Raw genomic sequence first — 57,671 nt, forward strand, 5'->3', positions numbered from 1 at the left:
GGCGAACTCGACGCCGACGTGCTCGCCATTCTCAAGGCCAACACGCGTTTGCCCGATAGCCTCTGGGGCGATCTGAACGGGCAGTTGGCGGCGCTCGAACTGGGCGGGCGACGCCTGTCCGATCTGCTCGACGAATACGGCGACGCCACGGTGCAGGAGGCGCTCGCCCAGTTGCGCGAGCGCGCCGTGAAACTGATGCGCGCTCACGTGGGTGCGCTGCCCGACGGCGAATACGTTTATCGCGACACGCTCGACAACGACGGCGTGCGCGACGAGCCGCTCACCATCGCGCTGCGCATGCGCGTGGCGGGCGACACGCTCACGCTGGACTTCACCGGCACGTCGCCGGCGTGCATGGGGCCGGTAAACATCTCGCGCGCCACGGCCATTGCGGCGTGTTACGTCGCGCTCAAGCACCTGTTCCCGGACGTGCCCGCCAACGCCGGCGTGCTCGACGCCGTGCGCTTCGAGCTGCCCGAAGGGCTGCTCATCTCCGCGCAACGCCCGCGTCCGGTCGGCGGCTACACCGAGACCATCCTGCGCATGATCGACGTGATCTTCTGCGCCATGGCGCAGGCCGCTCCCGAGCGCGCCATGGCGCAGGCCTACGGCACCATCAACGCGCTGTCGATCGCGGGCTATCGCACCGATGCGGCGCGCAAGGGCCAGCGCTGGGTAATGTTCAGCTTCTTCGGCGGCGGCCATGGCGGTCACAGCGACGGCGACGGCCTGTCGCACGGCAACGCCCCGATCTCGACGGCCACCATTCCGCCGGTGGAGATTCTCGAAGCCGCTTATCCCGTGCGTTTCACGCAATGGGCCCTGCGCCCCGACTCCGCCGGCGACGGCGAGCATCGCGGCGGACTCGGCGCCATCTACGAAATCGAGCTGCTCGAAGACAGTGCCGAGGCTTTCGTGTTCGGCGAGCGCGGGCGCTCGGCGCCGCAGGGCATTGCCGGCGGCCGGGCATCGGTGCCCAACGTCTTTCGCTATCAGCGCGAGGGGCAGTGGCATACGCCGCCGATGGCCTCGAAGATGCTCGGCATCAAGCTCGCGCGCGGCGAGCGCGTCCGGCTGGAGACGCCGGGCGGCGGCGGCTACGGCGACCCGGCCCGGCGCGACACGCGCCAGCGCGAACACGATCGTGCGATGGGCTATGTGACAGGGGCGAAGGCGGATACCCGCGCTGACGCCGCCGACCAGGCAACGAAGGAGCAACAGGCATGAGTGCAGTCGCCATCCCCCAATCCCCGCTCGTCGTTGGCGTCGACGTGGGCGGAACCTTTACCGATCTGTTCGTGCTCGACGAGGCGGCCGGCGTGGCGCGCATCGTGAAGGTGCCGTCCACGCGCGGCGAGGAAGCGCGCGGCTTCATGAACGGAATCGAGCGCGTCGATGCGTCGGGCAAGGGCGGCGCCGCGGCGATCGCCACCATCGTGCATGGCACGACGGTGGGCACGAACGCGCTGCTCGAGCGCAAGGTCGCCCGCACGGGCATCATCACCACGGCAGGCTTTCGCGACGTGCTCGAGATGCGCCGCCGCGACCGGCCGGCCACGTGGGGCCTGCGCGGCAATTTCACGCCCATCGTGCCGCGCGATCTGCGGCTCGAAGTCGACGAGCGCGTGCTGGCCGACGGCACGGTGCACACCGAAGTCGATATCGCGCAGGTCGAGGCCGCGGCACGCGCGCTGCTCGAAGCGGGATGCGAAGCGGTTTGCGTGTTCTTCGTCAACGCCTACGCGAATCCGGTAAACGAGCAACGGGCGGTCGCCGCGGTGCGTGCGTTGTGGCCCAATGGCAACGTGACGGCCGCCACCGAAGTGCTGCCCGAGATCCGCGAGTTCGAGCGCTGCTCGACCGCGACGCTCAACGCGTCGCTGCAGCCGGTGGTGGGCGGCTATCTCACGCGGCTCGCGCGCGACCTGCAGGCGCAGGGCTTCGGCGGCGAACTGCTCGTGGTGCAGAGCAATGGCGGGATCATGTCGCGCGAGACGGCGAGCGACGTGCCGGTGCGCACGGCACTCTCGGGCCCCGCGGCCGGCGTGATCGCATGCGCGGCCATTGCGCGCGCGGCCGGTTTCGCCAACGTGGTCACGGGCGACATGGGCGGCACGTCGTTCGACGTGTCGCTGGTCGCGGGCGGCGAAGCCTCGCTCTCTGCGCAGACGTCCATCGAATTCGGCATGGTCGTGCGCTCGCCGATGATCCAGATCGAGACGATCGGTGCGGGCGGCGGCTCGATTGCGTCCGTCGATGCGGGCGGCCTGCTGCAGGTCGGCCCCGAGTCGGCCGGCAGCGTGCCGGGGCCGGCGTGCTATGGGCGCGGCAATTCGCGCCCCACCGTCACGGACGCCAACGTGCTGCTCGGCCGCATTGCCGCCGACCGGCCGTTGGGCGGCGGGTTGCTGGCAAAGCTCGACGCGAGCCTGGCCGAACGCGCGATCGGCGAGCACGTGGCCGAGCCGCTCGGACTCGACGTCCACGCGGCGGCCGAAGCCATTCTCACCGTTGCCAATGCGAAGATGGCCGGCGCCATTCGCGTGGTCTCGATCGAACGCGGCCACGATCCGCGCCAGTTCGCCTACATGCCGTTCGGCGGCGGGGGCGCGCTGCACGTGTGCGCGATGATGCGCGAGGTCGGCACCACGACCGGCATCGTGCCGCGCTATCCGGGTGTGACCTCCGCGCTCGGCTGCGTGATCGCCGACATGCGGCACGACAGCGTGCAGACGCTCAACCAGCCGCTCGCCGCGCTCGACACGGACGATCTCGTCGCGCGCGTGGAGGCGCTGGGGCAGGCATGCCAGCAACGCCTCGACTCGGCCGGCGTGCGCTTCGACGCCGTGCGCGAAGTCATCGAACTCGACATGCTCTACGTGGGCCAGAGCCACACGGTGCGGGTGCCGGTGGCGCGCGAGGCGCTCGATCGCGAAGGTATTGCACGGGCATTCGAGACCGCGTATCGCGAGGCTTTCGGGCGCGCGCTCGACGGCATTGCGGTGCGCATCATGAACCTGCGCTATGCGCGCATAGGCGTGCGTCCGAAGTTCGACCTCGCGGTGCTCGCGCCGCAAGCGACCGAAATGCCGGCGCCGCTCGGCACGCAGCGCGTCTATCACGCGGGCCAGTGGTGGGACGCCGTGCGGCATGCACGCCTGGACCTGCCGGTCGGCGCCGTGGTCGCGGGGCCCGCCATCCTCGAACAGTCCGACACGACGATCTGGCTCGAACCCGGTTTCTCCGGGCGCGTCGATGCGCTGGGCAATCTGCTCATCACGCGCGACGCCTGAGCCCCACCACAGGAGATTCGGCTCATGAGCCCGACCGCAAGATTCGATGCGACGCGCACTGCGCTCGTCATCGTCGATCTACAGAACGATTTCATTACGCCCGGCGGCGCCTACGATCGGGGGGGCGCGACAACGGCCGAGGCGCAGGCGCTGCCCGCGCGCCTTGCGCCTGTCGCCCGCTCGCTCAAGGCGGCCGGCGGCTACGTGGCGGCAAGCCAGTTCACGCTTTGGCCCGACGCGCACGGCGAGCCGATGATCTCGCCGCACCTGAAGCAATTGCGCCCGTTCCTGCGGCGCGGCGACTTCGTGGCGGGCACGAACGGGCACGCCACGGTGGCGTCGTTGGCCGGACACGTCGACGTCTCGGTGTGGAAGGTCGCCTATTCCGCCTTCTTCAATACGCAGCTCGACTGGGTGCTGCGGCGAGCCGGCATCGACACGGTGGCGGTGTGCGGCATCGTGACGAATGGCGGCGTGGCCAGCACGGCGCGCGACGCCCACATGCGCGATTACCGCGTGCTCGTGCTCGCCGACGGCTGCGCCGCGTCGACTCCAGCGGCGCACGACGCCGCGCTCGCCGATCTGCGCACGGTCGGCGAAATCGTCACTTGCGAGGCCTTCGCGGGCCGGATCGCAGCATGAGCGCACACGGCATGACGGAAGGCCCCGTCGTTCGAAAGGGGCGCCCGCCCGTCGACGACCTGCCGCAGGTGAGCGTGGTGATCGTCGGCGCGGGCGCGTGCGGGCTGACGGCCGCGCTCGTGCTGCAGGACGCCGGCGTCGACTGCGTGCTGCTCGAGCGCGACGCCGTGCCGAGCGGCTCGAGCGCGCTGTCATCGGGTTTCATTCCGGCCGCGGGCAGCGCCGTGCAGCGTGCTGCCGGCATCGACGATAGTCCGGCGCGGTTCGCGGACGACATCATGCGCAAGACCAGGGGCACCGCCGCCGCGCATCTGGTGGCGGCGTACACCCAGGCGTCGGGACCGGCCATCGATGCGCTGGCGCGCCACGGCCTGACGTTCGACGTGCTCGACGGCTTTCTGTATCCCGGACACAGCGTGCGCCGCATGCACAGCCTGCCCGAGCGTACCGGTGCGGCCCTCATGGCGGCGCTCGAGCGCGCGGTGCTGGCAACCGACGCCGCCATTCTCACGCGCACGCTCGTGCGCGAGCTGTGGCTCGACGACGCCGGCCGCGTGCAGGCCGTGGGGGGCGTGCGGCCCGACGGCGCGATGGAGTACCTGGGGTGCGACATGCTGCTGCTCGCCTGCAACGGTTTCGGCGGCAATGCGGCGCTGCGTGCCGAATGGCTGCCGGAGATGGCCCACGCCGTGTATGGCGGCCACGAGGGCAACGACGGCAGCGCGCTGCTGTGGGGCAGGGCGCTCGGTGCGGCGCAGGCCGATCTGGGCGGCTATCAGGGCCATGGCTCGTGGGCGAGCCCGCATGGGGTGCTGATCTCGTGGGCCGTCATCATGGATGGCGGCGTGCAGGTCAATCGTGAAGGCCGGCGTTTTCACGACGAAACGCACGGCTATTCAGAGGCGGCCGTCAACGTGCTGGCGCAGCCGGGCGGCGTCGCGTGGAACGTGTTCGATGCGAAAACGCTCGCGCTTGCGCGCACATTCCCCGACTTCCGGGAGGCCGAAGCCGCGGGCGCGCTCAAGCGCTGCGCCGACGTCGACGCGCTTGCCGCCGCGATCGGATGCGACGCGGCCGCGCTGCGCGCCACGCTCGACGGCGTGAGGCCCGATGCCACGCCGGCCGACGGGCGGCGCTTCACCCGAACGCTCCATGCGCCGTATTACGCCGTCAAGGTCACGGGGGCGCTGTTTCACACCCAGGGTGGCCTCGACATCGACGCACACTGCCGCGTGCTGCGCACCGACGGTTCGCCGTTTCCCAATCTATTGGCCGCCGGCGGCGCGGCGCGAGGCGTATCGGGCAACGCCGTATGGGGCTACTTGTCCGGCAACGGATTGCTCTCGGCCGTGGCGGGCGGGTATCTGGCCGCCACGACCGCCATCGCAACGCTCGGCGCTGCATCACATTCTCAGGAGACTTGCGCATGACGACATCGTCGTCTCTCAAACCGCGGCTTGCCGATCGGCTCGGACAAGGCGTGTTGCTCGCGCCCGGCGTGTACGACGCGCTGTCCGCGCTCGTCGCCGCGCAAGCCGGCTTCGACGCGCTGTATCTGTCGGGCGCGTCCATTGCCTACACGCGGCTCGCTCGCTCCGACATCGGGCTCACGACCTATCCCGAAGTGGAGGACACGCTCGCGCGCATTGCCGAGCGCGTGCCGGTGCCCGTGATCGTCGACGCCGACACGGGCTTCGGCAACGCGTTGAACGTCAAGCGGACCGTGCGCGGTTTCGAGCGCGCCGGCGCGGCCATGATCCAGTTGGAAGACCAGACGTTTCCGAAGCGCTGCGGGCATCTCGACGGCAAGGGCGTCGTGAGCGTCCAGGAAATGGCGGGCAAGGTGCGCGCGGCGGTCGACGCGCGGCACGACGCCGGCACGCTGATCCTCGCGCGCACCGATGCGGTGGCCGTCGAAGGGCTCGATGCCGCGCTCGATCGCGCCGAGCGCTATCTCGAAGCGGGCGCGGACGCGTTGTTCATCGAAGCGTTGCGCACGACCGAGCAGATGGCCGCGGCATGCGAGCGCTTCGCCGCGCGCGTGCCGCTGCTCGCCAATATGGTCGAGGGCGGCAAGACGCCGGTGCACAGTGCCCGGGCGCTGGCCGACATCGGTTTTCGCATCGTCATCTTCCCCGGCGGCACGGCGCGCGCGGTCGCGCACGCGCTGCAGGGGTATTACGCGAACCTTCGCGAGCACGGAACGACCGCCGCCTGGCGCGACCGCATGCTCGACTTCGACGGGCTCAACGCCGTGATCGGCACGCCCGAACTGCTGGCCGAGGGAAAGCGCTACGAATGAAGCGCGCCCGGCCCAACGGCCGGCGCGTTGTCCGGTGGCAGCGGCGTGTCACGTGGGTCACGCCGTCGTCAGACGCCTGCCGCAGCACATCGCGGCAGGCTTTTTTCGTATTGGCCGCGCCCGCTCAGACGATGCCGTCGCGGCGCAGCTCGGCGATCTTCGCGTCGTCGAAGCCCAGACGCTCGCGCAGGATGTCGTCGCTGTGCTGGCCCAGCGTCGGCGGCGCAGTGCGCGCGAGCGGCGGCGTCTCGCTCATCTTCATGGGGCTGGCCACCAGGCGTGCGACCCCGCCCGACGGATGAGGCAGCTCGAGCGCCATCTCGCGCGCGATCACCTGCGGGTGCGCGAACACTTCCGGCAGCGTGTTGATCGGGCCGCACGGTACGCCGGCCGCTTCGAGCCTGTCGATCCATGCGTCCTTGCCGAACTTGCGCACCATGCGCGCGAGCAGCGGCACGAGCGCCTCGCGATGGCGCACGCGCGCCGGGTTCGTGGCGAACCGTTCGTCATCGGCCAGCGCCGGTTCGCCGCCGGCTTCCACGAACTTGCGGAACTGACCGTCGTTGCCCACGGCGACGATGATCCAGCCGTCGTCGCCGGTCTGGAAGGTCTGATACGGCACGATGTTCGGATGCGCGTTTCCCCAGCGCACGGGCGCCTTGCCGCTCGCCAGATAGTTGGTGTTCATGTTGGCGAGCATGGCGACCTGCGTGTCGAGCAGGGCCATGTCGATGTACTGGCCCACGCCGGTGCGATCGCGGTGGGTGAGCGCGGCCATGATGGCCAGGCTTGCGTACATGCCGGTCATCAGGTCGGCGATCGCCACGCCGGCCTTCTGCGGACCGCCCCCGGACAGGCCGTCGCGCTCGCCCGTGATGCTCATGAAGCCTCCGATGCCCTGCACGATGAAGTCGTAGCCGGCGCGCGAGGCGTATGGGCCATTCTGGCCGAAACCGGTCACCGAGCAATAGACGAGGTCGGGCCTGACGGCCCTGAGCGAAGCGTAATCGAGCCCATATCTGGCGAGCTGGCCGACTTTGTAGTTCTCGACGACGACGTCGCTCTGCGCGGCCAGGGCGCGCACGATGGCCTGCCCCTCGGGACGCGAGATGTCCAGCGTGAGCGAGCGCTTGTTGCGATTGGCGGCAAGGTAGTAGGCTGCCTCGGCCGTGTCGTTGCCCTCGGCGTCGCGCTGATAGGGCGGGCCCCAACTGCGCGTGTCGTCACCCACGCCGGGGCGCTCCACTTTGATTACGTCCGCGCCCAGATCGGCAAGGTTCTGCGTCGCCCACGGACCGGCCAGCACGCGCGAAAGATCCAGCACCCGAATATGGCTCAGCGCGCCCATCGTCATCTCTCTCCTTGAGGGGATCGCCTCATGGTCGCCGACGTTGCGTGTCGGGCGTCATGTGCGAAACGTTGTTTTGCAATGCGGAACTCGTGGTCAGCAGTCTACGTGGGTGACCGGCGTCTTGACCAGCGTCGTTTCGCAGTGCGGTTGGCAGCGGTTCGATGGGTGCCGAGCGCGTGGCCGAGGGTGTGGCCGAGGGGTGTGGCCGAGCACGCGGTGGAAGGCGCGGCGCGGTGATACGGCCGATTTCCCGTATAATCAAAAGTTTGCAAAATACCCGCCAGGCTTCGCTTTGCGCCCGCCCGGTCCCCACGCTCTCAAGCACGCTATGAAAGTCGCAGACATTCGGGAAAAATTCCTCAACTTCTTCGAGTCGAAGGGGCACACGATCGTGCGCTCGTCGAGCCTCGTGCCGTCCAATGACCCCACGCTGCTGTTCACGAACTCCGGCATGGTGCAGTTCAAGGACGTCTTCCTCGGCCTCGAGACGCGCCCCTACAAGCGCGCGACCACGGCCCAGCGCAGCGTGCGCGCCGGCGGCAAGCACAACGATCTGGAGAACGTCGGCTACACGGCCCGTCACCACACGTTCTTCGAAATGCTGGGCAACTTCTCGTTCGGCGACTACTTCAAGCGCGAAGCGATCCAGTACGCGTGGGCGTTGCTCACCGACGTCTACAAACTGCCCAAGGACAAGCTCTGGGTCACGGTCTACAAGGAAGACGACGAGGCCTACGACATCTGGGCGAAGGAAGTCGGCGTGCCGACCGAGCGCATCATCCGCATCGGCGACAACAAGGGCGCGCGCTACGCGTCGGACAACTTCTGGCAGATGGCCGACACCGGTCCGTGCGGCCCGTGCTCGGAAATCTTCTACGACCACGGCCCCGACGTGTGGGGCGGCCCGCCGGGATCGCCCGAAGAGGACGGCGATCGCTATATCGAAGTGTGGAACCTCGTGTTCATGCAGTTCAACCGCGACGAGCAGGGCAACATGACGCCGCTGCCCAAGCCGTGCGTCGACACCGGCATGGGGCTGGAGCGTATCGCGGCCGTGCTGCAAAACGTGCACAGCAACTACGAGATCGACCTGTTCCAGCACCTGATCAAGGCCGCGGCGCGCGAGACCGGCGTGAGCGATCTGAGCGCGAACTCGCTCAAGGTGATCGCCGATCACATCCGCGCCTGCTCGTTCCTGATCGTCGACGGCGTGATCCCCGGCAACGAAGGCCGCGGCTACGTGCTGCGCCGTATCATCCGCCGCGCGATCCGTCATGGTTACAAGCTCGGTTGCAAGCAGCCGTTCTTCTATAAGCTCGTGCCGGATCTGGTCGCCGAAATGGGCGCGGCCTATCCGGAGCTGGCCCAGGCGCAGCAGCGCGTGACGGACGTGCTCAGGCAGGAAGAAGAGCGCTTCGGCGAAACCATCGAGAACGGCATGGAGATTCTCGAAGGCGCGCTGGCCGATCTGGCCGCGCGCGGCGTGACCACGCTCGACGGCGAACTCGCGTTCAAGCTGCACGACACGTATGGCTTCCCGCTCGATCTGACGGCGGACGTCTGCCGCGAGCGCAACATCTCGGTCGATGAAGCCGGTTTTGACGCCGCGATGGCGCGTCAGCGCGAGCAGGCGCGCGCCGCCGGCAAGTTCAAGATGGCGACGGCCCTCGAGTACGACGGCGACAAGACGCGCTTCCAGGGCTACGACACGCTGTCCATCGAAGGCGCGAAGATCACGGCGCTGTACGTCGACGGCACGAGCGTGGGCAAGCTGGGCGCGGGCCAGCAGGGTATCGTGGTGCTCGACACCACCCCGTTCTATGCCGAGTCGGGCGGTCAGGTCGGCGATCAGGGGCTGATCACGACGGCCGGCGCGCGCTTCGGTGTGGCCGATACGCAGAAAATCCAGGCCGACGTTTTCGGTCACTACGGCACGCTCGAATCGGGCGAACTGAAGGTGGGCGACGCCGTGACGGCGCAGGTCGATGCCGTGCGTCGCGCGCGCACGGTGCGCAACCACTCGGCGACGCACCTGATGCACAAGGCGCTGCGCGAGGTGCTCGGCACCCACGTGCAGCAAAAGGGCTCGCTCGTCGACGCCGACAAGACACGCTTCGACTTCGCGCACAACGCCGCCATGACCGCCGACGAAATCCGTCGCGTGGAAGACATCGTCAACGCCGAAGTGCTGGCCAACGCACCGGTGCATGCGGCGCTCATGTCCTACGACGATGCGGTAAAGGGCGGCGCGATGGCCCTGTTCGGCGAAAAGTACGGCGACGAAGTGCGCGTGCTCGACATCGGCACGTCGCGCGAACTGTGCGGCGGCACGCACGTGGCGCGCACGGGCGACATCGGCCTGTTCAAGATCGTGATGGAAGGCGGCGTGGCCGCCGGTATCCGCCGCGTGGAAGCGATCACCGGCGACAACTCGGTGCGCTTCGTGCAGAAGCTCGACGACCAGCTCAACGAAGCCGCGGCCGCGCTCAAGACGCAGCCGGCCGAACTGACGCCGCGCATCGCGCAGGTGCAGGAGCAGGTCAAGTCGCTCGAGAAGGAACTGGCCGCGCTCAAGTCGAAGCTCGCGTCGAGCCAGGGCGATGAACTGGTCGGGAAGGCGGTCGACGTGAACGGCCTGAAGGTGCTCGCCGCTCAGCTCGACGGCGCCGACGTCAAGACGCTGCGCGAGACGATGGACAAGCTCAAGGACAAGCTCGGGAGCGCAGCCATCGTGCTCGCGGCTGTCGACGGCGGCAAGGTGAGCCTGATCGCCGGCGTGACCGCCGACGCGACCGGCAAGGTCAAGGCGGGCGAGCTGGTCAACTTCGTCGCGCAGCAAGTCGGCGGCAAGGGCGGCGGCCGCCCCGACATGGCGCAAGCCGGCGGCACCGATCCGTCGCAACTGCCGCAGGCGCTCGCCGGCGTGCAGGGCTGGGTCGCGGGCAAGCTGTAATTCGCCGGCAGCCCGTTGGCAATTCGTGGGCGCTGCCGACGGCAGGCGGCGCCCCCGCCTGCGGCGATTCATTCTGTCGGCCCCGGCCGGGCCCTATCAAAACGCGCACTTCGGTGCGCGTTTTTGCTTGTGTTGCCGGCCACCTCAATGCCTGGCGCTCAAACTCGCCGACGCGCCGACGCGCCGACACGTTGAATGCCCCTGTCCACACAGGGGAACCATCGCCTCGCAAGATGCTTTGCATGTAAAGTATCCGGCATGCCGCGCGCCTCGCTGCGCGTTCTCGCCGTCGTTAGTCCTTGCCCGCCTGCGGGTCAGCCATTCTCATGCCAGCCACACTCGCCGAATCCGACAGTGCCGTCACGCCTCGCCAGCCCCGACCGGAACGCGCGGCGTGGCGCATTGCCCTGTCTTGCATGCTTGCCCTGTCCATTGCGATGGGGATCGGGCGCTTCGCCTTCACGCCCATGCTGCCGCTCATGCTTCATGAGCATCTCACCGACATTCAACACGGGAGCTGGCTCGCGTCGCTGAACTACGCCGGCTATTTCGTGGGCGCGCTGTCGTGCATGTGGCTGCATCTGACGCCGACGCTCATCATTCGCTTCGCGCTGGCGACCACGGTCGCGTTGACGTTCGCCATGGGCATGACGGAGTCGTTCGTGGTGTGGGCCGTGGTGCGCACGCTCGCGGGCGTGATGAGCGCGTGGGCGATGGTGTTCTCGGCGGGATGGGGATTTCGCAAGCTGGCCGAGCTGCGCATGCCCAGCCTGGGCGGTGTGATCTTCGCCGGGCCGGGCGCCGGCATCGTCGTGACCGGTTTGCTCGCGAGCCTGAACACGGCCATGGCATGGCCCGCGCGGGGTGGCTGGCTGTCGTGCGGCGTGCTCGCGCTGGTGCTGCTCGCCGCGATCTGGCGCACGTTCGTGGCCGATGCGCCGGCGGCATCGGCGGCGCCTGGCGCGAGCCGGACGGCGGACGATGCGGCGCCGCACGCCGTCAACCACGGCAGCGGCGAGAACGTGATCCCGGTGACGGTGCTCTACGGTTTTGCCGGCTTCGGCTACATCATCACGGCGACGTTCCTGCCGGTGATCGCGCGTCAGGCGCTGCCGGGCTCGCCATGGCCCGATCTGTTCTTCCCGCTGCTGGGCCTCATGGTGATTCCCGGCGCGATCATCGGCGCGCGCGCGCCGCTCGCGTGGGACAACCGGCTGCTGCTCGCGGCCTGCTACGTCATGCAAGGCGCGGGGGTGGGCATCGGGATCGTGCTGCCCAACGTTGCCGGTTTCGCGCTCGGCAGCGTGCTCGTGGGGCTGCCGTTTACGGCGATCACCGTGTATGCGGTGCGCGAATGCCGGCGCCTGCGTGGGGACAACGCCAATGGCCTGATCGGTCTGGTCACGGCATCCTACGGCATCGGGCAGATCGTCGGGCCGCTCGTGGCCGCACCGCTGGTCGCCGCCACGGGCAGCTTCACCGCCGCCCTGCTGTGCGCGAGCGGCGTGCTCGCACTCGGCGCAATCGGCTTCGTGTGGGACTGGCGACGCTCGCACGAGCACGCACCCTGAGCCGGGCGTGTCGCCCGGCGCGAGCTTCGACGTTCGGCACTCGCGACACTTTCATCTTCGGAACCTGCGCATGTCCTTTACCCTGAAGGCGGGCAAGAAGGCCGCCACCGCCATGAGCGACGCCGAGCGGCAGATGCGCGTCGACCTGGCGGCCTGCTACCGGCTCGTGGCGCTCCATGGCTGGGACGATCTCATCTACACGCACATCTCGGCGATGGTGCCCGGCGAGCCGGGGCACTTCCTCATCAATCCGTTCGGCCTCACGTTCGATGAAGTGACGGCGTCCAATCTCGTGAAGATCACGATGGACGGCGAGATCGTCGGCGAGAGCGAACATCCGGTAAACGTGACGGGCTTCGCCCTGCACGGCGCGGTGCACGCCGCGCGGGCCGACGCTGTATGCGTCATGCACCTGCACAACACGGCCGGCATTGCCGTCTCGAACCAGCCGCACGGGTTGCTGCCGATGTCGCAGCACGCCCTGCGCTTTCACGAGCGCATTGGTTACCACGAGTACGAAGGGCTGGCGTTCTCGCCTTCCGAAGGCGAGCGGCTCGTGGCGTCGCTCGGCGCGCATCCGGCGATGCTGCTGCGCAATCACGGCACGCTTACCGTCGGTCGCACCGTCGCCGAGGCGTTCGTGTTGATGGCCACGCTCGTCAAGGCGTGCGACATCCAGTTGCTAACGCTCGCCGGCGGCGTCGCGCCGCATCTGCCCAGTCCGGCCGTGCAGGACAAGACAGCCGTGCAACTCGAAGACGGCGGCGCGATCGAAGGCGTGCTCGAGTGGCCCGCACTGCTGCGCAAACTCGATAGAATAGACGCCTCGTTTCGCGATTGACGGCCCCGGGCGCCATCGGCCGCGCAACGTCCAGCGGGCCGCCCGCAAGGCGACAGTCAGTCACGGGCGGGCCGCCGGCTTCGATAACAGCACAAGGAGAGACACAGCAATGCCTACGTTTCACGTCGAGATGTTCGAGGGTCGCACGGTCGAGCAAAAGCGTGCGTTCGTCAAAGCCGTCACGCAAGCGGCGGTGAGTACGATCGGCTGCACGCCGGAGTCCGTCGATATCATCATTACCGACGTCAAGCGCGAGAACTGGGCCACCGGCGGCACGCTGTGGTCCGACCCGCGACCGGAATGAGCCGGCACAAGGCTCACGGTTGGATTTGTTCATGACGGGGGCCGCGACGCGGCCCCGTCCGCGTATTGAAGAGGTCGCCATGTCACACGCGCCGTCCGCCCCCCATGTCTCCCACGTATCGCCGCTTGCCGCACCCGCTGGCGGCGGGAGCGCACAAACGCCTCAGCATTTCGCGTCGGACAATTACGCCGGCATCTGCCCCGAGGCGCTGCACTATCTGGTGGAGGCCAACGCCAGCGGGCATGAGGTGGCGTATGGCGACGATACGTGGACGCAGCGGGTCTGTGACGGCCTTCGCGGGCTGTTCGATACGGATTGCGACGTCTTCTTCGTGTTCAACGGTACGGCAGCCAACTCGCTCGCGCTGGCCTCACTCTCGCAGTCGTATCACTCGGTGATCTGTCACGAACTCGCGCACGTCGAGACCGACGAGTGCGGCGGGCCGGAGTTTTTCTCCAACGGCGCGAAGTTGCTCACCGCACGCGGGCGCGAGAACAACGGCAAGCTCACGCCGGAGGCCGTCGAGTCGGTCATCAGCCGGCGCTCGGACATCCATTTCCCGAAGCCCAGGGTCGTCACCCTGACGCAGGCGACGGAAGTCGGCACGGTCTATACCGTCGACGAAATCAAGGCCATCTCCGCGGTGGCCCGGCGCCGCAACCTGCGCGTACACATGGACGGCGCACGTTTTGCCAACGCGGTTGCCACGCTCGGCTGCCATCCCGGCGACCTCACGTGGCGCGCGGGCGTGGACGTGCTTTGCTTCGGTGGAACCAAGAACGGTCTGCCCGTGGGCGAGGCCGTGGTGTTCTTCAACCGGGCGCTTGCCGAGGACTTCGCTTACCGTGTGAAGCAGGCCGGTCAGCTCGCCTCGAAGATGCGCTTCATTTCGGCGCCGTGGCTGGGCATGCTCGAGCACGACACCTGGCTGCGCAACGCGCGCCACGCCAACGCGATGGCGCAATGGCTCGCCGAGCGTATTCGCGACGTGCCGGGCGTGTCGCTGATGTTCGAGACGCAGGCCAACGCCGTGTTCGCCGAACTGCCGCTGCACGTGATCGAAGCGCTGCGCGCCCGGGGGTGGCGCTTCTACACGTTCATCGGCGCAGGCGGGTGCCGTTTCATGTGCGCCTGGGACACGCGCGTGGAGACCGTGGAGCGGCTTGCCGCGGACATCCGGGCGCTCGCCGGCGCCTGAGCGGCCCGGCGGCGGAGCCGCCACGCTCAGCCTTGCCGCGGGGCGGGCGCCGTAGGCGTGAGAAAGCGGTGCGCGAGCGCGTGGTAGAACGACGGCGCAATCGCTTTCGAGACCTGGGTGGAGAGCAGCGCCACGGCCATGAGCGGAATGACCATCTGGTGGCCGTCGATCATCTCCATGACGATCACGAAGGCGGTGATCGGCGACTGCGTGACGGCGGCCAGATAACCGACCATGCACAGCGCGGCCATCGCGGGCAACGGCACGACGGACGTGAGGTGCGCCATCACGTTGCCGAGACCCGCGCCGATGGCCAGCGACGGTGCGAAGATGCCGCCCGGAATTCCCGAGAGGTACGACACCGACAGCGCCGCGAATTTCAGCAGCGCGTAGAACGGCGAGAGCGCCTCGTGCGATTCGAGCAGGGCGCGTGCCTCGGCGTAACCGCTGCCGAACGTCAGGCCGCCCGAGGCGATGCCGATCACCGCGATGGCGAGCCCGCACAGGAATGCGAAGCGAACCGGGCGCGCCCGGCGCAGGTTCACGAGCGGGGCGGGCATCCAGCGTGGGACGTTGAGCATCAGCCAGCTGAACAGGCCGCCGGCCACACCGGTGAGCAGGCTCGCGGCGACGAGCACGGGGATCAGCGCCCAGTGAAATTCGCTGAGCGCCTTGATGTGGCCGAAGTACAGGTAGTTGCCCTGCAGGCCGAGTGCCACGACGCCCGAGAAGATGATGGCGGTAATGAGCGTGCCGCTGCTGCGAGCGACGAAACTGCGGCTCAGCTCCTCGATGGCGAACACGACGCCCGCGAGGGGGGTGTTGAAGGCGGCGGCCAGCCCCGCGGCGGCGCCGGCGAGCGTGAGCTGGCGCTCGATGTGGGCGCTGCTGCGCCGGTAACCGCGGCGCATTGCGTACATGAGCGAGGCGCCGATCTGCACCGTCGGGCCTTCACGGCCGATGGTGAAGCCGCACAGGATGCCGAGGAACGAGATCGCGATCTTGCCGAACATGATGCGCAGCGTGAGCAGCGATTTCGAAAGTCGCGAGTCCTGCAGCGCGGCGATGACCTGCGGAATGCCGCTGCCTTCCGAGCCCCTGAAGCATTTCTGCGTCAGCCAGATGGCCAGCGACGCGCCCAGCGGCGTGACGATGAGCGGCAGCCACAAACCGTGCGAGAGCATGCGCTGGAACAGCTCGAAGCCGAAGTCGACGAGCTTGGCGTATGCGACCGAGACCAGACCGACGAGCACTGCGCCCAGCCAGAATACGCCGTAGTTGCGCCACAGGCGCTGCGAGCGGCGCATGCCTCGCCTGGCGAGTCGGGCCGGCAACGCGGGGCCGGTGGACGTGGCGGACTCGGAAGCGTCGGAAGCGGGCGTGGCGTTGGGAATGTCGGACACGTGGCGGGGACGAAAGCGGCGGGACAAAGGGCGATTATAAGCCCGCGCCCGGGCCGCGCCGTTGGCGGGAGTCCCGGAATCAGCGGAATGTGCAGCGCGTCATGAGTTCATTTAAGATATTCGAATTCGCCGAAAAACGATCATGACTGAACTTCTTTTCTGTCCCCGCTGCGCCGCGCCGCTCGATTCGCGCGAGATGGCCGGACGCGTGCGCCGGGCCTGTCCGGATCTCGTCTGTGGTTTCGTGCATTGGGATAACCCGTTGCCGGTGGTCGCCGGCCTCGTGGAGTATCGCGGCCAGATTCTGCTGGCCCGCAATGCCGCCTGGACCGAAGGCATGTTCGCGCTCATCACGGGCTTCCTGGAGCGCGACGAGACCCCCGAGGACGGCGTGCGGCGCGAAATCAAGGAAGAAACCAACCTCGACGTGGACGCGATCTCGCTGCTCGGCGTGTACGAGTTCATGCGCAAGAACGAACTGATCATCGCGTATCACGCGGTATGCGACGGCGATATCCGGCTCTCGGAGGAGCTTGCCGAATTTCGTCTCGTGGCGCCCGAGCGCGTGCGGCCCTGGCGCGCCGGCACCGGGCATGCCGTGGCAGAGTGGCTGCGGCGCCGTAATCTGCCCGTCGAGTATGTGGAATCGGCGCGCTCGTCCATTGCCGACTGAGTGCCGACTGAGTGCCGACTGAGTGCCGACTAAGTGGCCGGCGGCGGGGCAGGCACGGGTGACCGACGCGAGACTACGGTAGAATCGCGGTCTGCACGGCGAACCCGGCACACGAGTCGGACGATGCGTAGGGCCCGGACGAAACATACGAGACACAGTAGAGGGACATGAGCATGGAATTCCAGAAAGAAGTCGACGCGAGCGGCCTGAATTGCCCGCTGCCGATCCTGCGCGCCAAGAAGGCGCTGGCCGAAATGCAAAGCGGCGAAGTGCTGCACATCATCGCGACCGATCCGGGCGCCGCCCGTGACTTCAGCGCGTTTGCCAAGCAGACGGGCAACGAATTGCTCGAATCGCGCGAAGACGGCAAAACGTTCCACTTCCTGATGCGTCGCCGCTGAACCGCGCGGCGCACACGTCGTGCGCCAGCGGGGGTAAAAAAAGCCGACGGGCCCGCCGTCGGCTTTTTTATTGGTCGGGCGAGATGGCTTACACCAGATCGCCGTGCGACTCGCGCAGATATTCGCGAAACGCGTCCTTCAACTCCGGGTGGCGCAGCGCGAATTCCACCGTCGCCTTCAGGTAGCCCAGTTTGCTGCCGCAATCGAAACGCTTGCCCTTGTAGCGATAAGCCAGCACGACTTCATCCTGCATGAGCTTCTGGATGGCGTCCGTGAGCTGGATCTCGCCGCCTGACCCCGGGTCGATCTCGCGGATGCAATCGAAGATGCGCGGACGCAGCACGTAGCGGCCGACCACGCCGAGATTCGACGGCGCGTTCTCCGGAGCCGGCTTCTCGACGATGTCGGTGAGCTTGACGATGTCCGTCTCGCCCCACTCGTTACCCGCGACGATCCCATACGAGCGGCTTTGCTCGATGGGGATCTCTTCCACGCCGATGATCGAGTTGTGATACTGGTTGTACAGATCGACCATCTGCTTGAGCACAGGCGGCTCGCCGTCGAGCAGGTCGTCGGCGAGGATGACCGCGAACGGCTCGTCGCCCACGAGCTTTTCGGCGCACAGCACGGCGTGGCCCAAGCCCAGCGCTTTGGGTTGGCGCACGTAAAAGCAATCGATGTGCGACGGCTTGATCGAGTGCACCACCTCGAGCAGCGCCTGCTTGTTCTTCGCTTCGAGCTCCGCTTCGAGTTCGAACGCGGTGTCGAAGTGGTCTTCGATGGCGCGTTTGTTGCGTCCCGTCACGAAGATCATTTCGGTAATGCCGGCGGCTGCCGCTTCCTCCACCGCATATTGAATCAGCGGCTTGTCGACGACGGGCAGCATTTCCTTCGGACTCGCCTTGGTCGCCGGGAGGAATCGGGTGCCGAGACCCGCCACGGGGAACACGGCTTTGGTCACTGCGGTTTTCATTGGTATCTCCCTATTTGATTTGAGGGCGTCTCAGGCCGGCAGGCGGGCGAGCTGTGCCTGCAATTTGCCGAGGACCGCTTCAAAGTCGACCAACCGTTGCTTCTCAAGTTCCACGACATTGGCCGGAGCGCGGGCCACGAAGCTCTCGTTGGACAGCTTGCCGTGGCACTTGGCGATCTCCGCTTCGAGGCGTTTGACTTCCTTGCCAAGGCGCTCGCGCTCGGCTGCAACGTCGATTTCCACCTTCAGCGCCAGCTTGTTGGCGCCTACCACGGCCAGCGGCGCGCCGGCCGCCTGCGTGTCGAGTGCCGCCTCGTCGGCGAGTACCTGCACCTCGGAGAGTTTCGCGAGCGTCTGGAGATACGGCGCGATCGACTTGAGGAAATCCACGTCGCCGGCGACCAGCAGCGGTACGCGCTGCGCCGGCGACAGGTTCATTTCGCCGCGCAGGTTGCGGCATGCGTCGACTGCCGCCTTGAGCTGCTGCATCCACGCCTCGTCGCTCTCGTCGATCTTGCCGGCGTCGGCGACCGGGTACGGCTGCACCATGATGCTCGCTTCGCCCGGCGCCTTGTCGGCCGGATAACGGCCGGCCAGGGGCGCCACCTTCTGCCACAGCGCTTCGGTAATGAACGGAATGATCGGGTGCGCGAGGCGCAGCACCGTCTCGAGCACGCGCAGCAGCGTGCGGCGCGTGGCGCGCTGCTGTGCCGGCGTGCCGTTCTGGAGCTGCCACTTGGCCAGCTCGACGTACCAGTCGCAGTACTCGTCCCACACGAACTTGTAGATGGCGCTGGCGATGTTGTCGAAACGATAGTCCGCAAAGCCCTTTTCGACGTCGGCCTCCACGCGCTGGAGCAGCGATACGATCCAGCGATCGGCGCGCGAGAAGTCGAGCTGACCGTCGGGGCCGCAGTCCCCCACGCACGGCGCCAGGCCGCAGTCGTGGCCTTCGCAGTTCATCAGCACGAAGCGCGTGGCGTTCCACAGCTTGTTGCAGAAGTTGCGATAGCCTTCGCAGCGCGCCAGGTCGAAATTGATGTTACGTCCGAGCGTGGCCATCGAGGCGAACGTGAAGCGCAGCGCGTCGGTGCCGAACGGCGCGATCCCATCGGGGAATTCCTTGCGGGTTTTCTTCTCGATGCTCGCCGCCTGCTTCGGATTCATCAGTCCGGTAGTGCGCTTGGCGACCAGCGCCTCGAGCGACACGCCGTCGACGATGTCGATCGGATCGAGCGTGTTGCCCTTGGACTTGGACATCTTCTGGCCTTCGGCGTCGCGCACCAGGCCGTGCACGTACACGGTCTTGAACGGCACCTTGCCGGTGAAGTGGGTGGTCATCATGACCATGCGCGCCACCCAGAAGAAGATGATGTCGAAGCCCGTCACCAGCACGGACGACGGCAGGAAGTGCTTCAGTTCCGGCGTCTCCTGCGGCCAGCCGAGCGAGGAGAATGGCACCAGCGCGGACGAGAACCACGTGTCGAGCACGTCTTCATCGCGCTTGAGTGCGCCGGTGTAGCCGGCCGCGCGCGCCTTGCCGAGCGCTTCGGCTTCGGTGCGGGCGACGTACACGTTGCCGTTTTCGTCGTACCAGGCCGGAATCTGATGGCCCCACCAGAGCTGACGGGAAATACACCAGTCCTGAATGTTCTCGAGCCACTGGTTGTAGGTCGTGGTCCAGTTCTCCGGCACGAACTTGATTTCGCCATTGCGCACCACGTCGAGCGCCGTTTCGGTGATCGACTTGCCCGGATGGAACGTGCCTTCGGGTGCCGGCTTGCTCATCGCCACGAACCACTGGTCGGTGAGCATCGGCTCGATGACCGTGCCGGTGCGGTCGCTGCGCGGCACCATCAGCTTGTGCGGCTTGACCGACTCGAGCAGCCCCTCGGCCTCGAGGTCGGCCACGATCTGCTTGCGCGCATCGAAACGATCCATGCCGCGGTACTTTTCCGGGGCGTTCTCGTTGATCTTCGCGTCGAGCGTGAGGATGTTGATCTGCGGCAGGTTGTGGCGCTGACCGACGGCGTAGTCGTTGAAGTCGTGCGCCGGGGTGACCTTCACCACACCCGTGCCGAACTCGCGGTCGACGTAATCGTCGGCGATGACCGGAATCTCGCGATCGGACAACGGCAGTCTGGCCATCTTCCCAATCAGGTGCCTGTAGCGTTCGTCCTCCGGATGAACCATCAGTGCGACGTCGCCCAGCATCGTCTCCGGACGCGTGGTCGCGACCGTGAGCGAGCCCGAACCGTCGGCGAGCGGGTAGCGGATGTGCCACAGCGAGCCGTCTTCCTCCTCGCTCACCACCTCCAGGTCGGACACGGCCGTGAGCAGGGTCGATTCCCAGTTCACGAGGCGCTTGCCGCGATAGATCAGCCCCTGCTCATAGAGCGTGACGAACACGTCGCGCACGGCGCGCGACATCTTCTCGTCCATGGTGAAGTACTCGCGGCTCCAGTCGATGGAGGCCCCCAGGCGACGGACCTGCCGCGTGATGGTGCTGCCCGATTGTTCCTTCCAGTCCCACACGCGTTCGACGAACTTCTCGCGGCCGAGGTCGTGGCGAGAGACTTTCTGGGCGTCGAGCTGGCGCTCGACGACGATCTGGGTGGCGATGCCGGCGTGGTCGGTGCCCGGCACCCACAGGGTGTTGGCGCCCTTCATGCGGTGATAGCGCGCGAGGCCATCCATGATCGTCTGGTTGAACGCGTGACCCATGTGCAGCGTGCCGGTGACGTTCGGCGGCGGCAACTGGATGCTGAAATCTTCGCGGGCGTCGTCGAAAGTCGGGCGCGCATAGCCGCGGCGCTCCCATTCGGGGCCCCAGTGGGCTTCGACGTCCTGCGGCTCGAAGCTCTTGGCAAGCGTATTGTCGCTGTCGCTCATGGATTGAATGGACCGTGTAATGCGTGAAACCTTGAATTATAAAAGATTCGGTGCCATTTCCGCGCCGCAGCAGGATTTATAATCGGGCTTCACTCGAAATTCCTTCCCGACATGCCCGATCTGCTCGCCAACCTGAACCCCGAACAACTGGCCGCCGTGACACTACCGGACGAGCCGGCCCTGATCCTGGCGGGGGCGGGTTCCGGCAAGACGCGCGTGCTCACCACCCGCATCGCCTGGCTCATCCAGCAGGGCCATGTCGGCCCGGCGGGCATTCTGGCCGTCACCTTCACCAACAAGGCCGCCAAGGAAATGCAGGCGCGCCTGGGTGCGATGCTGCCCATCAGCACGCGCGCGATGTGGATCGGCACCTTCCACGGTCTGTGCAACCGTATGCTGCGCGCCCATTTTCGCGACGCCGGGCTGCCGCAGAGCTTCCAGATTCTGGACCAGGCCGACCAGCTCTCCGCCATAAAACGGATGATGAAGGCCGCCGGGGTCGACGACGAGAAATATCCGCCCAAGAACCTGCAATATTTCATCAACAACGCCAAGGAGCAAGGCCTGCGCCCGCACGAGGTCGAGGCCAACGACGCCTTCAACCAGAAGTTCGTCGAGCTCTATACGGCCTATCAGGAGCAGTGCCAGCGCGAAGGCGTGGTGGATTTCGCCGAACTGCTGCTGCGCTGTTTCGAACTGCTCAGGCACAACGAGCCGCTGCGCGCGCACTATCAGGCGCGCTTTCGCCACATCCTCGTCGACGAGTTCCAGGACACCAACAAGCTGCAGTACGCCTGGCTCAAGATGCTCGCGGGCCCGGACGGCGCAGTGTTCGCCGTGGGCGACGACGATCAGAGCATCTACGCGTTTCGCGGCGCAAACGTCGGCAATATGGCCGACTTCGAGCGCGAATTCCGCGTTCGCCACCTGATCAAGCTCGAGCAGAACTATCGCTCGCACGGCAACATCCTCGACGCCGCAAACGCGCTGATCTCGAACAACGCGCGGCGTCTGGGCAAGAATCTGCGCACCGATGCGGGCCATGGCGAGCCGATCCGCGTCTACGAGGCGGCCACCGACCTGCAGGAAGCGAGCTGGCTCGTCGAGGAAATCAGAGCGCTCGTCGCGCAGGGGCTTTCGCGCCAGGATATCGCCATCCTTTATCGCAGCAACGCCCAGTCGCGCGTGATGGAGCATGCGCTCGTCGGCGCCGGCATCGCCTACCGCGTGTATGGCGGACTGCGATTTTTCGAACGCCAGGAAGTCAAGCACGCGCTGGCTTACTTGCGGCTCATCGAAAATCCTAACGACGATACGGCGTTCGCGCGCGTGGTGAATTTCCCGGCGCGCGGCATTGGCGCCCGCTCGCTGGAGCAACTGGCCGACGCGGCGCGCCTGTATAACTGCTCGATGTACGCCGCCGTGCCGTACATGACGGGCAAGGCAGGGACCAATCTCACCGCCTTCGTGCGTCTGATCGAGCAGATGCGCCACGACACCGAGCGGCTCACGCTGCCGGAGGTCGTCACGCACGTGATCGAGGCCAGCGGTCTGGTGGCGCACTACCAGACCGAAAAGGAAGGGCAGGACCGCATCGAGAACCTGCAGGAACTCGTGCATGCGGCCACGGCCTTCATTGCCGAGGAAGGGTACGGGCTCGATGCGCCGGCTCGTCTGATCGCGACGCGGCCCGCGCCGGCGGGCGCGCCGGATGTGCTCGCCTCGCCCGACGGCGTGGTCGATGCCGATACGCCGGTGGAGATGACGCCGCTTGCGGGCTTCCTGTCGCATGCCTCGCTCGAGGCCGGCGACAACCAGGCCGAAGCAGGGCAGGACGCCGTGCAACTCATGACGGTGCACGCTGCCAAGGGGCTCGAGTTTACGGCGGTGTTCGTCACCGGGCTGGAAGAGGGGCTTTTCCCGCACGAGAACAGCGCCATGGAGCTCGACGGGCTGGAAGAGGAGCGCCGTCTCATGTACGTGGCGATCACGCGTGCCAAGGAGCGGCTGTACCTGTCGTTCACGCAGACGCGCATGCTGCATGGCCAGACGCGCTACAACGTGCGCTCGCGCTTCTTCGACGAAATCCCCGAAGGCGTGATGAAGTTCCTCACCCCGCGCGCGCAGCCCGGCTCGCGCTCGGGACACGGCGAGCCGGCGTGGAACCGCGACTGGTTCGCGCGTCCGGGCGCACCGAAGCAGGAGGCGTGGACGGCCACGAAGTCGGAGCAGGCGCTGGCCGAGCGCTCGCGCGCGGCGCAGACCGGCTTCAAGCTCGGACAAGGCGTTTTTCACACCAAGTTCGGCGAGGGCAAGATCATCGGGCTGGAGGGTGTGGGTGACGAGGCGCGCGCGCATGTGCGCTTCGGCCGCCACGGCGAAAAGTGGCTGGCCCTGGCCGTGGCGAAGCTGCAGCCGATCGAGTAACGCTGTCGGCGCGCGTTGCGGGCTTGCGCACAATGATCAAGGGCGCCCTTGATTTTGTGGGAGAGCCGCGCGCGGGCTTATGCTTCCGGCGGCGCCACGTTGGGGTCGATGGCGCCGATTTCCTGGACGCCGAAACAGCCGCGATAGCTCGCATAGAACGAGCAGTACAGCACGGCGGTGAACAGGATCGAATACGGCATGAGCACGAGCATGGCGTATTGATACGCGCCCATCGCGGCCATGGCCAGCGCCACGATGAACGGCAGCACCGTCGCCACCACGGCCGTGCACAGGCCATACACGATGAACGCGCGCAGGTTGCGCACGCAGGCCGTCCAGCTGAAGAAGAGCGCCTTGACGGGCGGAACGTCGTGCCACGCCACGAGCACCGGCGCGAACCAGAACATCATCGCAACGGGGATGTAGGCCACACCGGCGGCGAGCATGGCCTGACCCATCGAGCCATTGACGATCGACTCTTCGCTGATGCGCCCGCCAAAGACCATCTTGCCGAGCAGATCGCCGCCGTCGAAAAGCGCCGAGAACAGGAAGACGATCACCATGGCGACGATGTAGTAGCCGCCCAGCACGAGCAGCCGGCGCGACACCTCCTTGCCGTGAGCGCGAAAGCCGTCGAGCAGCACGGGCGGCAGCACCTGCTTGTTCTTGATGATGTCGCGGCAGGCTGCCATGAAGCCCACGGATAGGCCCGGGATGAAGAGCAGCGGCAAAAACGCGCCCACGATCGGCAGGATCGAGAGCACCATCACGCCGAACAGATAGGCGAAGAGCAGCGTCAGAATGGCGAGCGGGTTCTTGCGGAACAGCCAGATGCCCTGGCGCAGCCACACATAACCACTCTTCGGCGGGACTTCAAGCAATTGCATAAGGTTCGAATGACTCCGATGGAGCGTGGGGTTACAGCCAGGGAATGGAAACCGCTTCGATACGCTGGCGCAGAATTCGTTCGAAATGGCCCGGGTCGTGCGGCTTGAGCATCTCGGCGGCGCGCGGCAAGTGAAAATCATACAGGCGCGAGAGCCAGAAGCGCAGCGCGCCGGCGCGCAGCATGTCGCGCCAGTGCGACGCCTCGATGTCGGTGAGCGGGCGCACCGTCTCGTATGCACGCAGCATGGCGCGCACGCGCGCCTCGTCGAGCACGCCGGTCGACAGGTCGCAACACCAGTCGTTGACGGTCACCGCCAGATCGAACAGCCACTTGTCGCAGCCGGCAAAGTAGAAATCGAAGAATCCGCCCAAACGCGACGAGCCGTCCGGCGCCGTATCGAACAGCACGTTGTCGCGAAACAGATCGCAATGGCAGGGGCCGGCTTGCATCGCTCGGTAGTCGGCCGAGGCGAAGAATGCTTCCTGGTGCGCCATTTCGCTCTCGAGCAACGCGCGCTCGGCGTCGTTCAGAAAGGGCAGCACGGCGGGCGCGGCCTCGCGCCACCACGGCAAGCTGCGCAGGTTTGCCTGCTCGAGGGGGAAGTCGCGTCCGGCCAGATGCATGCGCGCGAGCATGGCGCCCACATGCGTGCAGTGTTCCGGCGTGGGGGCCAGTTCGGAGCGGCCGGCGAGTTTGGTCACGATGGTCGCCGGTTTGCCGTTCAGCTCCCCCAGAATCTCGCCCGTCCGATCGGGAATCGGGTCCGGCACCGGCACGCTGTGATGCGCGAGGTGGCCCATCAATTGCAGATAGAACGGCAACTGCGTGGCCGTGAGCTTCTCGAACAGCGTCAGCACGAACTCGCCGCGTTCGGTCGTCAGGAAGTAGTTGGTGTTCTCTATGCCGGAACTGATGCCGCGAAAATCGAGAACATTCCCCAAATCGTAGCGTTGCAGCCATTCCTGGAGCTGCGCGGGCGAGACGGAAGTGAAAACAGCCATGCGTGCGTTGGTGGATGAAGCTCAGACAAACGGCCCGCGCGCGTGCGACGGGCCGCTGTTCGAGATGGACAGAATGCTGGCGCGCCGCAATTTCGTGCAGCGCGCGCGACGATCGAGCGATCAGAGTACCAGGGACCTCAGAGCCTCAGAACTTCAGGCCGACGGACGGCAGACGGTCGTTCTGCGACGTGTTGTCGCGCGTGCGCGGCGAGTTGTCGGGCGGGGTGGTCAGCTGGTAGTTGGTGCCGAAGCGCGAGTGCACGTCGATTTCGGTCGGCTTGCCGCGATCGCGGTATTCGGTCACCGTGGTGCCCTGGTCGTTGACGTAGTAGCTTGGCTTGCGTTCCTGATTGACGTCGACCGATGAGGTGCTCGATGCGGCCGCGCGGGCGTCGGCCTCGCGTTTGGCGGCTTGCGCAGCGGTCTCCTTGCCGTCCTGGGCAAAGACCGGCCCTGCGAGCAGCAGGCCGGCGCCGACGAGCAGGGGCAGAGCACGGGAAAAGCGCGTTTTCATCATTATTCTCCGAGGGCGGGAACGCGTCCGTGTCGCGCGGCGCAAGCCGGGCCGACGCGGCGGGGTCCCATACGTGCATTCTACCAAACGTGTTTCGCTTCGCATTGTGAAATCGTGCCGGGAATGCCGTGGTTGTTCGCGTGGCCGCCGGCGCGGTTCTCTAGATAGCGGCGGGCGCCAGACTCCCGATCGGCGTTCCGGAGGACGTTTCCGGCGGGAGGTAGCACGCCGGCGCGGATTGCGAACGCCGTGGGGAAGGCACTATATTTCGTCGGGTAATAAAGGAATCACGAAACATTCGTTCCTGACGGCGGCACAATGTGGCACGCTGTGTAGTTGTTCCAATGGGTGGCCACGTGCCACCCATCTGCATTCTGGAGTCTGCAAGTCATGTCGTCTTCCGCCGCCCCGGCTGCCGTCAAAACGGCGCCGCCTCGCCATCCTCCTACAACGCCCGGCCGCTGACCGCCGCGCTGGTCCTGATCGTCCTCGGCATCGTCTACCTGAACGCCGCGGTCGGGCCCAGGCAGGCCGCGCTTGCCGCCGTCGGCGCGCTGCTCGGGGTAACGCTCTATCACGCCGCGTTCGGCTTCACTTCGGCCTGGCGCGTGTTCATCGCCGACCGGCGCGGCGCGGGTCTGCGCGCGCAGATGGTCATGCTCGCCGCCGGCGTGCTGCTGTTCTTTCCGGCGCTGGCCGACGGAACGCTGTTCGGCAACAAGGTCGTCGGGCTGGTGTCGCCGCTCGGCGTGTCGGTCGCGTTCGGCGCCTTCATGTTCGGCGTTGGCATGCAGCTCGGCGGCGGTTGCGCCTCGGGCACGCTCTACACCGTGGGCGGCGGCAGCACGCGCATGATCGTCACGCTCGCCGCGTTCATCGTCGGCTCGGTCGTCGCAACGGCGCATCTGCCGTGGTGGGAATCGCTGCCGCACCTCAAGCCCGTCTCGCTGGTGAGCGCATGGGGCCTGTGGCCGGCGCTCGTCGCCAATCTCGCGCTGTTCGCCGCGATCGGCGCGTTCACGCTGTGGGCGGAGAAGCGTCGCCACGGCCGCGTCATCGGTGTGCCGATGACGCGCAGCGCCAAGGGCGCGCCTGCGCTTTTGCGCGGTCCGTGGCCGCTGCTGTGGGGCGCGCTCGCCCTCGTGCTCCTCAACTATGCGACGCTCGCGCTGGCGGGCCGTCCCTGGGGCGTGACGTCGGCGTTCGCGCTGTGGGGCGCTAAAGCCTTCATGGCGATGGGCGTCGACGTAGCCTCGTGGCCGTACTGGATCAAGCAGGCGAAGGCGCTCAATGCGCCCGTGGCGCAGGACGTCACCACCGTCATGGACATCGGCATCATTCTCGGTGCCCTGGTGGCCGCGTCGATAGCCGGCAAATTCGCGCCGGTGTGGAAGATCCCGTTGCGCTCGCTGCTTGCCGCGATCATCGGTGGGCTGCTGCTGGGCTATGGCGCGCGCCTCGCTTACGGCTGCAACATCGGCGCGTACTTCAGCGGCATCATCTCGGGCAGTCTGCACGGCTGGCTGTGGCTCGTGGCGGCGTTCCTGGGCAATGTGGTCGGTACGCGTCTGCGTCCGTTCTTCGGCCTGGAAGTGGAAACCACGCCGCGCGAGACGTCCTGCTGACCGGCGCCGCGCGGGCGCCCCGTGCGCCCCGCGCTTCGCCGAGGCCGTCCCGGCCGGAACGGCGCCCGCGAGACACGCGGGAGACTCCGGAGACGCGGGAGATTCGGCAGACGCGGGAGACTCCGGAGACGCGGGAGATTCGGCAGACGCGGGGCATGTGCGATATGCGCGGCATGCGGGACGTGCGGGACGTGCGGCAGATGCGGGACATGGGGCGCCGCTTTTTCATGCCCCCGCACGCCGCGCAGGCGAGGGCGACTACAAGTAGAACATCTTCTCGCTGGTTTCGGTCTCGGGCTCGATGTGGCCGTCGTAGAAGGCGAACACGGCCTTGAGGATTTCGTCCGGATCGTCGATCACCTGCACCAGATCCAGGTCCTTCTCGCTGATGAGGCCCATCGGCAGCATGGTCGAGCGCACCCAGTCCAGCAGTCCTTTCCAGAACTCCGTGCCGACGAGAATCACGGGCACATGGCGCGACTTCTGCGTCTGGATGAGCGTGAGCACTTCGGACAATTCATCGAGCGTGCCGAAGCCGCCGGGCATGATCACGAAGGCGTCGGAGTTCTTCACGAACGTGACCTTGCGCGTGAAGAAGTGCCGGAAGCGCAGCGAGATGTCCTGGTACTGATTGCCCTTCTGCTCGTGCGGCAACTCGATGTTCAGCCCCACGGTCGGCGAGGCGCCGCCATGCGCGCCCTTGTTGGCCGCCTCCATGATGCCAGGGCCGCCGCCGGAGATCACGGCAAAGCCATTGTCCGAGAATTTTCGGGCAATGGTCATCGTCAGTTTGTAGAACGGGGATTTCGGCTTGATGCGCGCGCTGCCATAGATGCTCACGGCCGGACGGATCTCCGAGAGGTACTCGGTGGCCTCGATGAACTCTGCCATAATCGTGAACATCTGCCACGACGCGCGCGCCTTTTTGGCCGTGGCGCGTTCATGGTCTGCCAGCATGCGCAGACTCGGTATTTCTTTTCTTCTCTTGGTCATATGTCGGAACAGCAAAGTCTGGAAGGTAAGACGCTCTTATTGGTCGATGGTTCGAGTTATCTTTATCGAGCCTATCACGCCCTGCCGGATTTGCGCGGCCCCAACGGCGAACCTACGGGGGCGCTGCACGGCATCGTCAATATGCTGCGCCGCATGCGTAAAGACGTACATGCAGAGTATAGCGCCTGCGTTTTCGACGCCAAGGGCAAGACGTTTCGCGACGACTGGTATCCCGAATACAAGGCCCACCGCCCCGCAATGCCGGAGGATCTTCGTCTGCAGATCGAGCCGATTCACGAAGCGGTGCGCGCGATGGGCTGGCCGCTGCTGATGATCGACGGCGTGGAGGCCGACGACGTCATCGGCACGCTCGCCCGGCGCGCCACCGAGCGCGGCATGCGCGTGATCGTCTCGACGGGTGACAAGGATCTCGCGCAACTCGTCAACGAGCACGTGACGCTCGTCAATACGATGACGAACGAGACGCTCGACGTTGCCGCGGTGAGCGCGAAGTTCGGCGTGCCGCCCGAGCGTATCGTCGATTACCTCACGCTCGTGGGCGATGCCGTCGACAACGTGCCCGGCGTGGAAAAGTGCGGCCCGAAGACCGCCGTGAAGTGGCTCACCCAATATGGCGATCTCGACAACCTCGTGGCCAATGCGGCCGAAGTGAAGGGCGCGGTCGGCGAGAATCTGCGCCGCGCGCTCGACTGGCTGCCGATGGGGCGCAAGCTCGTGACCGTGGCCGTCGACTGCGATCTCACGCCGCAGGTCACCTCGATCGAGGCGAGCCTGCAAACTCAGCCGGAAGACGCCGAAACCCTGCGCGACTTCTTCGCGCGCCACGGCTTCAAGACGTTGCTGCGCGAGCTCGAGGCGGCGCTCGCCACCCAGGCTGGCGAACCGGCGCCGGCGCCCGCCGCCGATACGATCGAGCGTCAATACGAAGCCGTGCTGACCTGGGAGCAGTTCGAGGCGTGGCTCAAGACCATCGAAGCGGCGGAGCTCACCGCGTTCGACACCGAAACGACCTCACTCGACGCAATGCAGGCGCAGCTCGTCGGCCTGTCGTTTTCGTGCGAGCCGGGGCGCGCGGCCTACATTCCGGTGGCGCACCGCGCGCCGGGCGACGTCGAGCAACTGCCGCGCGACGAGGTGCTGGCGCGTCTGAAGGGCTGGCTCGAAAATCCGGAGCGCAAGAAGGTCGGCCAGAACCTCAAGTACGACGCTCACGTGCTCGAGAACTACGGCATCGTGCTGCGCGGCATCGCGCACGACACGCTGCTCGAATCCTACGTGCTCGAATCGCACCGCAATCACGACATGGACAGCCTCGCCTCGCGCCATCTCGGGGTGACGACGATCAAGTACGAGGACGTGTGCGGCAAGGGGGCCAAGCAGATCGGCTTCGACGAAGTGAGCGTCGAGCGCGCCACCCAGTACGCGGCGGAGGATGCCGACATCACGCTGCGGCTGCACCGCGCGCTCTATCCGGACATCGCGCGCGAAGCCACGCTGGAATTCGTCTACAGCAACATCGAGATGCCCACGGCGCGCGTGCTGCAGCGCATGGAGCGCAACGGCGTGCTCGTCGACACGGCGCGTCTGGCGGCGCAAAGCGACGAGATCGGCCACAAGCTGATCGCGCTCGAAGCCGAAGCGTTCACGCTGGCCGGACAGCAGTTCAACCTGAATTCGCCGAAGCAGATCGGCGATATCTTCTTCACGCAGTTGCAGCTGCCGGTCGTCAAGAAGACCGCGAGCGGCGCGCCGTCGACCGACGAGGAAGTGCTCCAGAAGCTTGCCGAAGACTACCCGCTGCCGAAGGTGCTCCTGGAGTATCGGGGCCTCGCGAAGCTCAAGTCGACCTACACCGACAAGCTGCCGAAGATGGTCAACCCCTCGACGGGCCGCGTCCATACCAACTATGCGCAGGCGGTGGCGATCACGGGCCGTCTGGCGTCGAACGACCCTAATCTGCAGAACATTCCCGTGCGCACGACCGAGGGCCGGCGCATTCGCGAAGCCTTCGTGGCGCCGCCGGGCAGTCAACTGGTGTCGGCGGACTACTCGCAGATCGAGCTGCGCATCATGGCGCACATCTCGGGCGACGAAAGCCTGCTGCGCGCCTTTGCCAACGGCGAAGACATTCACCGCGCGACGGCCGCGGAAATCTTCGCGGTCACGCCGCTGGAAGTCTCCTCGGAGCAGCGTCGCTACGCGAAGGTGATCAACTTCGGCCTGATCTACGGCATGAGCGCGTTCGGGCTGGCGGCGAACCTCGGTATCGAGCGCGACGCCGCCAAGCAATACATCGACCGTTATTTCATGCGCTACCCCGGCGTGGCGCGCTATATGGACGAGACACGCAAGAGCGCCAAGGCGCGCGGCTTCGTCGAGACGGTGTTCGGGCGCCGGCTGTGGCTGCCAGACATCAACGGCGGCAACGGCCCGCGCCGGCAGGCCGCCGAGCGCGCCGCCATCAACGCGCCAATGCAGGGCACGGCGGCGGACCTCATCAAGCTCTCGATGATTGCCGTGCAGCGCTGGCTCGAGGACAGCGGCATGCAAACGCGTCAGATCATGCAGGTGCACGACGAACTGGTGCTCGAAGTCCCCGATCACGAACTCGCGCAGGTGCGCAAGCGCCTGCCCGAGCTGATGTGCGGCGTGGCCAAGCTGCGCGTGCCGCTGGTGGCTGAAGTGGGCGTGGGCGACAACTGGGAAAAGGCGCATTGAAGGGAGCGCTGAAAGCTGATTAACGGCGTGGCGCCGGCGCTCCGGGCGGTGCGCCGGGCTTGCGTACCGTTCGCGCTGGGCCGCCGGGGTGCGTCACCCAATAACGGTCATAGGGCGGCAGGCATACCCGAAGTCCGTACTCTGCGGTAAGGTAATCGTTATCGCCGGGCGCGCAAATGCCGACCGGCCGGACGGTTTTCCAAGCGCGGGAGTCATCGTGAGTGTGCATCGCATCGTTGTGGTCGGCGGCGGCGCCGGCGGTCTCGAACTCGTCACCCGACTGGGCGACAAGTACGGACGTGGCAAGGACGTTCAGATAACGCTGGTCGACCGTTCGCTCTCGCACATCTGGAAGCCGTTGCTTCACGAGGTGGCCGCCGGGGTGATGGACACGGCCACGCACCAGCTCTCCTACGTGGCGCAGGCCAATTGGCATCATTTCGAATTCGCCGCCGGCGAAATGATCGGACTCGATCGCGAAGCCAGGACGGTCCGGCTTGCGGCCGTCCCGGCGGCGGCCGACGAAGGGGAGGGCGACCTCTTGCCCGAGCGCACGCTGCCATACGACACGCTCGTGCTCGCCATCGGCAGCACCACCAATTTCTTCGGCGTGCCCGGCGCGCAGGAAAATACCATCGCGCTCGACACCGTCGAGCAGGCCGAGCGCTTTCGTCGCCGGCTGATGGCCGCCTGCGTGCGCGCGCAGAACGCTGCGCAGGCGCCCGCGCTCGACGTGGCGCCGGCCGGACCGCCCGCGGTTGCCGGAGATGGCGACGGGGCGGCGGCCGGACAGGCGGCCGGGCAGGCAGTCGAAGCGCGCCCGGCATCCTCTGCGTCCTCGGTGCAGACGGGCAACGCCCATCATCCCAAGGTCAATCTCGTCATCGTGGGCGCGGGCGCGACCGGCGTGGAGTTGTCGGCCGAATTGCGCAACACGGCCGAAGTGCTGCGCTCGTATGGCCTGAAGCTCGATCCGCGCAAGGACGTCGGTATCACGATCATCGAGTCGAGTCCACGCATTCTCAAGGCGCTGCCCGAGCGCGTGTCGGGCGCCGTGGCCGGCCTGCTCGGCAAGCTCGACGTGGACATCCTGTGCGGCGATTCGGTCGCCGAAGTGCGCAAGAACGAAGTCGCCACGACGAGCGGCAAGGTGCTGCCGGCGGACATCACCGTCTGGTCCGCAGGCATCACGGCGCCGGCCGTGCTCGGTACGCTCGGGCTGGCGGTCAACCGGCTGAACCAGATCGAAGTGCTGCCGACGCTGCAAAGCAAGACCGATCCGGACATCTTCGCCTTCGGCGACTGCGCGAGCTGCGAGTGGTCCGAACACGGTTTCGTGCCGCCGCGCGCGCAGGCCGCACACCAGCAGGCGAGCTTTCTCGTCAAGGCGATCGACGCGCGGCTCAAGGGGCGTGCCTTGCCGACCTTCACCTATCGCGATTTCGGCTCGCTCGTCTCGCTGGGCAGGTTCAGCGCCGTCGGCAACCTGATGGGCGGCCTCATCGGCGGCAGCATGTTCATCGAGGGACTGTTTGCCCGCGTGATGTACACCTCGCTCTATCGCATGCACGTGGCGGCGCTGCACGGCGTGTGGCGCATGCTGCTCGATACGGTGGCCAACCGTCTGCGTCGCTCGACGGTGCCGCGTGTGAAACTGCATTGACGCATTGACGTGCCGATGCGGGCGCGGCCTCGGAATCGTCCGAGCCGCGTCGCGCCCTCGTCCGAGTGCAATCGCCGTCCCCTTTCTAGTAATATCCGAACGTCCGGCGCCGGCCGCGCGGGTCGCACGCGTCGCTGTGCTTTTCGCGTCAGACGCGGCGGTCGGCGGCCGGTGGTCGGCGGCTTCGTGGCTCGCCCGGTCGGCGCGTTGTCTTGACCGGCAGCGTGTGCCGCGGTCCCGTCGACGTTTGCCTGACCTCCTTCTTACCGACTCTTTTCGTGGAGTGCGACATGTCGCAAGCGGATCTGGATAGTCTCGTGCCCGAAGTGGCGCCGCGCAACCGGCGTGATTTTCTGAAGACCGCGGTGGGCTCGGCGTTCGCCCTGGCGGTGCTGCCGGTTGCGGCGCAAACCATCACGACCGATACGCAGGGGCTCGACGCTGGCGAGGTCATGCTCGACGTGCCCGGCGTCAAGATGCCCGTCTACTACGCGAAGCCGGCAGGCAAGACGCATCTGCCCACGGTCGTCGTCGTCTCGGAGATCTTTGGCGTTCACCAGCACATTGCCGACATCTGCCGGCGTTTCGCCAAGCTCGGATATCTTGCGTTCGCGCCGGAACTGTTCGCGCGGGCGGGCGACCCGCAGTCGCTAGGCACGATCGCGGAGATTCAGTCGCAGATCGTCGCCAAGACGCCGGACAAGCAGGTGATGAGCGACATCGACGCGGCCGTGAAATGGGCGGTGGCCAACGGCGGCGACGAGAAGCGCCTCGGTATCACGGGTTTTTGCTGGGGTGGCCGCATCACTTGGCTCTACGACGCGCATAACCCGAACGTGAAGGCGGCCGTGGCGTGGTACGGACGCATCGTCGGCGACAAGAGCGCCAGTTTCCCGACCCATCCGATCGATGTCGCAGGCGCGCTGCACGGGCCGCTGCTCGGCCTGTACGGCGGCAAGGACACCGGCATTCCGGTGGCTAGCGTGGAGCAGGCGCAGGCGGCGCTGGCCAGAGGCAATGCGGCGTCGAAGGCCTCCGTGCTCAAGGTGTTTCCGAACTCCGGACACGCGTTCTTTGCCGATTACCGTGCGAGCTATGTCGAGGCGGACGCGAAGGAAGGCTGGTCGCTTGCGCTCGATTGGTTGCGCAAGCACGGGGTAGCCTGAAACGCGCGCGTTGGGTTTGAGCGGGGTAGGGGATCGGGCAAACCGCCGGAGTGCGGCGCAAGCGCAGCCCGGGCCGGGGATCGGGGGCGCTTGGTCCGCTTGGTCCGCTTGGTGTGCCTGGTGCGTTTGGTGTGACTCCGTCGCCTGCCACCAGCGGTTTGCCTGAGACGGCAAAAGCTGGTTAAATCCCCGGCTTGCCTGCGGGAGAATCGTCATCGACGCCATTTTTGTTTTCATCGTCATTGCCACGCTGGCTTCCGGCGTGCTGAGCCTCGCGGGGGCGGCGTCGCTGTCGCTCGGCTTGCTCTCGAAGTTCATCGACAAGATGGTCAGCTTTTCGGCGGGCGTGCTGCTCGGCACGGCCTTGCTGCATCTGCTGCCGGAGAGTCTGGAGTCGCACGTCGACGCGCACGTCATTACCCGCTGGCTGCTCGGCGGGTTGCTGGGCTTCTTCCTGCTCGAGAAACTGGCGCTGCTGCGCCACAGCCATCACCACGAAGGCGACGGGCATCATCACGAACACGGTCACGACGCGCATGAGGCGGGCAAGGGGGGCTGGATGATTCTCGTCGGCAGCGCCATCCACAATTTCGCCGACGGCGTGGTGATCGCGGCGGCCTTCCTTGCCGACCCGCGTCTGGGCGTGGCCGCGACGGTGTCGATCACCGTGCACGAGGTCGCGCACAAGCTCGGCGACTTCATGGTGTTGCTCAACGCGGGGTTCAGGCGCCGCAAGGCGCTGGTGCTCACGCTGGCTTCGAGTCTGACGGCGCTCGCCGGTGGCGTGCTCGGGTACTTCATGCTCGACCGGCTGCAGAGCCTCATTCCCTACCTGCTCGCGCTGGCGGCAAGCAGTTTCATCTACATCGCGGTGTCTGACCTGATGCCGCAGATGCAGCGGCGTACCTCGCCGCGCGACGCGCTGCCGCAAATCCTGCTCATTGCCGTGGGCCTCGCGCTCGTGGTGTGGCTCAACGGCCACGATCACGAGCACGGGCACGGGCACGGGCACGACCATGACCACGACAAGGGCGGCAGTGCGCTGGCGATGACGTCGTCGCCGGAGGCGATGAATCGCATTGCCGCCGCGGCTCGTTAAGCCCCGCCAAACCAGCCAGGCTCGCTACACCATTACGGCCATTATGGTCATTGCGGCGATGATGGCCATCATGGCCGATTACGGCTGGGCGCCGGTCGCGACGGGGCGACGCTTGTCCGCGCACCATTCGCTCCAGGATCCCGGATACAGGCTGGCGCCGTGCAGCCCGGCGATTTCCATCGCGAGCAGGTTATGGCACGCCGTCACTCCCGAGCCGCATTGGGAGATCACACGTTCGGGCTGGCGGTCCTTGCCGAGCACCTGAATGAACGCTTCGCGCAGGGCTGCCGCAGGCTTGAAGCGTCCGTCCGGGCCGAGATTGTCCTTGAAGAAACGATTCACGGCGCCCGGAATGTGGCCGCCGATCGGATCGAGCGTTTCGTTTTCGCCGCGGTAGCGCTCCGGCGCGCGCGCGTCGACCACCAGCCGCTCGTGCGAGCTCAGGTTGCGCTCGATGGCCGCGGCGTCGGCCGTGGTGGCGAGCGGCTCGCCCGGCGCGAAGTCGCCCTCGGGCGGTGCTTCGGGCGGCGCGGCATCGAGCTTGAAGCCGGCCGCGAGCCACGCCTGCAGCCCGCCGTCGAGCACGGCCACCGACTCGTGGCCAAGCCAGCGCAGCAGCCACCACAGGCGCGCGGCGTATATGCCGCCCTGGGCGTCGTAGGCAACGACCTGCTGACCCTTCGACAGCCCGCATGCCGCCAGGTGGCGGATGAGCGCGTCGCGATCGGGCAAGGGATGGCGGCCGTTCTTGCCCGTGGCCTGGCCCGACAGATCGCGTTCCAGATGCGCATAGAACGCGCCGAAGATGTGGCCGTCCACATAGGCCGTCTCGCCGGCCTTCGGATCGGCGAGATCGAAACGGCAATCGAAGATGATCACCGGGGCGCCGCCACCGGCGGCGGTTTGCATCAGCGCGTCCAGGTTTTGCGGGCTGATGAGCGTGGTGAAGTGCGTGTGAATCATGACGTCTCCGCAGACGGGCGTGGGGGAATCGTTCAGCGGGAACTGACCGAGCGGCTCGTCGGGAACGGTGGCGGCGTCAGGCTGGCCGAACGCGCGTGGCGTCGGCGGCGCCCGAAGGGCGATCTTGGCCGGGCGCAAGCCGCAACCCCGGATGACCGATCAGGTGGTGGCCGACGGGCGGCGCAGCGCCGTCATGCCGCTCAGCACGATGAGCAGCATGCCGATCCAGCCGGCCAGCGCGGGCCAGTCGTTCCAGACGAGCATGCTGATCAGTGTAGCGAAGATTACGCCGGAATATTGCAGATTCGCAGTCACGAGCGTGTTGCCGAGACTGAAGGCCCGCGTGAGCGCCGTCTGGGCGACGAGGGCGGCAATGCCCACGCCGAGCATCAGGCCGGTGCCGCGCCATGTGAGCGGGTGCAGGCCTTCGACCGCCACCCAACCCAGGCCCAGCAGCACGCCGCCCAGCGAAAAATAGAAGACGATGCGCCAGTCCGGCTCGCCGGCCGAGCCAAGTTCCTTCACCTGCATGTAGGCGATGGCGGAGAACACGCCCGAGACGACGCCCGCGACGCCGCCACCCCACGCCTGGCTGTCGATGGTCGGCTGCAACAGCAGCGCCACGCCGACAAAACCCGCGAAGATGGCCGCAACAAGCCGGAAGTCGGTGCGCAGGCTGCCGCGCATGGCCGCCGTCGCCATCACGATCAGCGAGATCCAGATCGGCGACATGTAGTTGAGCGTCATTGCGGTCGACAGCGGCAATTGCGTGAGCGAATAGAACCAGAGCCCGAGCGAGACGACGCCCGCAGCGCTGCGCTTGACGTGGGAGCCGAGGTGTCGCGTGCGGATCGTCTGGCCGCGCGCGCGCGAAATGATCAGCAGCACGATCACGCCGATCAGACTGCGGTAGAGAACGATTTCGCCGGTGTTGTACTCGTTTGCCGCCAGCTTGATGAATAGCCCCATCAACGTGAACATGAAGGCGGAGACCAACATCCAGAGCGATTGCATGGCGAATTGGGGCCGTTGGACGGCGAAGACTGCGAAGGCTGCGAAAGGCTCCAAAGGCGCGGCATGGAGCGACGAGAAAGCGACGGATGCCGATGCCGACGACGCTCACAGCCCGATTGGCTGCCGCAAGGTCATATGCAAAGCATGGCGACGATTCTAACGAAAACGGCGGGCACCTGGCCCGCCGTCTCGCGATTTTTTCGGCAAATATTTAATTCAGTCTCGCCCGCGCCACAGCAGCGCCACATTAGCGCCACATTAGTGCCACAGCAGCCAACGCGGCCCCCGCGCGGGCCTTGCCCGCTTCTCGTCCGGTGAGACAGTTCCGCCCGCCGTCCACCGTGGCCCGAATGCCGCGATGCCTGCCGCGATGCGCTCAGAAGTCGCCCATCTGGCGACGCAGGAACTCGTGGAAGTGCTGCATGCCGTCTTCCATCGGGCTCTGGTACGGGCCGACTTCCGAGACGCCGCGCTCGAACAGGGCGCGGCGCCCGGCGTCCATGCGCTCGGCGATCTCGTCGTCCTCGCGGGCCGTCTCCATGTAGGCGGCTCGCTCGGCCTCGATGAACTCGCGTTCGAACAGCGCGATTTCCTCGGGGTAATAGAATTCGACGATATTCGTCGTTTTTTGCGGCCCGCGCGGAATCAGCCAGGACACCACGAGCACGTGCGGATACCACTCGATCATCAGGTGCGGGTAGTACACCATCCAGATCGCGCCGAACTCCGGCGGCACGCCTTCGCGGTAACGCAGCAGCACGTCGTGCCACTTGCGATAGATCGGGCTGCCGGGCTTGGCGAGGCCGTTGTGCACGCCGACCGTCTGCACGCTGTACCAGTCACCGAATTCCCAGCGCAGATCGTCGCAGGACACGAAGCTGCCCAGGCCGGGATGGAACGGCACGACATGGTAGTCCTCGAGATAAACCTCGATGAACGTCTTCCAGTTGTAGTTGCATTCATGCACTTCGACGTGATCGAACATGAAGTCCGAGAAGTCGAGATGCTGCTTGACGCCCAGTCGTGCGAGGTCAGCCTGCACGTTGCGGCCTTCGGCCTCGAACAGCAGGCCGTTCCAGCGTTGCAGCGGGAACTTGCCGAGGTTCAGGCAGGGTTTTTCGGGGAAATGCGGCGCACCGAGCAGTTCGCCCTTCGTGTCGTAGGTCCAGCGGTGCAACGGGCACACGATGTTGCGCGCGTTGCCGCGACCATTGAGCATGACCGCCTGACGATGGCGGCAGACGTTCGAGAGCAGTTCGATCCCGCCATGCTCGCCCGCGCCGTTGCGAACCAGCATGCGACCTTCTTGCTCGGCCGGCAGGGCGAAATAGTCGCCCGCTTCCGGCACCATCAGTTCGTGGCCCACGTAGCGGGGGCCATGTTTGAAGAGGACTTCACGTTCGCGGGCGAGAAGGGCCTCGTCGAAGTACGTGTAGACCGGCAGTTGGCTCGAGGCCGGTTTCAGTTGCAAAGCGCTGCTTAGATTGGACATTCCCACTCCCGTCGAGCTTGAAAGCAGTGAACTACCCAACCATCGAAAAATCGATTTAGGGGAACCGACGATTATACCCGGTATGCGTGGGGCGGGGCTGCTAAGTCCATGATTTACGTTAAATATTGTCCGAAAAAAGTCATCGCAGGCAGTTTTGAGGCAATTTACGCGCTGCGAGCTATCGAGCTTTTGCCGTAAAATGGAACATTCGACCCGAATTTCGCGTTTATGGCCAAGACTGCAAAGTCGCAAGACGCGGCGACCGACGTGCCGCAAGACCTGCCCGAGACCTACGAGGCCGCGCTCGCCGAGCTCGAACGCCTGGTGGGCCGCATGGAGGGCGGTGAGCTGGGGCTGGAGGAATCGCTCGGCGCATACCGCCGCGGCGCCGTCCTGGTGAAGTACTGCCAGGGCCTGCTCGAGAAGGTGGAGCAACAGGTGAAGGTGCTCGAAGGCGAGACGCTCAAGCCGCTCGACGCGACGCGCGACGAGTAACGACCCGGCGGCCCGGGAGGGCTCCCGGGGCGACCCAATAACACGCACGGCCTGAAGGGTACGTGCAGGACGAAGACGATGGCGGATCAGAATATCAAGGCCTGGATGCAGGCGGTACAGGCCCGTGTGGAGCAGGCGCTCGACGCCGCGCTGCCCAAGGCGGCCGATGGCGGCTCGGCGCGGCTCAACGAAGCAATGCGATATGCCGTGCTCGGCGGCGGCAAGCGCGTGCGTCCGCTGCTGTGCTTCGCGGCGGGGGAAGTGACGCAGGCGAGCGAGTCGGCGCTCCTTCGCGCCGCGTGCGCGGTGGAAATGATCCACGCCTACTCGCTGGTGCACGACGACCTGCCGTGCATGGATGACGACGATCTGCGCCGCGGCAAGCCCACGGTGCATGTGCAGTACGACGAAGCGACCGGCCTGCTGGCGGGCGACGCATTGCAGACGCAGGCGTTCGTGCGGCTCGGCGAAGCCACGGCGGACCTGAGCGCGGCGCAATCGCTCGCGCTGGTCCATGAACTGGCGATGGCCTCGGGCGCGCTCGGCATGGCCGGCGGCCAGGCGATCGATCTGGAGAGCGTCGGCGTCAAGCTCACGCAGCCGCAACTGGAGACCATGCACCGCCTGAAGACCGGCGCGCTGCTGCGGGCGTCGTTGCGCATGGGCGCCATCTGCGGCCGTGCGTTGACCGACGACGAGACCGTGGCGCTCGACGCGTATGCGGCCGCCGTCGGCCTTGCCTTCCAGGTAGTGGACGACATTCTCGACGCGAGCGCCGACTCGGCCACGCTCGGCAAGACGGCGGGCAAGGACGCCGCCAACGATAAGCCGACCTACGTGTCGCTCATGGGCCTCGAGGGCGCGCGCGCCTACGCTGAAAAGCTGCGCGCCGACGCGCACGCGGCGAGCGCGTCGCTTGGCAACGCGGACCGTCTGCGCGCGCTGGCCGACTACGTGGTCGATCGCATCAACTGAGTGGCGTGCGAGCGGCGTGCGCCGCGCGCACGATGGGTTCAGGAAGCCCCGGGCAGTCGCGGATCGCGAGGCCGCGGGGCGATTGCAGTAGATACAAGCAAGGGGCAAGGAGGGTCGGCGCAATCTCCCCACAGAACGCCGGCAGGAGATCGGGGCCAGTGCACAGGGGGCGCTGCCCGGTAAAACGCCTATATATGGAACGACGATGTACGAACTGTTAAATACCATCGATGACCCGGCTGCGTTGCGGCGTCTGGAGCGTCGCCAACTTGCGCCGCTGGCCGAAGAGCTGCGCGCCTTCGTGCTCGAGAGCGTGTCGCGTACCGGCGGGCACCTGTCGTCCAACCTCGGCACGGTCGAGTTGACGATCGCGTTGCACTACGTCTTCAACACGCCGGAAGATCGCATCGTCTGGGACGTGGGGCACCAAAGCTATCCGCACAAGATCCTCACCGGACGCCGCGAGGCAATGGCCACGCTGCGCCAGCTCGGCGGCATCTCCGGTTTCCCGAAGCGCGACGAGTCACCCTACGACACATTCGGCACGGCGCACTCGAGCACGTCGATTTCGGCCGCGCTCGGCATGGCGCTGGGCGCGCGCACGAAGGGCGAGAACCGCTTCGGCATTGCCGTGATCGGCGATGGCGCAATGACCGCGGGCATGGCCTTCGAGGCGATGAACAATGCGGGCGTGCACGAAGACGTGCCGCTGCTCGTCATCCTGAACGACAACGACATGTCGATCTCGCCGCCGGTCGGCGCGCTCAACCGCTACCTGGCCCGCCTGATGTCCGGCCGCTTCTACGCGGCAGCGAAAAAGGGCGTGGAGAAGGTGCTGAGCGTGGCGCCGCCTGTGCTCGAGCTGGCGCGCAAGTTCGAGGAACACGCCAAGGGCATGGTCGTGCCGGCAACGATGTTCGAAGAGTTCGGCTTCAACTACATCGGCCCGATCGACGGTCACGACCTCGACTCGCTCATTCCGACGCTCGAGAACATCAAGAATCTGAAGGGACCGCAGTTCCTGCACGTCGTCACGCGCAAGGGGTACGGCTACAAGCTGGCGGAAGCCGATCCGGTGCTCTATCACGGCCCGGGCAAGTTCAACCCGGCCGAAGGCATCAAGCCGAGCACGAACAGCAAGAAGACATACACGCAGGTGTTCGGCGAATGGCTGTGCGATATGGCGGCGGCGGACGAACGCGTGGTGGGCATCACGCCGGCCATGCGCGAAGGCTCCGGCCTGGTGGAGTTCGAAAAGCGCTTCCCGGAGCGCTACTACGACGTCGGCATTGCCGAGCAGCACGCGGTGACGTTCGCCGGCGGCATGGCGACCGAAGGGCTCAGGCCGGTCGTGGCGATCTATTCCACATTCCTGCAACGCGGCTACGATCAACTGATTCACGACGTGGCGCTGCAGAATCTGCCGGTGCTCTTCGCGCTTGACCGCTCGGGCCTCGTGGGCGCGGACGGCGCGACGCACGCCGGCGCGTATGACGTGGCCTATCTGCGCTGCATCCCGAACATGGTGGTGATGGCGCCGTCGGACGAAAACGAATGCCGCCAGATGCTCTACACGGGCGTGCAGATCGACGGGCCCTCGGCCGTGCGCTACCCGCGCGGCGCGGGCACGGGCGCGGCAATCGAGCCGACGATGACGGCGCTGCCGATTGGCAAGGGCGTCGTGCGCCGAGAGGGGCACGCCGAAGCGGGGCGCCGTGTGGCGATTCTGGCGTTTGGCAGCATGGTGGCGCCGGCGCTCAAGGCGGCGGAGCAACTGGACGCCACGGTGGCGGACATGCGCTTCGTCAAGCCGATCGATGACGAACTGATCGCGCGCCTGGCGCAGACGCACGACTATCTCGTGACGGTCGAGGAAGGCTGCATCATGGGTGGCGCGGGCTCGGCTGTAGCGGAATCCCTGCTCGCGGGTGGGGTTACTCGCCCCGTACTACAATTGGGCCTGCCCGATCGCTTCATCGATCACGGCGACCCGGCATTGTTGCTCGCGTCGGTCGGTCTGGACGCGGCGGGCATTGCGAAGTCGATCTGCGCGCGCTTCGACCTGCAGCCGGTGGCGCAGGACCAGGGCGCGCACACGACGCAGAAGGCCACGAAACTCGTCGCCTGAGCGTCCGGCAGTTCTCGACATTCGAACGATCCGGCTCGCACGCCGGATCGTTTGCGTTTTGGTGCTCGTGTTTCTGTGCTCGTGTTTCTGTGCTCGTGTGTTTGATGCCCGTGCTTTGAAGTCCGCCGTTTCATGCGTGCCGGGGCTCCCCGGCATATTCCCGATGACACTCGCCGCAGGCTCGCGCGTCGTGCGTCGGATACGTTTGCCCATTGCCTCCCCCCCAGTCGGCTTGCCGGCAAAGAAGGATAATTCGATGAACCAGATGAACCCCGCTTTCGTAATGCCGGACGTGCAAAGCAGCGTCGACACCCGGCAGATTCCGATTCAGCGCGTCGGTGTGCGCGGTGTGCGCCATCCGCTGTCGGTGCGCCTGGCCGGCGGCGAAGTGCAGGCCACGGTGGGCCTGTTCAATCTCGACGTGCATCTGCCTGCCGACCAGAAGGGCACGCACATGTCGCGCTTCGTGGCGTTGCTCGAAGCGCATCGCGCGCCGCTCGACATGAGCGCGTTTCGCGCGATGCTCGGCGACATGCTCGGCAAGCTCGAAGCCGAGGCCGGTCGCATCGAAGTCACGTTCCCATACTTCATCAACAAGACGGCGCCCGTCTCCGGTGTGCAGAGCCTGCTCGACTACGAAGTGACGCTCACCGGCGACGTGCGCAACGGCGTTACGCGCGTGTGGCTCAAGGTGCTCGTGCCCGTCACCAGTCTGTGCCCGTGCTCGAAGAAGATCTCGCAGTACGGCGCACACAACCAGCGCTCGCACATCACGATCGACGCCGAAGTGTCGGAAGACATCGCCGTCGAGGAACTCGTGCGGATGGCCGAGGAAGAGGCTTCCTGCGAGCTGTGGGGACTGCTCAAGCGTCCGGACGAGAAGTTCGTGACCGAGCGCGCCTACGAGAATCCGAAGTTCGTGGAAGACCTCGTGCGCGATGTGGCGACCCGTCTGAACAACGAGCCGCGGGTGCTCGCCTACGTGCTCCAGGCCGAGAACTTCGAATCGATTCACAACCACAGCGCCTACGCCGTGATCGAGCGCGACAAGCGTCTGGCCTGACGGGGGCGCTCCCTCTCCTGCGGGACGGGCGCAAGGCAAAAAAACCGCTCTCACGAGCGGTTTTTTTATTGTCCGACGGTCTCTGCCGCCGCAGCGGCGGGGAGTGCCCTGGCTCTCAGGCGCTGCGCACGATGTCGGCAAGATCCCAGCGCGGACGCACGGTGTACGCGTACTCGCTGTCAGCCTCGTCCGGCCAGTGCTTCAGGCGCATGGCGCCGGCGAAGGCGATCATGGCGCCGTTGTCGGTGCAGAACGCGAGGTCGGGGTAATGCACGCGGTAGCCGCGTCGGCGCGCCGCTTCGTTCAGGCCGGCGCGCAGTTGCGCGTTCGCGCCGACGCCGCCCGCCACGACCAGCGTTTTCATGCCGGTCTGCTTGAGCGCGGCCATCGACTTGGACACGAGCACGTCGACGATGGCATCGACGAAGGCGCGCGCGAGATCGGCTTTCTCTTGCTCGCACACGTTGCCGCCGAGATGGCGCACCTGCGTGAGCACGGCCGTTTTCAGGCCGCTGAAGCTGAAGTCGAGATTTCCCGAGTGTTTCATCGGGCGCGGCAGATCGTAGCGTCCCGGGGTGCCGAAGTCGGCCAGTCGCGAGACGGCCGGCCCGCCCGGATACCCGAGGCCAAGCAGCTTGGCCGTCTTGTCGAAGGCTTCGCCGGCGGCGTCGTCGAGCGTCTCGCCGAGCATGGCGTACTGGCCGAACGCCCGCACTTCCATCAACTGCGTGTGTCCGCCGGAGACCAGCAGGGCGACGAACGGGAAGCTGGGGGCGTCCGGTGCGAGCAGCGGGGAGAGCAGATGACCCTCGAGGTGATGCACGCCGACGACCGGCCGGTCCAGCGCGAAGGCGAGGGCGTTGGCCACGCTGGCCCCGACGAGCAGCGCCCCGGCAAGTCCGGGGCCTTGTGTGTAGGCGACCGCGTCGATGGCGCCAAGCGGCTTCCCGGCACGGGCGAGCACTTCCTCGGCGAGCGGCAGGGCGCGACGAATGTGGTCGCGCGAGGCCAGCTCGGGGACGACCCCGCCGTACTCGCGGTGCATGGCGATTTGCGAGTGCAGCGCATGCGAGAGCAGGCCCGCCTCCGTGTCGTACAGGGCGAGTCCGGTCTCGTCGCAGGAGCTTTCAATGCCTAGAACCAGCATGACGGGGAAGAGATGCGCACGGCGTCAATGAGTGGGACAACCGGGAAGTATATCAGCCGGCCCATCCGCCCGCCGGTTACAATGCGCGCCATGGAAAAGTTCGATGTGGCGATTGTGGGCGCCGGCGCAGCCGGCCTGATGTGTGCGGCCGTGGCGGGGCAGTTGGGGCTGCGCGTGGTGCTCATCGACCACGCGACGCGTCTCGCCGAGAAGATTCGGATCTCCGGCGGCGGGCGCTGCAATTTCACCAACATCAACGCGGGGCCGGGAAACTATCTGTCCGAGAACCCGCGCTTTTGCCGCTCCGCGCTGGCTCGCTATACGCCGCGCGATTTCCTCGATCTGCTGGCTCGCCATGGCATTGCGTGGCACGAGAAGCACCGCGGACAGCTTTTCTGCGACGAAAGCGCGGAAGACATCATCGAAATGCTTCGCAGGGAGTGTGCGGCCGGGCGCGTCCACTGGCGCATGCCGTGCGCCGTGCATACCGTCGCCCATACCGCGGCGGGCGGCGCGCATCCCTATCACCTGACGACGGATGCGGGGCATATTGCCGCGAAACGCCTGGTCGTGGCCACCGGCGGGCTCTCGATTCCGAAGATCGGGGCGACGGACTGGGGGTATCGGATCGCGCGTCAATTCGGGCTGGAGATCGTCGAGCCGCGTCCGGCGTTGGTGCCGCTCATGTTCGACGCTTCGACGTGGGCGCCGTTTACCGGGCTGTCGGGACTGTCGCTCGAAGTGGACGTGAGCACCGGCAAGGGCAGGGACGCCGGCAATTTCCTCGAAGACCTGCTCTTTACACACCGCGGGCTGTCGGGGCCGGCCATCCTGCAGATCTCGAGCTTCTGGACGCCGGGCCAGTCCATTACGCTGAATCTGGCGCCGACGTTCGATATCGAGGCGGCGCTCTTCGAGGCGAAGGCCGCGTCCCGGCGTCAACTCGGCAACCTGCTGGCGCAGTGGGTGCCGGCGAGATTGGCCGAAGCCTGGGTCGCCAACAGCGGCCTCTCGCCGCAGGCGCGCATGCAGGAACTGTCCGACAAGGCGCTGCGCGCGCTCGCCCAGGCGTTTTCCGGCTGGACGCTCAAGCCCTGCGGCTCGGAGGGCTGGCGCAAGGCGGAAGTCACGCGCGGAGGGGTCGACACGCGCGCGCTGTCGTCCGCGACGCTTGAGGCCCGAACGCAGCCGGGTCTGCACTTCATCGGCGAAGTGGTCGACGTCACGGGCTGGCTCGGCGGCTATAACTTCCAGTGGGCGTGGGCGTCGGCCGTGGCCTGCGCGCGAGCGATGTCCGAAGGCATGCGAGCGGGGCAGGCGGGAGGCGACGCACGTTCATAGACGATCGCTGGTGCACTGTGGTACGCTCTTTCCTTCGTGGAGACGGCTGAAAAATCGCACTTTTTGGCGTTCTGGCTCGTTTTGGGTCGTTTTTGGGGCGTTTTTGGCTCGTTTTGGGGTCGTTTTTGGGGTGTCCCGGTTGTCGTGGCGGCGCTTGGGCTCGCTTGTGGTCCTCCGGTGCGCTGGCAACGCCGCGTGGCGGTCGAAAAATGGGCTGGAACGGGCTGAAATGGGCTGGAAGGGGCCGATATGAGCTGGAATGGGCCGATATGGGCCGCAAGGCGATCCAGGAGCGTCCGAATCCGCGTCGAACCCGCTTGTGATCGTGCATGCGATCGTCCCAGTCAAGCGGGTTTTTGTGCTTTGTGCGTCTCGAGTGCGCCTGTGCCGGCATCCCGGCTGCGCGCGCGAGCGCCGCATGCCACATGCGAGTCGCCCTTTTCTTTGGGGCGGCATGCACTACACTGAAACGTATTCGAATTCCGGAATCCCTGCTCATGAGTCTTAAAGAACGCATCAACGAGGACATGAAGACGGCCATGCGCGCCAAGGCCGCCGACAAATTGGGGACCATCCGACTGCTGCTCGCGGCAATCAAACAAAAGGAAGTCGACGAGCGCATCACTCTCGATGACACCGCTGTCATCGCCGTTGTCGACAAGCTGATCAAGCAACGCAAGGATTCCATCAGCCAGTTCGAGGCTGCCGGTCGCCAGGATCTGGCCGACAAGGAGGCCGCCGAACTCGCCGTTCTCCAGGTCTACATGCCGCAGCAGCTCTCGGCGGACGAAGTTGCGCAGGCCGTCAAGGCGGCCGTGGCGCAGACGGGCGCCGCCGGCCCCCAGGACATGGGCAAGGTGATGGGCGTGCTCAAGGGCCAGTTGGCCGGCCGGGCCGACATGACGGTCGTGTCCGCGCAGGTGAAGGCGGCGTTGGCTGCGTAATCGGGTAGTGCGGCCGGCGCCCGTGCGAGCGCGCTGCCGCGTTGCGATGACATCGATCCAGTGATTCCCCAGTCGTTTCTGCAGGATTTGCTCAACCGCGTCGATATTGTCGAGGTGGTGGGCCGTTATGTGCAGTTGAAAAAGGGCGGGGCAAACTTCATGGGGCTTTGCCCCTTTCATAATGAGAAGTCGCCCTCATTTACGGTGAGTCCCACCAAGCAGTTCTATCACTGCTTCGGGTGTGGCGCGCACGGCAGCGCGATCAGTTTCCTGATGGAGCATGCCGGACTCGGATTTGTCGAAGCGGTCGAGGAGCTGGCCCGCAACGTAGGGCTCGACGTGCCGCGCGAGGCGCCCATGCCGGGCGCACCGCCCGCCGCCGTCCAACGCGCACAGACCCTCGGCCTGGTCGACGTCATGACGCGCGCTTGCGACTACTACCGCAAGCAGTTGCGCGGGGCGCCGACGGCTATCGAGTACTTGAAGCGACGCGGCCTGACGGGCGAGATCGCCGCGCACTTCGGGCTGGGGTATGCGCCGCCTGCGTGGCAGAACCTGGAGGCGGCGTTTCCGAATTATCGCGACGACCAACTGCTCGAAGCGGGCCTGGTCATCGAGAGCGAGAAGGGCGAGCCGGGGGGCGCGAAGCGCCGCTACGATCGCTTCCGCGACCGGATCATGTTCCCGATCCGCAATACGAAGGGGCAGGTGATCGCCTTTGGCGGACGGGTGCTGGACCAGGGCGAGCCGAAATACCTGAACTCGCCCGAGACGCCGCTTTTCAGCAAGGGCAGCGAGCTGTACGGATTGTTCGAGGCGCGCGCCGGCATTCGCGAGGCCGGTTACGTGCTCGTGGTGGAAGGGTATATGGATGTCGTGGCGCTGGCCCAGCTCGGTTTCCCGCAGGCGGTGGCCACGCTCGGCACCGCCTGTACACCGATGCATGTGCAAAAGCTGTTGCGCCAGACCGAGACGGTCGTGTTCAGCTTCGACGGCGACGCGGCCGGGCGCCGTGCGGCGCGCCGCGCGCTCGAAGCGTGTCTGCCGCATGCGGACGACAACCGGAGCTTCAAGTTCCTGTTTCTGCCCAGCGAGCACGATCCGGACAGCTACGTGCGCGAGCACGGCGCCGAGGCGTTTGCCGATGAGGTGTCGCGCGCCATGCCGCTCTCGCAGTTCCTGATCGGCGAGGTGACGGCCGGCAAGGAGATGCATCAGCCTGAAGGTCGGGCGCGGGCGCTGTTCGAGGCGAAGCCGTTGTTGCAGCAAATGCCGGCGAACGCCCTGCGCGGTCAGATCATTCACGCGCTGGCGGAGCGGGTGGGAAGTTCGGTCGAGGAAGTTGCGCAATTATGCGAACTGAAGATCGGTGCGGCGCGGCGCCAGAACGCGTGGGACAGGGCGCCCGCGAAGCGCGAGAAGCGTAGGGTGGTCGGCACCGAGCACCGGGCGTTGCAGAACCTGCTGATGTTTCCTGTGCTCGGAAACGAATTGACCGACGAAGAGACCAAGATATTACAGAACGTGCGGCATCACGCCGAGATTTTCTCGGAGGTACTGGCGCACTGCCACGAAATGGGCGCTCAGGCGGATTTTCGCTTCATGTCCGATCGGCTGCGATCATCGCCGAATTGGGCGAGTTTCGACGAAATTCTGCGTGAGATCCTTTCGTTTGAAGAAAACGCCCGCGACCTGCTGTTGTTCGATCCGGCCGACGAGGCGCAGGTCGAGCGACGAGAAGAGCAGATCGCGCTGCGGCTCACCGAACTGCGTAGCGCCATCCGGCGCCTGCAGTACGACGGGCTGTGCGAAGAACTGGAGACGATATTCAAGCGGTCGTCGTTGACGCCCGATGAATTGCGCCATGCACAGGCGCTGTCGCGGCAACGCGACGAATTGAAGCGGTTGCTGGCTACGGCCGGCACGGGAGGCGCGCGAAGTTGAGGTAAGCCCGCGTGCTATAATGAAAAGTTTTCAGTGGGCTGTTTTCTGGCAAGCGAGATCGCTATGGCAAAGATGACAACGACCAGCGGAAAAAAGACGGTTATCCCAGCACCGAAGGCAAAGCGCGCGACGAGCGCGGCGGCGGCGTCCGGTGGGAGGGGGGCGTCTCGCTCTGCGAAGGCTGGCGTTGATGTGAAGGCCGGCAAGGTCGCGCAATCCGCCAGGAAAACGGCCAGCCAGGCAAGTTCGGCGAAACGTACTACGACGACGCAAGTCAAGGCAGCCGCCGGCGCAAAATCGAAGACGACCGGCAAGACGGCTGCGAAGGTGACCGATGTCACCAAGCGCGCGAGTGCGACCGCCGCGAAGGTGGGGACTGCGAAGGCAGTCAGGAAGCCGACGGTGAAGTCGGAGCCGCCCGTCAAGACGACGAAGGCGGTATCGGCCGCCAAGGCGACGGCCGGCGGGAAACCGCAGGCCCGACAACCCGCTGAAAAAAGCGCGAAGAGCGCAACTACCGCCAGGGCTTCGAGCCAGGCGGGCCGCAGTACACCTGCGACGCAGGCCCCACGCAAGACCGGGGCCTCACGCAAGACCGAAGCCGTGGAGCTCGCGTCGGCAACCGTCGAGCCACCCGTCCAAAAGACGCGTGGCCGGGCCGCGAAGCCTCCCGCTCCGGCGGAGCAGAACGTCGCAGCGAATACTAATGATCAACCCGTGAACGAAGATCAGACCAAAGTGGAAAAGCAGAAGGCGCGTGATCGCCGGGCAAAAGAGAAAGCACTGCTCAAGGACGCATTTTCCTCGCACCAGCCCGGTACGGCCGAGGAACTTGAGGAGCGTCGCGGCAAACTGAAGGCACTGATCAAGCTGGGCAAGGAGCGTGGCTTCCTCACCTTCGCCGAGATCAACGACCACTTGCCCGACGAGCTGGTGGAGAGCGAAGCGCTCGAAGGCGTGATCGGCACGTTCAACGACATGGGCATTGCCGTCTACGAGCAGGCGCCCGATGCCGAAACGCTGCTGCTCAACGACAACGCGCCGAACGCCGCGTCGGACGACGAAGTCGAGGAAGAGGCCGAAGCGGCCCTGTCGACGGTCGACTCCGAGTTTGGCCGCACGACCGACCCGGTGCGTATGTACATGCGCGAGATGGGGACGGTCGAGCTGCTCACGCGTGAGGGCGAAATCGAGATCGCCAAGCGCATCGAGGAAGGCCTGAAGCACATGGTGCAGGCCATCTCCGCATGCCCGACGACGATCGCCGAGATCCTGGCGATGGCCGAGAAGGTCGAGCGTGAGGAAATGCGCATCGACGAAGTGGTGGACGGCCTGATCGACCCGAACGCGGAAGCCGAAGCGGCAGCCGCGGCTTCCGAGGACGAGGACTTCGACGCTGACGCCGAAGAAGACGCCGAGGACGAGGAAGAAGAGGCCGACGAGGAAGAGGACAGCGGCGGCAGCGGCGGCGGTGCTTCGGCAGCGCAGGTCGAGCAGCTCAAGCGCGATTCGCTCGCCAAGTTCGCGGTGATCGCCGACTGGTTCGGCAAGATGCGTCGCGCGTTCGAGAAGGAAGGCTATCAGTCCAAGCCGTATGTGAAGGCGGGCGAAGCCATCCAGGCCGAGTTGATGACGATCCGCTTCACGGCGCGCACGGTCGAGCGTTTGTGCGACACGCTGCGTTCGCAAGTGGACGAAGTGCGCAACATCGAGCGTGCGATCCTGAACATCGTGGTCGACAAGTGCGGCATGCCGCGTGCGGATTTCGTGTCGCGCTTTCCCGGCAACGAAACCAATCTCGACTGGATCTACACGGTCGTGGCCGATAACAAGCCGTACAGCTCGGTGGTCGAGCGGAACGTGCCGGCCGTGCAGGAGCTGCAGCAGAAGCTGATCGACTTGCAGGCGCGAGTGGTGTTGCCGCTCGCCGAGCTCAAGGACGTCAATCGCAAGATGTCCGAAGGCGAGCGCCGCGCCCGCAAGGCCAAGCGCGAGATGACCGAGGCGAACCTGCGTCTGGTGATTTCGATCGCGAAGAAGTACACGAACCGTGGCCTGCAGTTCCTGGATTTGATCCAGGAAGGCAACATCGGCCTGATGAAGGCCGTGGACAAGTTCGAATACCGTCGTGGTTACAAGTTCTCGACCTACGCGACGTGGTGGATCCGTCAGGCCATCACGCGTTCGATCGCGGACCAGGCGCGTACCATCCGTATTCCGGTGCACATGATCGAGACGATCAACAAGATGAACCGGATTTCGCGCCAGATTCTGCAGGAGACCGGTGTCGAGCCGGATCCGGCGACGCTGGCCGAGAAGATGGAAATGCCGGAGGACAAGATCCGCAAGATCATGAAGATCGCGAAGGAGCCGATCTCCATGGAAACGCCGATCGGTGACGACGACGATTCCCATCTGGGCGACTTTATCGAAGATACCGGCACGGTAGCCCCTGCGGACGCCGCATTGCATGGTAGTATGCGCGACGTCGTGAAGGACGTGCTTGATTCGCTGACGCCGCGCGAGGCCAAGGTGCTGCGTATGCGTTTCGGTATCGAGATGAGCACGGACCACACGCTCGAGGAAGTGGGCAAGCAGTTTGACGTGACGCGCGAGCGTATTCGTCAGATCGAGGCCAAGGCGCTGCGCAAGCTGCGTCACCCGAGCCGTTCCGACAAGCTCAAGTCGTTCCTCGAAGGCAATTGATTGCTGCTGAGCGAGCGCCAGTAGTTCAGGGCCGTTAGCTCAGCGGTTAGAGCAGGGGACTCATAATCCCTTGGTCGCTGGTTCGAACCCAGCACGGCCTACCAGGAAGTGAAGAAAAGCCCCTGACGGTGACGTCAGGGGCTTTTTTCCTTGCGGCATCGATGACCCGCGTTCGCACGAACGCCGCGCCGGCATCGCGCATCCGGCTAACGTCCATCGAATGAACCATCCGCTCGATCGTGTCGCCGCACGCGCGCCGCGGCCGCCTCGTCAGGCGGATGCCGGCTTCGCGCCGCGGCGGCCGAGACTCGGGGCTACGCCGGGGCGAACCTGCAACATTGCGAACACGCCAACGGCCGTCGCCACCGCCGTCGCGACGAACATCGACGAGTAGCCGTACCTGGCCGACAGAATGCCTGCGAGCGTGGGCGCCAGCACCGACGCAATGTTCGCGATGAAGTGCATCAGGCCGCTGAAGGTCCCCACGCGCGACGGCGCCGTATCGATCACGACAGCCCAGTACACCGAATTGGGCAGGGCATTGAGCGCATTGCCTAGCGTCATCAACGCGATCACGGCCCATACGCTTTGCGCCTGCGACACCATCAGGAAGCACAGCGTGGTGCAGGTGAGGGCGGCCGCGGCGAACCAGCTGCGCGCCACCACGAGCTTGCCGGTCTTGCGATACAGCCAGTCCGAGATACGTCCACCGAGCAACACCGTCACGCACGCGCCGGTCCACGGAATCATGCCGACGTACCACAGCGACGACAGCGTGAAGTGAAATTCGTCGGCGAGATACTTCGGCGTCCAAGTCAGCAGCATGAAGTTGACGTAGATGAATGCGAAGTAGCCGATCGAATTGAACACCAGTGTCTTGCTGCGAAAAAAGCTCCACCACGGCAAGTCGCTTGCGGCGCCGGCGCCGCCGATCTGCTGCGCCGGGCGTCCTTCCTGGATGAGCGCGAGCTCGGCCGCATTGACGCGCGGATTGTCCTCGGGACGGTTCGTGTAGACGCGCGCGAACAGCGCGATCAGCACGAAGCCCGCCACGCCGAGCACGATGTACATCGTGCGCCAGCTCTCGGTGAGCAACAGCAGGCCCACGGCCACGGGGGCGGTGAGCAGCGCGCCCAGCGGCGTGCTCAGCAAGCCGATCGACACGGCGAAGCCGCGCTCCGAGGGTGACGCCCAGGCCGACATCGTCTTGTTGATGATGGAGTACGCCGGTCCCTCCGCGAAGCCGAACAGCACGCGAACCGTGGCGAAGCCGGTGAGGGCGGAGCCGCCGAAAACCGCCACGCCGAGGTCGCCGGCCCAGATCATTGCGATCGCGAAGGCCGACCATGCCACGCCTGCAATGACCCACACCGTCTTGGCGCCGAGCCGGTCGGCGAGCGCGCCGCCGAACAGCGCGCCGAACATGTAGCCATAGCCGAAGTAGCCGAGTACGGCGCCCCAGCCGGCACGGTCGAAGCCGTATTCCGACGTAATTTGCGCGGCCGAGTACGAAATCGCGCCGCGATCGATGTAGTTCACGAGCGCGATGACGACGATCAGCGCGAATACCGCAAATCGATACCGCGTTGCGGCGACGGCCGGATGGGCCAGGGGGCTGGGTTGCATGACGTCTCCTGAGTGTTGACTGAACAGTGACCACGAGTGGACCGGTGGACGGGGTGACAGGGGCAAAACGACAGATGCCCCGACGCGCCCATGCCTCCACGCCCTTCGCAAACGATTGTCGATTATATATAATGCACAATGCATATCAACTGAAATCAAAATACTGTCCACCATGTCCAACTCGCTTCCCGTGGTCGCCGTCGGCTCGCTCGGCGGTACGATCAGCATGACGCCATCCGACGCCGCCGGCGGCGTCGTCCCCACGCTCGACGCCGCGCAACTCGCCCGGTCGGTGCCCGGCCTGTCCGAGGTGGCTGCCGTGCGCACCGCGTCGATCCGGCAATTGCCTAGCGCGTCGCTTTGCTACGACGACCTCATGGAAGCCCTCGACTGGGCCGAGCAGCAGATCGCGCAGGGCGCCCGCGGCGTGGTCCTGACCCAAGGCACCGACACGCTCGAAGAAACGGCCTTCCTGCTCGATCTGTTCTGGACGCTGCCCGCACCACTGGTCATCACGGGCGCCATGCGCGCGCCGCAGGCCGCCGGTGCGGACGGCCCCGCGAACCTGCTGGCCGCGGTGCGAACGGCGCTACACCCGGAAAGCGCGGGCCGCGGCGTACTCGTCGTGATGAACGACACCGTGCATTGCGCGCGCTGGGTGAGCAAGGGCGACGCGCTGGCGGTGCAGGCATTCGTGTCGCTCGACGGCGGTGCGGCCGCGCGCCTCGTCGAAGGGCGGCCCACGTACTTCCATGCGGCGGGCGCGCGGCCGGCGCCGCTCGCACGGCCGGTGCGCGCGTGGCCGAAGGTCGCGTTGGTGACGGCCGTGCTGGGAGACGACGGCGAGCTGGCCGAGATGGCCGTGCGCGGCGGCTACGAAGGCGTCGTGATCGCGGCGCAGGGCGCCGGACACGTGTCGTTCGCGTTTGCCGAGCGGGTGAGCGCGCTCGCGCAACAGGTGCCGGTAATTGTCGCGAGCCGAGCGGCCGGCGGCTCGACCGCGTCATCGACATACGGCTATGTGGGCGCGGAAATCGATCTCGTGAAGCGCGGCGCGCGCATGTCCGGATGGCTCTCGGCGCTCAAGTCGCGGCTGCTGCTCGCCGCGTTGATCGCCTCGGGCGTGCCGCCCGCCGCGGTTGCGGACGCACTGGAAAATTGGAGTAAACTCACGCGTCGATAAACTCCCACGGCCTTCCCCTTGAAAAGCACGTCTTCCGCATCGGCCGCCGCGTCGGGTGCTACCGGCACGTCCGGCACGTCCGGCCGCCGCCGCCTCACCGCCTATCAGTACGCCATCGAGACGCTGCGCACCGAGATTCTGCAGGGGCGGCTGAAGGCGGGCGACCGGCTGCGGCAGGACGATCTCGCCCGCCGTCTCGAGATGTCGACGACGCCGGTGCGCGAGGCGTTGCGCACATTGGTCTCGGAGGGGCTCGTGTTCTTCGACGCGCATCGCGGCGCGGTGGTGCGAGGGCTGACGATCGACGATGTCAATGAACTCTACCGCCTGCGCAAGACGCTCGAGCCCATGATGGCCGAGCAGGCAATGGCCACGATCCGCGACGAGGACATCGCGCGGGCCCAGGCGTTGCACGGCGAAATGCTCGCCACGACGGATGTCGTGAAGTGGACCGAGCTGAACCAGGCGTTCCACGCGGCGCTCTGGGCCTCGCAGGACAATTCCCGGCTGGCGCATCTGATCAAGACGTTGCGCGATGCGTCCGGCCCCTACATCGCCTTGTCGCTCTACATGCGGCCGGTGCATGTCGACGTGAGCAATCAGGAACACCAGAAAATGCTCGACGAGTACCGCGCCCGCGATGTGGCCGCCGCCCGCCGGCACACGGAAGACCATCTCGACGCTACGCTGCGCATCATCGTCAAGGCCATCGAGCAGACCGAAGCGCAGGCGGCCGCCAACGAGTGACGCCAGCGCGAGGCGCCACATCGCCGGCCGCCCCGCGCCGGTGATGCTTCGCACACCTGATCATCCGCGATCGGTCATGTCCGGCAATGCCGGGTGATGCGCGATAGTGCGCGATAGCGCGCGATAGTGCGTGGTGGTGCCTGGTGGGGCCCGGCAAGACGCCGTGCGCACTTTCGCGGCCGATTCTCGTCGGCTTTCCGGGTTAACACCTAAAGTTCTTCGTGCGCCGGCCGTAATTGCTGGGGTGGAACCCCCACCTCGTGGAGCCGGTGGCCTGGGCGCCGGTCTCCTGTCTTTGACCCCCCCTAGCCGCAGGCCCGTCCAGACAGCATGACAGTATCTTCGCTTAGAACACGCATCATCCTGATCGCGTGTGCCACCGTAATCGGGGCACTGATCCTCTCCGGCATCACCACCTACCTCATCGTGCGCAACAGCATGATGTCGACCATTGCCAACACGCTCGACGCCGTCGCGCGCGGCAACACGCTCGCCGTCGAGCGCTGGGCCGCCGCAAAGGGCCAGTCGGTCGTCGGCACGGCCGCGGCCGTCGAGAAGGGCGAGCAAGGCGTCGCCCTCACGAAGCTGCTCGGCGCGACCAACGGCTTCCCGATCTCGAGCATCGGCTGGAGCGACAAGTCATACTTCTCCAGCGGCCCCACGCCGCCCGACTACGATCCGACCGTTCGTCCGTGGTACAAGGGCGCCACGGCCGCGGGCAAGCTCACGGTGGTCAAGCCGTATGCCGACATCGCGTCCGGCAAGCTGTACGTGTCGTTTGCCGCCCCGATCCTGCGCGACGGCCAGACGCTCGGGGCGGTGAGCGGTGCCGTGCCGCTCGACGCCGTGCAGGAAGTCGTCAGGGCCGTGCATCCCACGCCCTCGAGCCTGGCCTTCGTGGTCTCGCGCGACGGCCTCGTGATCGCGCACCCGGACGAGAAACTCATGCTCAAGCAGTCGAGCGATCTCGCGCAGTCGCTCACGCCGGACACGCTCGCCGGCCTCGAGCGCGCCACCGAACCGATGGAAGTGGAGCTCGGCGGTGCGGCCAAGCTCGTCAAGGTGCAGCCCGTGCCGGGCACCGACTGGCTGTTCGTCGTGGCGCTCGACAAGGCTGAAGCGACCGCCGGCCTCTCGCGCGTGCTGAGCGCGACCGTCATCACGCTGATCGTGCTGACGCTGTGCGCCATCGGCATTGCGAGCTTCTTTACCTCGCAGGCGTTTCGCCGTCTGTCGCAGGTGCGCGACGCGATGGACACCATCGGCTCGGGAGGCGGCGACCTGACGCGCCGCCTCGACGTGGTCGGCAACGACGAAGTCGCCCAGATTTCGCGCTCGTTCAACGCGTTCGTCGACAAGATCAGTACGGTCATGCTCGACGTGCGCGCAGGCGTGAATGGCATGACCTCGGCAACCAGCGAGATCGAGATGGGCAACCGCGATCTGTCGCAGCGCACCGAAGCGTCGGCCGGAACGCTGCAGGAGACGTCGGCCGCGCTCACCGAACTCACCGCCAGCGTGAAACAGACGGCCGAGGCCGCCGAGCACGCCACGCGCCTCGCGAACGACGCCAGCGAAGCGGCGGCGCGCGGGGGCGAAGTGATGACGGGCGCCGTCACGACCATGAGCGAGATCGCCCGGTCGTCCGAGCGCATTACCGAGATCATCAGTGTGATCGACGGCATTGCGTTCCAGACCAACATCCTCGCGCTCAACGCCGCGGTGGAAGCCGCGCGCGCGGGCGAGCAGGGCCGCGGCTTTGCCGTGGTGGCCGGCGAGGTGCGTACGCTCGCCCAGCGCAGCGCGGCCGCCGCGCAGGAAATCAAGACGCTCATCGAGGCTTCCGTACAGAACGTCAAGAGCGGCACGCAGCGCGTGCAGGCCGCCGGCGACACGATGGGCGAGATCGTCGACGGCATCGCCCGCGTGCGCCGTCTGATCAGCGAAATCCACAGCGCCATGACCGAGCAGAGCACCGGCATCAGCCAGATCGATCGCAGCGTGGCGGAGATGGATCAGTCGACGCAGCAGAACGCCGCGCTGGTCGAAGAGTCGGCCGCCGCCTCGGCAATGCTCAGCGAGCAGGCGCGCAATCTTGCCGACACCGTCGCGCTCTTCCAGTTGCGCGAGCACAGCCGCCACGGCGTGACCGTGGTGCGCAGCCCGGCAGGGGCGCAGCGCGACCCGCATCGCGACGAGCCGGCGCTCGCGGCCTGAGCGCGCCACGCCTGAATGGACGACGGCCTTGCTGTGCCGCACTCGGGCGGCGAGGCCCGCGCGCGCCGCCAGCCTCGCCCTGACGTCACCACAGCGCTACAGCGCCACACCGCTAGAGCGCCGCACCGCCCTGCCCGCCGGAATTTGTCGCACAATGGACCGCATTCCGGCGCGGCGTCCTTCCTTCCCGAAACGCTTGTGCCCGACGTCTGCCGGTGTCGAATCGATATTGCCGATCACGTTCAGGAGACTCCACATGACCCATCAACGGTACGAAGGCGGATGCCATTGCGGTGACTTGCGCTTTGCCGCCAATGTCGATCTATCCAAAACAGTCGCGTGCAACTGTTCCATCTGCAAGAAGCGGGGCTTGATTCTGGCCTTCACGCCGCTGACGGAATTTACGCAAACGGCGGGCGAGGGAAAAGCTGCCGAATATCTTTTCAACAAGCACGTCATTCGCCATCAATTCTGTCCGAGATGCGGTGTCGAGGCATTCGCGTTCGGTGAAATGCCCGACGGCACGAAAATGGCGGCGGTCAATGTGCGGTGCCTCGATGGCATCGATCTGGATACCGTGCATCCCACGCCATTCGATGGCGCGAGCAGGTAGACGCCGGCGCGCGCCACCGCCGGCCGCTGGCTGACGCAATAAAAAGCGGCTCGCCCGCGCGTGCCGGCGAGCCGCGAATGCCCGTCGCGCTCAGCCGCGCCGGGCTCACGGGACCGCATGCGCCCCGTGTTCCTGGACCCCGCCGCGACGGTGCCGACCG

General features: G+C 66.3%; 44 protein-coding genes and 1 tRNA gene (1 of these 45 only partly in view). 31 read left to right on the forward strand and 14 right to left on the reverse strand.

What is annotated here, in order from left to right; all coding sequences use genetic code 11:
- The 5 genes in view from PNO31109_RS17910 to PNO31109_RS17930 are tightly spaced (at most 24 nt apart) and all read left to right on the forward strand, a layout consistent with a single transcriptional unit that may run on beyond the window.
- Window positions 1-1,227: the 3' portion of a hydantoinase B/oxoprolinase family protein gene (locus tag PNO31109_RS17910; protein WP_150556818.1), read on the forward strand. 480 nt of this gene lie to the left of the window's left edge; only the last 1,227 of its 1,707 coding nucleotides appear in the window; the start codon falls outside the window, past its left edge; its stop codon occupies window positions 1,225-1,227.
- Window positions 1,224-3,293, forward strand: coding sequence for a hydantoinase/oxoprolinase family protein (locus tag PNO31109_RS17915; protein WP_150556819.1), 2,070 nt, complete (start codon window positions 1,224-1,226; stop codon window positions 3,291-3,293). The genes PNO31109_RS17910 and PNO31109_RS17915 overlap by 4 nt, the downstream gene beginning before the upstream one ends.
- Before the next feature lie 24 nt (window positions 3,294-3,317).
- A complete protein-coding gene (locus PNO31109_RS17920) occupies window positions 3,318-3,935 on the forward strand; it encodes a cysteine hydrolase family protein (protein ID WP_150556820.1) in 618 nt (205 codons plus the stop codon).
- Between the two features lie 11 nt (window positions 3,936-3,946).
- The gene (locus PNO31109_RS17925) at window positions 3,947-5,365 is read left to right on the forward strand and encodes an FAD-dependent oxidoreductase (protein WP_150556878.1); all 1,419 of its coding nucleotides are present in this window, start codon (window positions 3,947-3,949) and stop codon (window positions 5,363-5,365) included.
- Window positions 5,362-6,237: an isocitrate lyase/PEP mutase family protein gene (locus tag PNO31109_RS17930; RefSeq protein WP_150556821.1), complete on the forward strand. Its 876-nt coding sequence runs from the start codon at window positions 5,362-5,364 to the stop codon at window positions 6,235-6,237. Before PNO31109_RS17925 ends, PNO31109_RS17930 begins: the two co-directional genes overlap by 4 nt.
- A 124-nt stretch (window positions 6,238-6,361) precedes the next feature.
- Here the strand turns inward: PNO31109_RS17930 and PNO31109_RS17935 are convergent, their stop codons facing one another.
- Window positions 6,362-7,585, reverse strand: a complete 1,224-nt coding sequence (locus tag PNO31109_RS17935; protein WP_150556822.1) for a CaiB/BaiF CoA transferase family protein — start codon at window positions 7,583-7,585, stop codon at window positions 6,362-6,364.
- A 331-nt stretch (window positions 7,586-7,916) separates the two neighbouring features.
- On the opposite strand from PNO31109_RS17935, the gene alaS reads away from it, so the two are divergent.
- From alaS to PNO31109_RS17960, 5 genes are all read left to right on the forward strand, one after another.
- Window positions 7,917-10,541 (forward strand): alanine--tRNA ligase, encoded by a 2,625-nt coding sequence (gene alaS, locus PNO31109_RS17940; RefSeq protein WP_150556823.1) that lies wholly within the window; start codon window positions 7,917-7,919, stop codon window positions 10,539-10,541.
- Window positions 10,542-10,867: 326 nt separating this feature from the next.
- Window positions 10,868-12,112 (forward strand): YbfB/YjiJ family MFS transporter, encoded by a 1,245-nt coding sequence (locus PNO31109_RS17945; RefSeq protein ID WP_150556824.1) that lies wholly within the window; start codon window positions 10,868-10,870, stop codon window positions 12,110-12,112.
- Window positions 12,113-12,182: 70 nt separating this feature from the next.
- Window positions 12,183-12,953 (forward strand): class II aldolase/adducin family protein, encoded by a 771-nt coding sequence (locus PNO31109_RS17950; protein WP_150556825.1) that lies wholly within the window; start codon window positions 12,183-12,185, stop codon window positions 12,951-12,953.
- Window positions 12,949-13,257 (forward strand): 4-oxalocrotonate tautomerase, encoded by a 309-nt coding sequence (locus PNO31109_RS22410; protein WP_370750488.1) that lies wholly within the window; start codon window positions 12,949-12,951, stop codon window positions 13,255-13,257. The genes PNO31109_RS17950 and PNO31109_RS22410 overlap by 5 nt, the downstream gene beginning before the upstream one ends.
- 79 nt (window positions 13,258-13,336) lie before the next feature.
- Window positions 13,337-14,455: a threonine aldolase family protein gene (locus tag PNO31109_RS17960; RefSeq protein WP_150556827.1), complete on the forward strand. Its 1,119-nt coding sequence runs from the start codon at window positions 13,337-13,339 to the stop codon at window positions 14,453-14,455.
- Window positions 14,456-14,481: 26 nt separating this feature from the next.
- Here the strand turns inward: PNO31109_RS17960 and PNO31109_RS17965 are convergent, their stop codons facing one another.
- The gene (locus tag PNO31109_RS17965) at window positions 14,482-15,762 is read right to left on the reverse strand and encodes a chloride channel protein (protein ID WP_150556879.1); all 1,281 of its coding nucleotides are present in this window, start codon (window positions 15,760-15,762) and stop codon (window positions 14,482-14,484) included.
- Between the two features lie 238 nt (window positions 15,763-16,000).
- Here PNO31109_RS17965 and PNO31109_RS17970 point away from each other — a divergent pair, with 238 nt between their 5' ends.
- Window positions 16,001-16,531, forward strand: coding sequence for an NUDIX domain-containing protein (locus PNO31109_RS17970; protein ID WP_150556828.1), 531 nt, complete (start codon window positions 16,001-16,003; stop codon window positions 16,529-16,531).
- A 173-nt stretch (window positions 16,532-16,704) separates the two neighbouring features.
- Entirely contained in the window at window positions 16,705-16,932 is a 228-nt protein-coding gene (locus PNO31109_RS17975) for a sulfurtransferase TusA family protein (protein WP_150556829.1), read from the forward strand.
- A gap of 88 nt (window positions 16,933-17,020) precedes the next feature.
- Here the strand turns inward: PNO31109_RS17975 and galU are convergent, their stop codons facing one another.
- Complete coding sequence (gene galU, locus PNO31109_RS17980; protein ID WP_150556830.1) at window positions 17,021-17,905, reverse strand: UTP--glucose-1-phosphate uridylyltransferase GalU; 885 nt, start codon at window positions 17,903-17,905, stop codon at window positions 17,021-17,023.
- 30 nt (window positions 17,906-17,935) lie between these two features.
- Window positions 17,936-20,797: a valine--tRNA ligase gene (locus tag PNO31109_RS17985; RefSeq protein ID WP_150556831.1), complete on the reverse strand. Its 2,862-nt coding sequence runs from the start codon at window positions 20,795-20,797 to the stop codon at window positions 17,936-17,938.
- A gap of 111 nt (window positions 20,798-20,908) precedes the next feature.
- Between PNO31109_RS17985 and PNO31109_RS17990 the strand changes: the two genes are divergently transcribed.
- The gene (locus tag PNO31109_RS17990) at window positions 20,909-23,224 is read left to right on the forward strand and encodes a UvrD-helicase domain-containing protein (RefSeq protein ID WP_150556832.1); all 2,316 of its coding nucleotides are present in this window, start codon (window positions 20,909-20,911) and stop codon (window positions 23,222-23,224) included.
- A gap of 77 nt (window positions 23,225-23,301) precedes the next feature.
- On the opposite strand, the gene PNO31109_RS17995 is transcribed toward PNO31109_RS17990, so the two are convergent.
- The 3 genes from PNO31109_RS17995 to PNO31109_RS18005 all read right to left on the reverse strand — a co-directional run bounded on the left by PNO31109_RS17995 (window position 23,302) and on the right by PNO31109_RS18005 (window position 25,631).
- Window positions 23,302-24,111 (reverse strand): BPSS1780 family membrane protein, encoded by an 810-nt coding sequence (locus PNO31109_RS17995; RefSeq protein ID WP_150556833.1) that lies wholly within the window; start codon window positions 24,109-24,111, stop codon window positions 23,302-23,304.
- Between the two features lie 31 nt (window positions 24,112-24,142).
- Window positions 24,143-25,114: a homoserine kinase gene (locus PNO31109_RS18000; protein WP_150556834.1), complete on the reverse strand. Its 972-nt coding sequence runs from the start codon at window positions 25,112-25,114 to the stop codon at window positions 24,143-24,145.
- A 145-nt stretch (window positions 25,115-25,259) separates the two neighbouring features.
- The gene (locus PNO31109_RS18005) at window positions 25,260-25,631 is read right to left on the reverse strand and encodes a hypothetical protein (RefSeq protein ID WP_150556835.1); all 372 of its coding nucleotides are present in this window, start codon (window positions 25,629-25,631) and stop codon (window positions 25,260-25,262) included.
- Window positions 25,632-26,089: 458 nt separating this feature from the next.
- Here PNO31109_RS18005 and PNO31109_RS18010 point away from each other — a divergent pair, with 458 nt between their 5' ends.
- The gene (locus PNO31109_RS18010) at window positions 26,090-27,253 is read left to right on the forward strand and encodes a YeeE/YedE family protein (protein ID WP_241013984.1); all 1,164 of its coding nucleotides are present in this window, start codon (window positions 26,090-26,092) and stop codon (window positions 27,251-27,253) included.
- Window positions 27,254-27,511: 258 nt separating this feature from the next.
- On the opposite strand, the gene PNO31109_RS18020 is transcribed toward PNO31109_RS18010, so the two are convergent.
- A complete protein-coding gene (locus PNO31109_RS18020) occupies window positions 27,512-28,246 on the reverse strand; it encodes an LOG family protein (protein WP_150556837.1) in 735 nt (244 codons plus the stop codon).
- Between PNO31109_RS18020 and polA the strand changes: the two genes are divergently transcribed.
- From polA to PNO31109_RS18040, 4 genes are all read left to right on the forward strand, one after another.
- Window positions 28,247-30,985 (forward strand): DNA polymerase I, encoded by a 2,739-nt coding sequence (polA, locus tag PNO31109_RS18025; protein WP_150556838.1) that lies wholly within the window; start codon window positions 28,247-28,249, stop codon window positions 30,983-30,985.
- A gap of 223 nt (window positions 30,986-31,208) precedes the next feature.
- Window positions 31,209-32,648, forward strand: a complete 1,440-nt coding sequence (locus PNO31109_RS18030) for an NAD(P)/FAD-dependent oxidoreductase (RefSeq protein ID WP_150556880.1) — start codon at window positions 31,209-31,211, stop codon at window positions 32,646-32,648.
- Window positions 32,649-32,938: 290 nt separating this feature from the next.
- The gene (locus PNO31109_RS18035; protein ID WP_150556839.1) at window positions 32,939-33,814 is read left to right on the forward strand and encodes a dienelactone hydrolase family protein; all 876 of its coding nucleotides are present in this window, start codon (window positions 32,939-32,941) and stop codon (window positions 33,812-33,814) included.
- Window positions 33,815-34,022: 208 nt separating this feature from the next.
- The gene (locus tag PNO31109_RS18040) at window positions 34,023-34,913 is read left to right on the forward strand and encodes a ZIP family metal transporter (protein ID WP_174966455.1); all 891 of its coding nucleotides are present in this window, start codon (window positions 34,023-34,025) and stop codon (window positions 34,911-34,913) included.
- Window positions 34,914-34,991: 78 nt separating this feature from the next.
- On the opposite strand, the gene PNO31109_RS18045 is transcribed toward PNO31109_RS18040, so the two are convergent.
- From PNO31109_RS18045 to PNO31109_RS18055, 3 genes are all read right to left on the reverse strand, one after another.
- The gene (locus tag PNO31109_RS18045) at window positions 34,992-35,876 is read right to left on the reverse strand and encodes a sulfurtransferase (RefSeq protein WP_150556841.1); all 885 of its coding nucleotides are present in this window, start codon (window positions 35,874-35,876) and stop codon (window positions 34,992-34,994) included.
- Window positions 35,877-36,035: 159 nt separating this feature from the next.
- The gene (locus tag PNO31109_RS18050) at window positions 36,036-36,890 is read right to left on the reverse strand and encodes a DMT family transporter (protein ID WP_150556842.1); all 855 of its coding nucleotides are present in this window, start codon (window positions 36,888-36,890) and stop codon (window positions 36,036-36,038) included.
- Between the two features lie 376 nt (window positions 36,891-37,266).
- Window positions 37,267-38,382, reverse strand: a complete 1,116-nt coding sequence (locus PNO31109_RS18055) for an aromatic ring-hydroxylating oxygenase subunit alpha (RefSeq protein ID WP_150556843.1) — start codon at window positions 38,380-38,382, stop codon at window positions 37,267-37,269.
- Between the two features lie 228 nt (window positions 38,383-38,610).
- Between PNO31109_RS18055 and PNO31109_RS18060 the strand changes: the two genes are divergently transcribed.
- From PNO31109_RS18060 to folE2, 4 genes are all read left to right on the forward strand, one after another.
- Window positions 38,611-38,877 carry an exodeoxyribonuclease VII small subunit gene (locus PNO31109_RS18060; protein WP_150556844.1) on the forward strand — a complete coding sequence of 89 codons (267 nt, stop codon included), beginning with the start codon at window positions 38,611-38,613 and terminating at the stop codon, window positions 38,875-38,877.
- Window positions 38,878-38,955: 78 nt separating this feature from the next.
- Window positions 38,956-39,852, forward strand: coding sequence for a polyprenyl synthetase family protein (locus PNO31109_RS18065; RefSeq protein ID WP_174966453.1), 897 nt, complete (start codon window positions 38,956-38,958; stop codon window positions 39,850-39,852).
- A gap of 205 nt (window positions 39,853-40,057) precedes the next feature.
- Window positions 40,058-41,980: a 1-deoxy-D-xylulose-5-phosphate synthase gene (gene dxs / locus PNO31109_RS18070; protein WP_150556845.1), complete on the forward strand. Its 1,923-nt coding sequence runs from the start codon at window positions 40,058-40,060 to the stop codon at window positions 41,978-41,980.
- Between the two features lie 256 nt (window positions 41,981-42,236).
- Complete coding sequence (folE2, locus tag PNO31109_RS18075; protein WP_150556846.1) at window positions 42,237-43,043, forward strand: GTP cyclohydrolase FolE2; 807 nt, start codon at window positions 42,237-42,239, stop codon at window positions 43,041-43,043.
- A gap of 115 nt (window positions 43,044-43,158) precedes the next feature.
- Here folE2 and tsaD read toward each other — a convergent pair whose 3' ends face one another.
- A complete protein-coding gene (gene tsaD, locus PNO31109_RS18080; RefSeq protein ID WP_150556847.1) occupies window positions 43,159-44,190 on the reverse strand; it encodes a tRNA (adenosine(37)-N6)-threonylcarbamoyltransferase complex transferase subunit TsaD in 1,032 nt (343 codons plus the stop codon).
- A 90-nt stretch (window positions 44,191-44,280) separates the two neighbouring features.
- Here tsaD and PNO31109_RS18085 point away from each other — a divergent pair, with 90 nt between their 5' ends.
- The 3 genes from PNO31109_RS18085 (at window position 44,281) to dnaG (ending at window position 48,419) form a co-directional block, all read left to right on the forward strand.
- Entirely contained in the window at window positions 44,281-45,531 is a 1,251-nt protein-coding gene (locus PNO31109_RS18085) for a BaiN/RdsA family NAD(P)/FAD-dependent oxidoreductase (protein ID WP_150556848.1), read from the forward strand.
- Between the two features lie 497 nt (window positions 45,532-46,028).
- Window positions 46,029-46,475, forward strand: a complete 447-nt coding sequence (locus tag PNO31109_RS18090; RefSeq protein ID WP_150556849.1) for a GatB/YqeY domain-containing protein — start codon at window positions 46,029-46,031, stop codon at window positions 46,473-46,475.
- 60 nt (window positions 46,476-46,535) lie between these two features.
- A complete protein-coding gene (gene dnaG / locus PNO31109_RS18095; RefSeq protein ID WP_150556850.1) occupies window positions 46,536-48,419 on the forward strand; it encodes a DNA primase in 1,884 nt (627 codons plus the stop codon).
- Window positions 48,420-48,433: 14 nt separating this feature from the next.
- On the opposite strand, the gene PNO31109_RS18100 is transcribed toward dnaG, so the two are convergent.
- The gene (locus PNO31109_RS18100) at window positions 48,434-48,871 is read right to left on the reverse strand and encodes a hypothetical protein (protein ID WP_150556851.1); all 438 of its coding nucleotides are present in this window, start codon (window positions 48,869-48,871) and stop codon (window positions 48,434-48,436) included.
- Window positions 48,872-49,136: 265 nt separating this feature from the next.
- Here PNO31109_RS18100 and rpoD point away from each other — a divergent pair, with 265 nt between their 5' ends.
- On the forward strand, window positions 49,137-51,125 hold the full coding sequence (gene rpoD / locus PNO31109_RS18105) for an RNA polymerase sigma factor RpoD (RefSeq protein WP_370750487.1): 1,989 nt from the start codon (window positions 49,137-49,139) through the stop codon (window positions 51,123-51,125).
- Window positions 51,126-51,153: 28 nt separating this feature from the next.
- Window positions 51,154-51,229: transfer RNA gene (locus tag PNO31109_RS18110), tRNA-Ile, on the forward strand.
- 166 nt (window positions 51,230-51,395) lie between these two features.
- Here the strand turns inward: PNO31109_RS18110 and PNO31109_RS18115 are convergent.
- Window positions 51,396-52,751 carry an MFS transporter gene (locus PNO31109_RS18115; RefSeq protein ID WP_150556853.1) on the reverse strand — a complete coding sequence of 452 codons (1,356 nt, stop codon included), beginning with the start codon at window positions 52,749-52,751 and terminating at the stop codon, window positions 51,396-51,398.
- Between the two features lie 172 nt (window positions 52,752-52,923).
- Here PNO31109_RS18115 and PNO31109_RS18120 point away from each other — a divergent pair, with 172 nt between their 5' ends.
- The 4 genes from PNO31109_RS18120 to PNO31109_RS18135 all read left to right on the forward strand — a co-directional run bounded on the left by PNO31109_RS18120 (window position 52,924) and on the right by PNO31109_RS18135 (window position 57,511).
- Window positions 52,924-53,934 carry an asparaginase gene (locus tag PNO31109_RS18120; RefSeq protein ID WP_150556854.1) on the forward strand — a complete coding sequence of 337 codons (1,011 nt, stop codon included), beginning with the start codon at window positions 52,924-52,926 and terminating at the stop codon, window positions 53,932-53,934.
- A gap of 18 nt (window positions 53,935-53,952) precedes the next feature.
- Window positions 53,953-54,681, forward strand: coding sequence for a GntR family transcriptional regulator (locus PNO31109_RS18125; protein WP_150556855.1), 729 nt, complete (start codon window positions 53,953-53,955; stop codon window positions 54,679-54,681).
- A 330-nt stretch (window positions 54,682-55,011) separates the two neighbouring features.
- Complete coding sequence (locus tag PNO31109_RS18130; protein ID WP_150556856.1) at window positions 55,012-56,898, forward strand: methyl-accepting chemotaxis protein; 1,887 nt, start codon at window positions 55,012-55,014, stop codon at window positions 56,896-56,898.
- 256 nt (window positions 56,899-57,154) lie between these two features.
- Window positions 57,155-57,511, forward strand: coding sequence for a GFA family protein (locus PNO31109_RS18135; protein WP_150556857.1), 357 nt, complete (start codon window positions 57,155-57,157; stop codon window positions 57,509-57,511).
- The last annotated feature ends 160 nt before the right edge of the window (window positions 57,512-57,671 follow it).

This window comes from Pandoraea nosoerga, assembly GCF_902459585.1.
GTDB classification, from domain to species: Bacteria; Pseudomonadota; Gammaproteobacteria; order Burkholderiales; family Burkholderiaceae; genus Pandoraea; species Pandoraea nosoerga.

Bases quoted from the DNA above. Each gene is read 5' to 3' on its own strand.
- PNO31109_RS17915 (WP_150556819.1), top strand. From the start codon at position 1,224: ATGAGTGCAGTCGCCATCCCCCAATCCCCGCTCGTCGTTGGCGTCGAC.
- PNO31109_RS17920 (WP_150556820.1), top strand. From the start codon at position 3,318: ATGAGCCCGACCGCAAGATTCGATGCGACGCGCACTGCGCTCGTCATC.
- PNO31109_RS17925 (WP_150556878.1), top strand. From the start codon at position 3,947: ATGACGGAAGGCCCCGTCGTTCGAAAGGGGCGCCCGCCCGTCGACGAC.
- PNO31109_RS17930 (WP_150556821.1), top strand. From the start codon at position 5,362: ATGACGACATCGTCGTCTCTCAAACCGCGGCTTGCCGATCGGCTCGGA.
- PNO31109_RS17935 (WP_150556822.1), bottom strand. From the start codon at position 7,585: ATGGGCGCGCTGAGCCATATTCGGGTGCTGGATCTTTCGCGCGTGCTG.
- alaS (WP_150556823.1), top strand. From the start codon at position 7,917: ATGAAAGTCGCAGACATTCGGGAAAAATTCCTCAACTTCTTCGAGTCG.
- PNO31109_RS17945 (WP_150556824.1), top strand. From the start codon at position 10,868: ATGCCAGCCACACTCGCCGAATCCGACAGTGCCGTCACGCCTCGCCAG.
- PNO31109_RS17950 (WP_150556825.1), top strand. From the start codon at position 12,183: ATGTCCTTTACCCTGAAGGCGGGCAAGAAGGCCGCCACCGCCATGAGC.
- PNO31109_RS17960 (WP_150556827.1), top strand. From the start codon at position 13,337: ATGTCACACGCGCCGTCCGCCCCCCATGTCTCCCACGTATCGCCGCTT.
- PNO31109_RS17965 (WP_150556879.1), bottom strand. From the start codon at position 15,762: ATGCGCCGCTCGCAGCGCCTGTGGCGCAACTACGGCGTATTCTGGCTG.
- PNO31109_RS17970 (WP_150556828.1), top strand. From the start codon at position 16,001: ATGACTGAACTTCTTTTCTGTCCCCGCTGCGCCGCGCCGCTCGATTCG.
- PNO31109_RS17975 (WP_150556829.1), top strand. From the start codon at position 16,705: ATGGAATTCCAGAAAGAAGTCGACGCGAGCGGCCTGAATTGCCCGCTG.
- galU (WP_150556830.1), bottom strand. From the start codon at position 17,905: ATGAAAACCGCAGTGACCAAAGCCGTGTTCCCCGTGGCGGGTCTCGGC.
- PNO31109_RS17985 (WP_150556831.1), bottom strand. From the start codon at position 20,797: ATGAGCGACAGCGACAATACGCTTGCCAAGAGCTTCGAGCCGCAGGAC.
- PNO31109_RS17990 (WP_150556832.1), top strand. From the start codon at position 20,909: ATGCCCGATCTGCTCGCCAACCTGAACCCCGAACAACTGGCCGCCGTG.
- PNO31109_RS17995 (WP_150556833.1), bottom strand. From the start codon at position 24,111: ATGCAATTGCTTGAAGTCCCGCCGAAGAGTGGTTATGTGTGGCTGCGC.
- PNO31109_RS18000 (WP_150556834.1), bottom strand. From the start codon at position 25,114: ATGGCTGTTTTCACTTCCGTCTCGCCCGCGCAGCTCCAGGAATGGCTG.
- PNO31109_RS18005 (WP_150556835.1), bottom strand. From the start codon at position 25,631: ATGATGAAAACGCGCTTTTCCCGTGCTCTGCCCCTGCTCGTCGGCGCC.
- PNO31109_RS18020 (WP_150556837.1), bottom strand. From the start codon at position 28,246: ATGACCAAGAGAAGAAAAGAAATACCGAGTCTGCGCATGCTGGCAGAC.
- polA (WP_150556838.1), top strand. From the start codon at position 28,247: ATGTCGGAACAGCAAAGTCTGGAAGGTAAGACGCTCTTATTGGTCGAT.
- PNO31109_RS18035 (WP_150556839.1), top strand. From the start codon at position 32,939: ATGTCGCAAGCGGATCTGGATAGTCTCGTGCCCGAAGTGGCGCCGCGC.
- PNO31109_RS18045 (WP_150556841.1), bottom strand. From the start codon at position 35,876: ATGATTCACACGCACTTCACCACGCTCATCAGCCCGCAAAACCTGGAC.
- PNO31109_RS18050 (WP_150556842.1), bottom strand. From the start codon at position 36,890: ATGCAATCGCTCTGGATGTTGGTCTCCGCCTTCATGTTCACGTTGATG.
- PNO31109_RS18055 (WP_150556843.1), bottom strand. From the start codon at position 38,382: ATGTCCAATCTAAGCAGCGCTTTGCAACTGAAACCGGCCTCGAGCCAA.
- PNO31109_RS18060 (WP_150556844.1), top strand. From the start codon at position 38,611: ATGGCCAAGACTGCAAAGTCGCAAGACGCGGCGACCGACGTGCCGCAA.
- PNO31109_RS18065 (WP_174966453.1), top strand. From the start codon at position 38,956: ATGGCGGATCAGAATATCAAGGCCTGGATGCAGGCGGTACAGGCCCGT.
- dxs (WP_150556845.1), top strand. From the start codon at position 40,058: ATGTACGAACTGTTAAATACCATCGATGACCCGGCTGCGTTGCGGCGT.
- folE2 (WP_150556846.1), top strand. From the start codon at position 42,237: ATGAACCAGATGAACCCCGCTTTCGTAATGCCGGACGTGCAAAGCAGC.
- tsaD (WP_150556847.1), bottom strand. From the start codon at position 44,190: ATGCTGGTTCTAGGCATTGAAAGCTCCTGCGACGAGACCGGACTCGCC.
- PNO31109_RS18085 (WP_150556848.1), top strand. From the start codon at position 44,281: ATGGAAAAGTTCGATGTGGCGATTGTGGGCGCCGGCGCAGCCGGCCTG.
- PNO31109_RS18090 (WP_150556849.1), top strand. From the start codon at position 46,029: ATGAGTCTTAAAGAACGCATCAACGAGGACATGAAGACGGCCATGCGC.
- PNO31109_RS18115 (WP_150556853.1), bottom strand. From the start codon at position 52,751: ATGCAACCCAGCCCCCTGGCCCATCCGGCCGTCGCCGCAACGCGGTAT.
- PNO31109_RS18120 (WP_150556854.1), top strand. From the start codon at position 52,924: ATGTCCAACTCGCTTCCCGTGGTCGCCGTCGGCTCGCTCGGCGGTACG.
- PNO31109_RS18130 (WP_150556856.1), top strand. From the start codon at position 55,012: ATGACAGTATCTTCGCTTAGAACACGCATCATCCTGATCGCGTGTGCC.
- PNO31109_RS18135 (WP_150556857.1), top strand. From the start codon at position 57,155: ATGACCCATCAACGGTACGAAGGCGGATGCCATTGCGGTGACTTGCGC.